General features: G+C 60.1%; 60 protein-coding genes, 10 pseudogenes and 1 other annotated feature (1 of these 71 running past the window's edge). Of the genes and pseudogenes, 45 read left to right on the top strand and 25 right to left on the bottom strand.

Annotation, left to right across the window (positions count from 1 at the left end; genetic code table 11):
- Positions 1-111: 111 nt before the first annotated feature.
- Positions 112-234: pseudogene (locus ACX3P0_RS18200) on the top strand (transaldolase); the annotation flags it as partial.
- A 25-nt stretch (positions 235-259) separates the two neighbouring features.
- On the opposite strand, the gene ACX3P0_RS18205 reads toward ACX3P0_RS18200, so the two are convergent.
- Entirely contained in the window at positions 260-394 is a 135-nt protein-coding gene (locus tag ACX3P0_RS18205; protein WP_459090953.1) for a hypothetical protein, read from the bottom strand.
- A 431-nt stretch (positions 395-825) separates the two neighbouring features.
- On the opposite strand from ACX3P0_RS18205, the gene ACX3P0_RS18210 reads away from it, so the two are divergent.
- The 7 genes and pseudogenes from ACX3P0_RS18210 to ACX3P0_RS18240 all read left to right on the top strand — a co-directional run.
- Positions 826-1509 (top strand): IS110 family transposase, encoded by a 684-nt coding sequence (locus ACX3P0_RS18210; RefSeq protein WP_459090653.1) that lies wholly within the window; start codon positions 826-828, stop codon positions 1507-1509.
- Entirely contained in the window at positions 1491-1865 is a 375-nt protein-coding gene (locus ACX3P0_RS18215) for a transposase (RefSeq protein WP_459090655.1), read from the top strand. Before ACX3P0_RS18210 ends, ACX3P0_RS18215 begins: the two co-directional genes overlap by 19 nt.
- The gene (locus ACX3P0_RS18220) at positions 1750-2073 is read left to right on the top strand and encodes a transposase (RefSeq protein ID WP_459090657.1); all 324 of its coding nucleotides are present in this window, start codon (positions 1750-1752) and stop codon (positions 2071-2073) included. The genes ACX3P0_RS18215 and ACX3P0_RS18220 overlap by 116 nt, the downstream gene beginning before the upstream one ends.
- A gap of 296 nt (positions 2074-2369) precedes the next feature.
- A complete protein-coding gene (locus ACX3P0_RS18225; RefSeq protein ID WP_459090935.1) occupies positions 2370-2642 on the top strand; it encodes a hypothetical protein in 273 nt (90 codons plus the stop codon).
- A gap of 112 nt (positions 2643-2754) precedes the next feature.
- Positions 2755-3276: a YkgB family protein gene (locus ACX3P0_RS18230; protein WP_459090659.1), complete on the top strand. Its 522-nt coding sequence runs from the start codon at positions 2755-2757 to the stop codon at positions 3274-3276.
- A 127-nt stretch (positions 3277-3403) separates the two neighbouring features.
- A complete protein-coding gene (locus ACX3P0_RS18235; protein ID WP_459090661.1) occupies positions 3404-4276 on the top strand; it encodes an NmrA family NAD(P)-binding protein in 873 nt (290 codons plus the stop codon).
- 34 nt (positions 4277-4310) lie between these two features.
- Positions 4311-4550 (top strand): annotated as a pseudogene (locus ACX3P0_RS18240) (transposase); the annotation flags it as partial.
- A gap of 444 nt (positions 4551-4994) precedes the next feature.
- Here the strand turns inward: ACX3P0_RS18240 and ACX3P0_RS18245 are convergent.
- Positions 4995-5543 carry a Rossmann-fold NAD(P)-binding domain-containing protein gene (locus ACX3P0_RS18245; RefSeq protein WP_459090955.1) on the bottom strand — a complete coding sequence of 183 codons (549 nt, stop codon included), beginning with the start codon at positions 5541-5543 and terminating at the stop codon, positions 4995-4997.
- Between ACX3P0_RS18245 and ACX3P0_RS18250 the strand changes: the two are divergent.
- Positions 5527-6036, top strand: a pseudogene (locus ACX3P0_RS18250) (alkaline phosphatase family protein); the annotation flags it as partial. The gene ACX3P0_RS18245 and the pseudogene ACX3P0_RS18250 sit on opposite strands and share 17 nt — an antisense overlap.
- A 188-nt stretch (positions 6037-6224) precedes the next feature.
- Here the strand turns inward: ACX3P0_RS18250 and ACX3P0_RS18255 are convergent.
- Positions 6225-6437, bottom strand: coding sequence for a DUF680 domain-containing protein (locus ACX3P0_RS18255; RefSeq protein WP_459090663.1), 213 nt, complete (start codon positions 6435-6437; stop codon positions 6225-6227).
- Between the two features lie 327 nt (positions 6438-6764).
- Between ACX3P0_RS18255 and ACX3P0_RS18260 the strand changes: the two are divergent.
- Positions 6765-7019: pseudogene (locus ACX3P0_RS18260) on the top strand (DDE-type integrase/transposase/recombinase); the annotation flags it as partial.
- A 130-nt stretch (positions 7020-7149) separates the two neighbouring features.
- Here the strand turns inward: ACX3P0_RS18260 and ACX3P0_RS18265 are convergent.
- Positions 7150-8055, bottom strand: coding sequence for a LysR family transcriptional regulator (locus tag ACX3P0_RS18265; RefSeq protein ID WP_459090665.1), 906 nt, complete (start codon positions 8053-8055; stop codon positions 7150-7152).
- A gap of 119 nt (positions 8056-8174) precedes the next feature.
- On the opposite strand from ACX3P0_RS18265, the gene ACX3P0_RS18270 reads away from it, so the two are divergent.
- The 4 genes from ACX3P0_RS18270 (at position 8175) to ACX3P0_RS18285 (ending at position 10813) form a co-directional block, all read left to right on the top strand.
- Complete coding sequence (locus ACX3P0_RS18270; protein ID WP_459090667.1) at positions 8175-8723, top strand: carboxymuconolactone decarboxylase family protein; 549 nt, start codon at positions 8175-8177, stop codon at positions 8721-8723.
- A gap of 62 nt (positions 8724-8785) precedes the next feature.
- Positions 8786-9415: a pyridoxamine 5'-phosphate oxidase family protein gene (locus ACX3P0_RS18275; protein WP_459090669.1), complete on the top strand. Its 630-nt coding sequence runs from the start codon at positions 8786-8788 to the stop codon at positions 9413-9415.
- Positions 9415-9885, top strand: coding sequence for a nuclear transport factor 2 family protein (locus tag ACX3P0_RS18280; RefSeq protein WP_459090671.1), 471 nt, complete (start codon positions 9415-9417; stop codon positions 9883-9885). Before ACX3P0_RS18275 ends, ACX3P0_RS18280 begins: the two co-directional genes overlap by 1 nt.
- 73 nt (positions 9886-9958) lie before the next feature.
- A complete protein-coding gene (locus tag ACX3P0_RS18285; RefSeq protein ID WP_459081178.1) occupies positions 9959-10813 on the top strand; it encodes an alpha/beta fold hydrolase in 855 nt (284 codons plus the stop codon).
- Between the two features lie 333 nt (positions 10814-11146).
- On the opposite strand, the gene ACX3P0_RS18290 is transcribed toward ACX3P0_RS18285, so the two are convergent.
- Positions 11147-12082 (bottom strand): LysR family transcriptional regulator, encoded by a 936-nt coding sequence (locus ACX3P0_RS18290; protein ID WP_459090673.1) that lies wholly within the window; start codon positions 12080-12082, stop codon positions 11147-11149.
- 149 nt (positions 12083-12231) lie between these two features.
- On the opposite strand from ACX3P0_RS18290, the gene ACX3P0_RS18295 reads away from it, so the two are divergent.
- Positions 12232-13050 carry an NAD(P)H-dependent oxidoreductase gene (locus ACX3P0_RS18295; RefSeq protein WP_459090675.1) on the top strand — a complete coding sequence of 273 codons (819 nt, stop codon included), beginning with the start codon at positions 12232-12234 and terminating at the stop codon, positions 13048-13050.
- A 385-nt stretch (positions 13051-13435) separates the two neighbouring features.
- Complete coding sequence (locus ACX3P0_RS18300; protein WP_459090677.1) at positions 13436-13930, top strand: MarR family winged helix-turn-helix transcriptional regulator; 495 nt, start codon at positions 13436-13438, stop codon at positions 13928-13930.
- Positions 13931-14207: 277 nt separating this feature from the next.
- On the opposite strand, the gene msrA (ACX3P0_RS18305) is transcribed toward ACX3P0_RS18300, so the two are convergent.
- Both msrA (ACX3P0_RS18305) and ACX3P0_RS18310 read right to left on the bottom strand, forming a co-directional pair.
- Positions 14208-14741, bottom strand: coding sequence for a peptide-methionine (S)-S-oxide reductase MsrA (gene msrA, locus ACX3P0_RS18305; RefSeq protein ID WP_459090937.1), 534 nt, complete (start codon positions 14739-14741; stop codon positions 14208-14210).
- 32 nt (positions 14742-14773) lie between these two features.
- Entirely contained in the window at positions 14774-15634 is an 861-nt protein-coding gene (locus ACX3P0_RS18310) for an alpha/beta hydrolase (protein ID WP_459090679.1), read from the bottom strand.
- A gap of 228 nt (positions 15635-15862) precedes the next feature.
- Between ACX3P0_RS18310 and ACX3P0_RS18315 the strand changes: the two genes are divergently transcribed.
- From ACX3P0_RS18315 to ACX3P0_RS18330, 4 genes are all read left to right on the top strand, one after another.
- Positions 15863-16738 carry a LysR family transcriptional regulator gene (locus ACX3P0_RS18315; protein ID WP_459090681.1) on the top strand — a complete coding sequence of 292 codons (876 nt, stop codon included), beginning with the start codon at positions 15863-15865 and terminating at the stop codon, positions 16736-16738.
- A gap of 145 nt (positions 16739-16883) precedes the next feature.
- Positions 16884-17327, top strand: coding sequence for a peptide-methionine (R)-S-oxide reductase MsrB (msrB, locus tag ACX3P0_RS18320; RefSeq protein WP_459081182.1), 444 nt, complete (start codon positions 16884-16886; stop codon positions 17325-17327).
- A 1-nt stretch (position 17328) separates the two neighbouring features.
- Positions 17329-17850 carry a peptide-methionine (S)-S-oxide reductase MsrA gene (gene msrA, locus ACX3P0_RS18325; RefSeq protein WP_459090683.1) on the top strand — a complete coding sequence of 174 codons (522 nt, stop codon included), beginning with the start codon at positions 17329-17331 and terminating at the stop codon, positions 17848-17850.
- Positions 17851-17864: 14 nt separating this feature from the next.
- The gene (locus ACX3P0_RS18330) at positions 17865-18773 is read left to right on the top strand and encodes an MBL fold metallo-hydrolase (protein ID WP_459090685.1); all 909 of its coding nucleotides are present in this window, start codon (positions 17865-17867) and stop codon (positions 18771-18773) included.
- A gap of 280 nt (positions 18774-19053) precedes the next feature.
- Here the strand turns inward: ACX3P0_RS18330 and ACX3P0_RS18335 are convergent, their stop codons facing one another.
- Entirely contained in the window at positions 19054-19524 is a 471-nt protein-coding gene (locus ACX3P0_RS18335) for a peroxiredoxin family protein (RefSeq protein ID WP_459090687.1), read from the bottom strand.
- A gap of 549 nt (positions 19525-20073) precedes the next feature.
- Between ACX3P0_RS18335 and ACX3P0_RS18340 the strand changes: the two genes are divergently transcribed.
- On the top strand, positions 20074-20679 hold the full coding sequence (locus ACX3P0_RS18340; RefSeq protein WP_459081185.1) for a sulfite oxidase-like oxidoreductase: 606 nt from the start codon (positions 20074-20076) through the stop codon (positions 20677-20679).
- Positions 20672-21415: a ferredoxin reductase gene (locus tag ACX3P0_RS18345; RefSeq protein ID WP_459081186.1), complete on the top strand. Its 744-nt coding sequence runs from the start codon at positions 20672-20674 to the stop codon at positions 21413-21415. The genes ACX3P0_RS18340 and ACX3P0_RS18345 overlap by 8 nt, the downstream gene beginning before the upstream one ends.
- On the opposite strand, the gene ACX3P0_RS18350 is transcribed toward ACX3P0_RS18345, so the two are convergent.
- The 6 genes from ACX3P0_RS18350 to ACX3P0_RS18375 all read right to left on the bottom strand — a co-directional run bounded on the left by ACX3P0_RS18350 (position 21412) and on the right by ACX3P0_RS18375 (position 27254).
- On the bottom strand, positions 21412-21801 hold the full coding sequence (locus ACX3P0_RS18350) for a hypothetical protein (RefSeq protein ID WP_459090689.1): 390 nt from the start codon (positions 21799-21801) through the stop codon (positions 21412-21414). The two genes, ACX3P0_RS18345 and ACX3P0_RS18350, sit on opposite strands and share 4 nt — an antisense overlap.
- 261 nt (positions 21802-22062) lie before the next feature.
- The gene (locus tag ACX3P0_RS18355) at positions 22063-23619 is read right to left on the bottom strand and encodes an indolepyruvate oxidoreductase subunit beta family protein (RefSeq protein WP_459090691.1); all 1557 of its coding nucleotides are present in this window, start codon (positions 23617-23619) and stop codon (positions 22063-22065) included.
- Complete coding sequence (locus ACX3P0_RS18360; RefSeq protein ID WP_459090693.1) at positions 23612-25765, bottom strand: thiamine pyrophosphate-dependent enzyme; 2154 nt, start codon at positions 25763-25765, stop codon at positions 23612-23614. The genes ACX3P0_RS18355 and ACX3P0_RS18360 overlap by 8 nt, the downstream gene beginning before the upstream one ends.
- Before the next feature lie 49 nt (positions 25766-25814).
- Positions 25815-26297 carry a MarR family winged helix-turn-helix transcriptional regulator gene (locus ACX3P0_RS18365; RefSeq protein WP_459090695.1) on the bottom strand — a complete coding sequence of 161 codons (483 nt, stop codon included), beginning with the start codon at positions 26295-26297 and terminating at the stop codon, positions 25815-25817.
- Positions 26298-26447 (bottom strand): hypothetical protein, encoded by a 150-nt coding sequence (locus ACX3P0_RS18370; RefSeq protein WP_459090697.1) that lies wholly within the window; start codon positions 26445-26447, stop codon positions 26298-26300.
- 15 nt (positions 26448-26462) lie between these two features.
- Positions 26463-27254: a cyclase family protein gene (locus tag ACX3P0_RS18375; RefSeq protein WP_459090699.1), complete on the bottom strand. Its 792-nt coding sequence runs from the start codon at positions 27252-27254 to the stop codon at positions 26463-26465.
- 94 nt (positions 27255-27348) lie between these two features.
- Here ACX3P0_RS18375 and ACX3P0_RS18380 point away from each other — a divergent pair, with 94 nt between their 5' ends.
- From ACX3P0_RS18380 to ACX3P0_RS18405, 6 genes are all read left to right on the top strand, one after another.
- Positions 27349-27918 carry a hypothetical protein gene (locus tag ACX3P0_RS18380; RefSeq protein WP_459090701.1) on the top strand — a complete coding sequence of 190 codons (570 nt, stop codon included), beginning with the start codon at positions 27349-27351 and terminating at the stop codon, positions 27916-27918.
- The gene (locus tag ACX3P0_RS18385; protein ID WP_459090703.1) at positions 27902-28627 is read left to right on the top strand and encodes a GntR family transcriptional regulator; all 726 of its coding nucleotides are present in this window, start codon (positions 27902-27904) and stop codon (positions 28625-28627) included. The genes ACX3P0_RS18380 and ACX3P0_RS18385 overlap by 17 nt, the downstream gene beginning before the upstream one ends.
- Before the next feature lie 313 nt (positions 28628-28940).
- Positions 28941-30080, top strand: a complete 1140-nt coding sequence (locus ACX3P0_RS18390; RefSeq protein WP_459090705.1) for an aminotransferase class V-fold PLP-dependent enzyme — start codon at positions 28941-28943, stop codon at positions 30078-30080.
- 98 nt (positions 30081-30178) lie between these two features.
- The gene (locus ACX3P0_RS18395; protein ID WP_459090707.1) at positions 30179-30970 is read left to right on the top strand and encodes an ABC transporter substrate-binding protein; all 792 of its coding nucleotides are present in this window, start codon (positions 30179-30181) and stop codon (positions 30968-30970) included.
- A 110-nt stretch (positions 30971-31080) separates the two neighbouring features.
- Positions 31081-31758, top strand: a complete 678-nt coding sequence (locus tag ACX3P0_RS18400; protein ID WP_459090709.1) for an amino acid ABC transporter permease — start codon at positions 31081-31083, stop codon at positions 31756-31758.
- Positions 31759-31800: 42 nt separating this feature from the next.
- On the top strand, positions 31801-33084 hold the full coding sequence (locus ACX3P0_RS18405; protein WP_459090711.1) for a cysteine desulfurase-like protein: 1284 nt from the start codon (positions 31801-31803) through the stop codon (positions 33082-33084).
- A gap of 298 nt (positions 33085-33382) precedes the next feature.
- Here ACX3P0_RS18405 and ACX3P0_RS18410 read toward each other — a convergent pair.
- Positions 33383-33609: pseudogene (locus ACX3P0_RS18410) on the bottom strand (IS110 family transposase); the annotation flags it as partial.
- Between the two features lie 11 nt (positions 33610-33620).
- Positions 33621-33917 carry a GNAT family N-acetyltransferase gene (locus tag ACX3P0_RS18415; RefSeq protein ID WP_459090713.1) on the bottom strand — a complete coding sequence of 99 codons (297 nt, stop codon included), beginning with the start codon at positions 33915-33917 and terminating at the stop codon, positions 33621-33623.
- 185 nt (positions 33918-34102) lie between these two features.
- On the opposite strand from ACX3P0_RS18415, the gene ACX3P0_RS18420 reads away from it, so the two are divergent.
- The 3 genes and pseudogenes from ACX3P0_RS18420 to ACX3P0_RS18430 all read left to right on the top strand — a co-directional run bounded on the left by ACX3P0_RS18420 (position 34103) and on the right by ACX3P0_RS18430 (position 35137).
- A complete protein-coding gene (locus tag ACX3P0_RS18420; protein ID WP_459081188.1) occupies positions 34103-34408 on the top strand; it encodes a carboxymuconolactone decarboxylase family protein in 306 nt (101 codons plus the stop codon).
- Positions 34409-34498: 90 nt separating this feature from the next.
- Positions 34499-34717 (top strand): annotated as a pseudogene (locus ACX3P0_RS18425) (TSUP family transporter); the annotation flags it as partial.
- A gap of 177 nt (positions 34718-34894) precedes the next feature.
- Entirely contained in the window at positions 34895-35137 is a 243-nt protein-coding gene (locus ACX3P0_RS18430) for a hypothetical protein (protein ID WP_459090715.1), read from the top strand.
- Between the two features lie 338 nt (positions 35138-35475).
- Here the strand turns inward: ACX3P0_RS18430 and ACX3P0_RS18435 are convergent, their stop codons facing one another.
- On the bottom strand, positions 35476-36069 hold the full coding sequence (locus ACX3P0_RS18435) for a TetR/AcrR family transcriptional regulator (protein ID WP_459090717.1): 594 nt from the start codon (positions 36067-36069) through the stop codon (positions 35476-35478).
- Between the two features lie 239 nt (positions 36070-36308).
- Between ACX3P0_RS18435 and ACX3P0_RS18440 the strand changes: the two genes are divergently transcribed.
- From ACX3P0_RS18440 to ACX3P0_RS18455, 4 genes are read left to right on the top strand one after another with little or no spacing between them, the layout of a single operon-like run.
- A complete protein-coding gene (locus ACX3P0_RS18440; RefSeq protein ID WP_459090719.1) occupies positions 36309-37298 on the top strand; it encodes a DMT family transporter in 990 nt (329 codons plus the stop codon).
- Between the two features lie 10 nt (positions 37299-37308).
- Entirely contained in the window at positions 37309-38013 is a 705-nt protein-coding gene (locus ACX3P0_RS18445; protein WP_459090721.1) for a glutathione S-transferase family protein, read from the top strand.
- A 23-nt stretch (positions 38014-38036) separates the two neighbouring features.
- Positions 38037-38918 (top strand): glutathione-dependent disulfide-bond oxidoreductase, encoded by an 882-nt coding sequence (gene yghU / locus ACX3P0_RS18450; RefSeq protein WP_459090723.1) that lies wholly within the window; start codon positions 38037-38039, stop codon positions 38916-38918.
- Positions 38915-39721, top strand: coding sequence for an SDR family NAD(P)-dependent oxidoreductase (locus tag ACX3P0_RS18455; protein WP_459081194.1), 807 nt, complete (start codon positions 38915-38917; stop codon positions 39719-39721). Before yghU ends, ACX3P0_RS18455 begins: the two co-directional genes overlap by 4 nt.
- 168 nt (positions 39722-39889) lie before the next feature.
- Here the strand turns inward: ACX3P0_RS18455 and ACX3P0_RS18460 are convergent, their stop codons facing one another.
- Both ACX3P0_RS18460 and ACX3P0_RS18465 read right to left on the bottom strand, forming a co-directional pair.
- Positions 39890-40531: an NrsF family protein gene (locus ACX3P0_RS18460; RefSeq protein WP_459090725.1), complete on the bottom strand. Its 642-nt coding sequence runs from the start codon at positions 40529-40531 to the stop codon at positions 39890-39892.
- A 1-nt stretch (position 40532) separates the two neighbouring features.
- Entirely contained in the window at positions 40533-41069 is a 537-nt protein-coding gene (locus ACX3P0_RS18465) for a sigma-70 family RNA polymerase sigma factor (protein ID WP_459090939.1), read from the bottom strand.
- A 193-nt stretch (positions 41070-41262) separates the two neighbouring features.
- Between ACX3P0_RS18465 and ACX3P0_RS18470 the strand changes: the two genes are divergently transcribed.
- Entirely contained in the window at positions 41263-41970 is a 708-nt protein-coding gene (locus ACX3P0_RS18470) for a DUF1223 domain-containing protein (RefSeq protein ID WP_459081230.1), read from the top strand.
- A 79-nt stretch (positions 41971-42049) separates the two neighbouring features.
- A complete protein-coding gene (locus ACX3P0_RS18475; protein WP_459081196.1) occupies positions 42050-42334 on the top strand; it encodes a pentapeptide MXKDX repeat protein in 285 nt (94 codons plus the stop codon).
- A gap of 132 nt (positions 42335-42466) precedes the next feature.
- Positions 42467-42519, bottom strand: a sequence feature (sul1 is cis-regulatory element that is thought to sense ions involved in sulfur or methionine metabolism; They are found in Alphaproteobacteria).
- Between the two features lie 415 nt (positions 42520-42934).
- Here ACX3P0_RS18475 and ACX3P0_RS18480 read toward each other — a convergent pair.
- Positions 42935-43429, bottom strand: coding sequence for a MarR family winged helix-turn-helix transcriptional regulator (locus ACX3P0_RS18480; RefSeq protein ID WP_459090727.1), 495 nt, complete (start codon positions 43427-43429; stop codon positions 42935-42937).
- A gap of 758 nt (positions 43430-44187) precedes the next feature.
- Here ACX3P0_RS18480 and ACX3P0_RS18485 point away from each other — a divergent pair.
- Both ACX3P0_RS18485 and ACX3P0_RS18490 read left to right on the top strand, forming a co-directional pair.
- Complete coding sequence (locus ACX3P0_RS18485; RefSeq protein ID WP_459090729.1) at positions 44188-44676, top strand: YkgB family protein; 489 nt, start codon at positions 44188-44190, stop codon at positions 44674-44676.
- Between the two features lie 359 nt (positions 44677-45035).
- Positions 45036-45320, top strand: a pseudogene (locus tag ACX3P0_RS18490) (glutathione S-transferase family protein); the annotation flags it as partial.
- A 39-nt stretch (positions 45321-45359) separates the two neighbouring features.
- Here ACX3P0_RS18490 and ACX3P0_RS18495 read toward each other — a convergent pair.
- From ACX3P0_RS18495 to ACX3P0_RS18505, 3 genes and pseudogenes are all read right to left on the bottom strand, one after another.
- Positions 45360-45506 (bottom strand): annotated as a pseudogene (locus ACX3P0_RS18495) (IS1595 family transposase); the annotation flags it as partial.
- An 8-nt stretch (positions 45507-45514) separates the two neighbouring features.
- Positions 45515-46387, bottom strand: coding sequence for an NmrA family NAD(P)-binding protein (locus ACX3P0_RS18500; protein WP_459090731.1), 873 nt, complete (start codon positions 46385-46387; stop codon positions 45515-45517).
- Positions 46388-46429: 42 nt separating this feature from the next.
- Positions 46430-46852, bottom strand: coding sequence for a DoxX family protein (locus tag ACX3P0_RS18505; RefSeq protein ID WP_459090733.1), 423 nt, complete (start codon positions 46850-46852; stop codon positions 46430-46432).
- A gap of 125 nt (positions 46853-46977) precedes the next feature.
- Here ACX3P0_RS18505 and ACX3P0_RS18510 point away from each other — a divergent pair, with 125 nt between their 5' ends.
- Positions 46978-47883 (top strand): LysR family transcriptional regulator, encoded by a 906-nt coding sequence (locus tag ACX3P0_RS18510; RefSeq protein WP_459090735.1) that lies wholly within the window; start codon positions 46978-46980, stop codon positions 47881-47883.
- 120 nt (positions 47884-48003) lie between these two features.
- On the opposite strand, the pseudogene ACX3P0_RS18515 reads toward ACX3P0_RS18510, so the two are convergent.
- Both ACX3P0_RS18515 and ACX3P0_RS18520 read right to left on the bottom strand, forming a co-directional pair.
- Positions 48004-48351: pseudogene (locus ACX3P0_RS18515) on the bottom strand (transposase); the annotation flags it as partial.
- 286 nt (positions 48352-48637) lie between these two features.
- Positions 48638-48793 carry a TetR/AcrR family transcriptional regulator C-terminal domain-containing protein gene (locus ACX3P0_RS18520; protein WP_459090737.1) on the bottom strand — a complete coding sequence of 52 codons (156 nt, stop codon included), beginning with the start codon at positions 48791-48793 and terminating at the stop codon, positions 48638-48640.
- A gap of 75 nt (positions 48794-48868) precedes the next feature.
- On the opposite strand from ACX3P0_RS18520, the gene ACX3P0_RS18525 reads away from it, so the two are divergent.
- The 5 genes and pseudogenes from ACX3P0_RS18525 to ACX3P0_RS18545 form a co-directional block, all read left to right on the top strand.
- Positions 48869-49567: an IS6 family transposase gene (locus ACX3P0_RS18525; RefSeq protein ID WP_459090941.1), complete on the top strand. Its 699-nt coding sequence runs from the start codon at positions 48869-48871 to the stop codon at positions 49565-49567.
- Between the two features lie 53 nt (positions 49568-49620).
- Positions 49621-50193: pseudogene (locus ACX3P0_RS18530) on the top strand (ABC transporter ATP-binding protein); the annotation flags it as partial.
- 43 nt (positions 50194-50236) lie between these two features.
- Complete coding sequence (locus ACX3P0_RS18535) at positions 50237-51562, top strand: ABC transporter substrate-binding protein (RefSeq protein ID WP_459090739.1); 1326 nt, start codon at positions 50237-50239, stop codon at positions 51560-51562.
- Positions 51563-51665: 103 nt separating this feature from the next.
- Positions 51666-52604 carry a carbohydrate ABC transporter permease gene (locus ACX3P0_RS18540; protein WP_459090741.1) on the top strand — a complete coding sequence of 313 codons (939 nt, stop codon included), beginning with the start codon at positions 51666-51668 and terminating at the stop codon, positions 52602-52604.
- A 5-nt stretch (positions 52605-52609) separates the two neighbouring features.
- On the top strand, positions 52610-53036 hold the beginning of the coding sequence (locus ACX3P0_RS18545; RefSeq protein WP_459090743.1) for a carbohydrate ABC transporter permease. It continues 461 nt past the right edge of the window; the window shows 427 of its 888 coding nt (coding positions 1-427); its start codon is at positions 52610-52612; the stop codon falls past the right edge of the window.

Raw genomic sequence — 53036 nt, forward strand, 5'->3', positions numbered from 1 at the left:
TGACGATCTCTTCCGCACTGTGTCTCTTTCTGGCCATTTCTTAAGTCCTCCATCGGCTCAAAAGCCATACATAAGGGAGGACCACTTTTCAGGGGGCAGACCAAAATGGCCTTGGCTTCAAAACTAGATCAACTCCGCGCAATGACCACGATTGTCGCGGACACCGGCGATCGCGCGGCGGTCGCGCGTCTCAAGCCGACGGACTGCATCATGAATCCAACGATTGTGCTGAAGCCTCGGCTTCCTCGGCGTCGAGGTTTCAGATCGTCGAACCGGGGAAGAAACCGATGCGGCGGCCCGCGGGCATTTCGAATGCACTAAGAAAGTTCCCTTCGACCGGTCGCATCCACAAGGTGTGAAAGCGGCGTACCAGCGTTGCAGTCAGATTGTCCATCGACGCGTTCTTCCTCAAATGGCGGGACGGGAGTGCCGCGGGCCGCGGCGCCGCGGCGGAAAAATAGGTCCGCAAATCGCGCCGCGAATCCACAATCCGTCGCCGTTCGTCCAGACACGCCGATCTCCCTGTACCTTCTCAGGCAGTTCTTGGGATGCACGCCGTGGGTCGCGCGAAGTGGAGCGTAGCGAGACGGAGCGTGACCCACGGGCGACGGCCCGAATTGGCGTAGCTTTCCCGCACCGAGCCGATTCGTCGGGAGCAACCAATTCTCCCCTGTGGCCTGACCACCGAGGTGGGACGAGTGCCCCATCGGATTGGCGCGATCGATGCCCCGTGGGGAGTCCGCGCCGGAGACCTTTTTCGTCCGAGCGCCAGTACAGGGATCGGCGAAGATCGCGATGGCTCGGACGGATGAAAGGAGAAGAGGCATGACGGACCAAGGACAATGGTACGCCGGAGTCGACTGGGCGTCCGAGAGCCATCACGTGTTTCTCACCGATGGCAACGGCCGAAAGATCGGCGAGAAGGTCTTCAAGCACGGCGGAGAAGGGTTGGCCGCAATGGCGGCCTGGCTGACCGCGGCGAGCGGCGCGGTCGGGGAGCAGCAGATCCAGGTTGCAATCGAGGTTCCGCACGGGCCCGTGGTCGAAACGCTGATCGAGCGCGGCTTCAAGGTCAATGCCATCAACCCGACGCAAATGGATCGCTTCCGCGACCGCTTCACGCTTTCCGGCGCCAAGGACGATAGTCGTGACGCCGAAGTGATGGCCTCGGCCCTGCGCACCGATCCGCGTTGCTTCCGGCCGCTTGCCTTCGGCAATCCTGTCGTCATCGAACTGCGCGAGTGGTCGCGCATCGCTGAAGACCTGGGCGCTGAACGCAATCGCCTCACCAATCGCATGTGCGAGCAACTCTGGCGCTACTTTCCAGCGATCCTCGAACTCGAAGCCGACCTTGGCGCAGAGTGGCTGCCGATCTGTGGGAGACCGCGCCGACGCCGGCCAAGGCCGCCCATATGCGTGAGACGACGGTCGCCAAACTGCTCAAGCGCCATCGTATCCGCCGCTTCGACGCAGGCCACCTGCTCACCGTCTTGCGCCAGCCGTCCGTAAGGGTCGCCGCCGGCACAACCGAGGCCGCAAACGCCCATATCGTCACGCTGATTAGGCGCATTCGCCTGGTGAACCGGCAACTGAAGGAAGCGCATCAGCGCCTCGATATCCTGACAGCCCGCCTCATGGAGACCGAGGACAACACACCGGGGCAGCAAAAGCAGCATGACGTGGAGATCCTCGCATCCTTGCCGGGAGTGGGAAGGATCGTCCTCGCCACGCTGCTCGCAGAGGCCTTCGATGCCCTGCGGCGGCGAGATTACGCCGCCCGCCTTGCGCAGTTTGACAGGTGTCGCCCCCGTCACCAAGCGGTCGGGCAAGAGCTTGATCGTCATAAGAGGACAAGCCTGGCATGACCGGCTCGCCAACGCCATGTACCATTGGGCTCGCGTCGCGGTTCAGCACGACCCCAACAGCCGAGCCAAATATGCCGCCCTGCGAAGCCGAGGTCACAGCCACGGCCGCGCCCTGCGATCGGTCGCCGATCGCCTCCTCAACGTCGCCTGCGCCATGCTGAGAAACGGAATTACCTTCAATCCATCCTGGCCCCAAAAATCATCTTGATAAACGGTGGGGAGTCCCGCCTGCCGCAGCTGTATCCGAAACAATTCGGCACTGGACCTTTTTGAAATGCTCCCCGATGACGGAGTGCATTTGGCTTTTTTGGACGACGATACCTCACGCTATCGAAAGCATGTCCAAAGGGAATTTCTAATTTCGTCCGCCACGTCCGATCCTGACATTGAGCGGGCCGTTCGAGCATACGCGGCCTCCTCGACGTTGAAGCCATTGCGCATGCGCCTTTGCCGCAACCAAGAAAGTGGACTGCAACCTCAATGACCAATGACTAGAGCGACAAAATTCTCCATCCGAACCGTCGGGACTTTCTCGGCGTTGCCGCCGCGGGAGCCGCTTCGCTGGCGCCAGGCGTCCTGGTAGGTACCACCGCGACCACCGCGGCTCTCGCGGAAGCATCCGAACCTGCCACCTCCCAAGCCGAGGATGCTTTCGCGAGTACTCTTTCCACTAGATTGCCGTCGCCAACACTCGGCTATCTATCGTTCGGCCCAGACGAAGCCGGTTTCGTTGAGACGATGGTCAATGTGATGTGCCCTGCCGACGCGTTGAGGTGAACCCCGACTATACCCGCCGGCCCGAACCCGAAGACATGCTGTCGGCGCTCCGCCGCGCTGCCAGCAAAGCTGCTCTCCGACACAGAGGAACAACTCAAACAGGACGTTGCAAATGACCATTCATGTAAATCAGATTCGCCTGCAAATCGCTGAAAAAAGCGTTGGATCACTCGTTCTTCTGGCGCTGCTCAGATGGGCTCTGGTCGTTATATTTCTCTGGTTCGGTGGAATGAAATTCACTGCGTATGAAGCAAACGGCATTGCTCCGTTCATCGCTCACAGCCCCTTCATGAGCTGGCTGCACGTTCTGTTTGGCATCAGGGGCGCAAGTTACATCATTGGGGTGCTTGAGCTATCGACTGCCGCCGCTCTCATCGCTGGCGCGATCAGGCCGATCTTCTCCGCCCTGGGGGCGGCGATGTCCACGATAACCTATCTCATTACGCTCACGTTCTTCCTGAGCACGCCCGGCGTAGGAGAGCCGATGGCGGGGGGATTTCCGGCGATCTCGGCTGTGCCTGGCCAGTTTCTTCTCAAGGATCTCGTCCTGCTTGCTGCATCGTTGTGCCTCCTCGGCGCATCCGTTCAAGGTCCGTGGCTCAAGGCCGAAAAGTCGCAAGACGGAGATTTGTAGCGTCTCGATGGCTGTTGTCGCATGTCGCCGCAACTACGCGCGCGATCCCCGTATCCGGGCCATTCTGCCGCTCATCCGTTGAACCAACCGGGGCAGTGCTCTGTCCCTAAACATCAGGAGAAAACATATGATTTTAGTAATGGGAATCACGGGAAAAGTGGGCGGCGCAACGGCAAGGCATTTACTGGCGCACGGCAAGAAGGTACGCGCGCTGGTCCGCGACCGCGCGAAGGCGGCGAGCTGGACGGACCAAGGGGTCGAACTGGTCGACGGCGACTGGAACGATGCGAGCGCCATCGAGCGGGCGCTCGAGGGCGTCGACGGCGCGTTCGTCATGTTGCCGGCTGTCTGGGCGCCCTCGCCCGATTACAAAGAAGTAAAGGGCGTGATCGCACACTATGTCGAGGCGCTCGCCAGGGCAGCGCCGCCGCGCGTGGTTGCGCTTTCGTCGATGGGCGCAAACAGAACCAGCGGGCACGGGGTGATCACGGCCCTGTCGCTTCTGGAGCAAGGTTTTCGTGACCTGACATCCCCAATCGCATTTGTGCGCGCCGGTGGATTCTTCGAAAACTTCCTCTACGGCTTGCATGTCGCCCAGGGCGGAGTGCTGCCGGTCTACAATAATCCGACAAGCCGGAAAGCGACCATGGTCGCGACCAACGACATCGGCGCGGAGGTCGCAACCCTTTTGACCGGGCCCGCCTGGCCAGGGCATCGCGTCGTCGAGCTTGGTTCCATGGTCAGCGCGGATCAAGTCGCCGAGCAATTGGGTGAAGTCCTGAAGGTCGACGTGAATGCCTTTGCAGTCCCGCGTGCAGGGTGGTCGGAAGCGTTCGAGCAGTTCGGCATCCCGAAGGGCCACACCGGACCTGCCGAAGAAATGTACGAGGCCGTGAATTCAGGATGGATGGACCTCGGAGCCGAGGGTACGGAGCATGTAGCGGGTACGACGTCCGCACGCGCTGTATTCGAGGCGGCCCAGAACGCTGACAAGGCGTAAGTCCGGGACAGGTCAGGTATGAGACGGAGGCTATGATAGCCAGGCGCTGCGGGAATGGCTGGTCGAGCGTGGCACCGAGCCCGTCATTCCGCCCCGCAAGAACCGCAAGATCCAATACGATTATGACCGCGCGATCTACAAACAGCGCAACGTCGTCGAACGCATGTTCTGCCGCTTCAAAGACTGGCGGCGCATCGCAACTCGATTCGACCGGAACATAAAAAACTTCATTGCCGCCATCAGCCTCGCCGCTGCCGTCATATGGTGGCTTTAGTGAGTCCGCACCCGAAAACAGATTCGCTTGTGGGGTGCTTATCCCGGCGAAGTCCTATGAGCGGCAATCACTCCTTCAGAAGTCGGACAGGGAAGTCGGTTGCAGCCCCGGTCGGGATGCGTTTCAGGGCTGGCGGTACTGTTATCGCCCGACGGATTCTCGTCGCCAATTTGGCATCGATATTAGTGGCAGCGTCACAACTGAGCGGCGCTTTCGGAGACAAACCTTGTCGCCTAAACTCTATGCAGATGCCGCTGCTGACACTCGCAGTTGAATAACTGCGAGAATTTCTGTTGCCGGATCCATTTTTGGGCAGAGCAATGGCTTCGGGTGCCGAGCGTCATCTGGCCAGGACTGATCTCAACAAGGCGAGCTAGGACATCATACGTATCCCATGTATCTGAGCTTTGCGCCGCACCCGACTGGCCGCTGCGTCGCCATTCGTCAGTGGGCTGCTGCCATATGGTAATCCATGTGCTGGAGATCGGAGAGAAGGCTTGGACCGGTCGGCTTCCAACCCAACTTCTTGCGCGTCCATTCGCTCGACGCTGGCAGATCAAGAGTAGCAAAATGCGCAAACGGCCCATAATACTCGGAAGCCTGCTCGGGCGACAAAGACCGCATACGAATATCCAGGCCTAGTCCGACTGCTTCGGCGACATCGCGAGTCAGGACGCCCTCCTCGGCGACCGCGCGGTAGCGCGCTCCAGGCTCATGCTTCTCAAGCGCCAGGCGGAACAATCGGGCGACGTCACTGACATGGGCCGCGGACCAGCGCTCGTTGCCTTCACCCACATAAGCCGCAAAGCTGCGGGCGCGAGCGATCTCGATCATCGGGGTGAGCAGCCCTTGCTTTTCGGTATCATGCACCTGAAGCAGGCGCACAACCGCAACGCTGACGCCCTTTGCTGCCACCGCTTCCCCGGTCAGTTCAGACAGGCGTCGCGGATTCGAATTGTCGCGATCGAACGGTTGTGATGGGGTGGACGACATGGAATATGACGAGCCGGGCGGGCCGATCACCCATGGCCGTTTTCACACCATGACGGGCTATAACGCCCGCAACCAGATGACGCTGGGCGACGTCGACCTGTTCGCCACGCTGACGATGCTGACCAAGCGATTTTCCATCGACTACGGCATCCTGCATACCTGTACGCTGGATTCCATGGGCCATCGTTACGGCCACGATTGCTCCGAGATGGACCACGCCTGATATGCCATGGACGGCATGCTCGCCGCCTTCCTGCCGCGCCGGCGCGAAGCCGGTTACGAAGTGACCGTCACTGCCGACCATGGCCAGACCGATCGCGGCCATCATGGCGGTCACGACAACGAGATGCAGGATTTCGCGCTTTATTATTTCGGGCAGGGCAAGGAACCGAAGCCGGACGTGCTGCTCGACCAGTTGCAACTGGCGCCGACAATCCTCAAGCGCCTTGGCGTGCCGGTGCCGGCAACGATGAAGGCAAAGCCTTTTCTATAGGCCAAGCCGCTTCTATAGGCGGGCCCATTTTATAGGGCAGACCGCTTCTGCACAACGCGATGGACGGTCGATAAAAATAGAGAGCAGCGGGACAGCCCCGCCGCTCTGTTGAGGAAGTCTTTCGACACCCGGTCAATTTTCAGGGCATCGAAAGGGAAAGGAAACGAAATGCCGTTTCCAGTCCGGTATTAGTTGTTGCCCCAGTGCGTGCGGCTATCGGCCGTATCGGCGACCGGCTGACCGACGTAGACGCTCGGGTTAACCGAGGACTTCACCGAAGACGTGTAGGTGCTGTCAACGGTCGAGGACTGGGCCGACGGTGTCTTGAAATGGTCGTTCGCTGCGAAAGCGCTGCCGGCGGCAACGAGGAGAGCGGCGGTGGTGAGAGCAATGATCTTCATTTTAAAAACTCCAGATTTTCATTCCTGTCCGTCAAACGGCGTGTCTTGGGAGGAAAGCGCGTCGTTCGGACAACCCCGATGTGGGTGAGCCACACCGCACTTTCCAATCACGAAGTTTTTTCGCGTGGACCAAGAGTCCGGTGGTTGAAATTGAGCCATCGAGTCCCGTCGCCACAATTTTCTCACGCCTTTTCAATCGATTGAAGGATTGCTGTATCAATCGGGGGCAAATGGTTTCCGATCCGGTGTTCATCCGGTCGAAGCGCAGCACCTTTCTCCTACCATCCATCATCGTCAGAAAGTGAGGCTCAAGCCGGATACCCCATCTTGCAGGATCGCTCTCGGCGCCGGCTGAAGCCGATCGAAATCCGCAAGAGTAAATACCTGAACAACCGGATCGAACAGGATCATCGGCGCATCAAGCGCCGCATCCGGCCAATGCTTGGATTCAAATCACAGGCATCAGCCGCGATCATCCTGTCCGGCATCGAGATGGTCCATATGATGCGCAAGCGACAGGCCAGATACGCCTTTAATCCGAATCCGTCCCTGGCCGAGCAATTCGCAATTCTTGCCGCATAATTGGCCTCGGACTGGCCCTCTTTGCGCTTCCAATCAGCCGTTGCAACAAAACCCTCTAGACCACTCCGGTTAGCGATGACAGCGCCAGATCGTGATCCTCCGAAGGGCGGCCCTTGCCCGGCAATCCGTCCTAAAACTCCGGAAATATTAAGCGTAATCGGGGCGTGGCGAAATCCAGGAAGCGGCGCATCTTGAGCGCCATCTGGCCTCGTGCGGCATGCACCAGGCTCACCGGCGTTGGCTCCGGCTCGTATTCCTCGAGGACGATCCGCAACGTCCCAGCCTTGACCGCCTCCGCCACCTGATAATGCAGCAGGCGCGTCACGCCGACATGGCGGACCGCGGCGGCCACTGCCGCCCCCATCGTTGTCACGGACAGCCGCGAGACGATGGGAATGTCAATCGACGCTCCCGTTTTCGGGTTCCTGAGCTGCCACGACGGTGAGGGCATCGGCCCATCGAATGTCACGCCGGGCAGCTTCGCCAGGTCACTCGGGGTCTGCGGCATGCCGTGTCCGGCGAGAAAATGCGGGCTCGCGCAGACGACGGTGCGCATCGATCCGATCCCGGTCGCGATCATCGCACTGTCGGGAAGTCTTCCTATGCGGACCGCCATATCGACGTGATCCTCGACAAGGTGGACGTGGCGATCCAGCAGCAACAAGCGGATATTGATCTGGGGAAACAGCGCAAGGAAGTCGCTCACGACCGGCAGGACGTGCAGTTGACCGAACTGAACCGGCGCGGTGATGACAAGGTCGCCTTTTGGAACCGTAAATTCTCCCGCGGCTTCGCGTTCGGCCTCTTCGACCTGATCGATAATCCGGCGTGCTGCCCTGAGGTAGGTGATACCGGCGTCGGTCAGATCGATCTTGCGCGTGGTGCGGATCAGTAGCTTTGCGCCGACCGCCGCCTCCAGATCGGAAATCTTTCGGCTGACGGTCGTGACGGGCACACCGAGCGACCGACCTGCTGCGGAAAAGCTCCCCCGATCCACAACTTCTATCAGCAGCGACATTGCTTCCAGTCGGTCCATCTATCTTCCCGGATAATGGTGAGGTTATAACCGATGTTAGCTGATTATGCAGCCGAATGAAATGGAGCATACCTCCTCCTGTCGAACCGGATGAGTTCGCGAACCAAAGGAGAAAGTCTATGTCCCGCATTGCGATCCCGACCCGCGACAATTCACCGGAAGCCTCGAAGCCAACGCTGGATGCCGTCCACAAGCAGCTGGGCGTCGTTCCAAATCTGTTCCGCCTCATCGGCGTCAGCCCTGTGGCGCTCACCGCCTTCACCAGCTTCCAGGGCGCCCTGTCCAAAACCCTCGACGTCAAGACCCGCGAGCGAATCGCCCTGGCTGTCGCGCAAGTAAACGGTTGCGGCTACTGCCTCTCGGCTCACACTTATATTGGTCTCAACCTAGTGAAGATCAGCCCGGAAGAAATCGCGATGAACCGCAAGGGGGCATCTAGCGATCCCAAGGCTAATGCAGCCGTGCAATTCGCCTTCAAGGTCGCGCAGCAGCGTGGCCATGTGAGCGATGCCGACATCGCTGCCGTTCGCGACGCCGGCTTTACCGACGCGCAGCTCGTCGAGATCGTTGCGCTAGTCGCCGAGAACAGCTTCACCAACTTCCTGAACGAGGTTGCCAAGACCGAAATCGACTTCCCCGTCGTCGAGGTCAACGCCGCAGCCACTTGACGGCCTTGGCGGGCCGCGTGACCTCCGCTCGGCCCGCCCACTTCTCGAACTGGAAACCTGTCATGTCCTATAGCTTCCTAGATATTGCTGTGACACCGAGCGTCCGCGCTGCCCAGGCAGAGATGGGTGCCGATCACGTTTGGCAGGATTTCAAAGGGGATCGCGAGTTCGATCGGTTGACTGACGGCGAGGCCGCCTTCATCGCGGCCCGCGACAGCTTCTACATGGCTACGGTATCCGAGACCGGCTGGCCATACATGCAACATCGCGGTGGCCCGCCTGGCTTTCTCAGGCTGGTCGATGATCGCACGCTGGCCTTCGCTGATTATCGTGGCAATCGTCAATATATCAGCGTCGGCAATGTCGCCTCGAATGATCGTGCCTGCCTGTTCCTGATGGATTACACCCATCGTGCCCGCTTGAAGATCTACGCGCATGTCGAGGTCATTGCGCTCGACGCCGATCCCATTCTGAGCAAGCTCGTTGCCATTCCCGATTATCGGGCGAAGTCAGAACGCATCTTTCGGCTGCGACTCGAAGCCTTCGACTGGAACTGTCCGCAGCACATCACTCCGCGCTTTACGGAAGCCGAGGTGGCGGAAGCGGTGCGACCGCTCCAGCAGCGCCTCGCGCAACTCGAAGCCGAGAACGCCGCCCTGCAAGCGCGGCTCGCCTCCCAAGGAGAACGATAATGGACATTCAGCGCCCGCCGCTGCCGCCCTTCACGATTGAACCCGCGCTCGAAAAAGTCCGGCTTGCCGAAGACGGCTGGAACAGCCGCGATCCCGCTAGGGTCGCAGGCTCCTATACCATCGACAGCCTCTGGCGGAACCGCTCCGAATTCCTCCAGGGCCGGGAGGCCATCGCCGCCTTTCTCGAACGCAAATGGCAGCGCGAATTGGACTACAGGCTCATCAAGGAGCTCTGGGCCTTCCAGGACAATCGCATCGCGGTGCGGTTTGCATATGAATGGCACGACGACAGCGGAAACTGGTTTCGCTCCTACGGCAACGAAAACTGGGAGTTCAGCGACGAGGGTCTGATGCGTCGCCGTCTGGCGTGCATCAACCATACGCCGATCCGTGATGCCGATCGTCGTTTCCACTGGCCGCTCGGCCGACGTCCTGACGATCACCGCGGTCTGAGCGACCTCGGTTTCTAGTCCGGTCGCGCTTTCATATTCCTCACGATTATCAACCCGGACGCCAGGCGTTCGGCAACCATGGAGCACGCATATGACCCATCCCGCCTATAGAACAATCGACGTCGACGGCTATGAAGTCTTCTACCGCGAGGCAGGAGATCGTTCGAAGCCGACCTTGCTGCTGCTGCACGGCTTTCCCACGTCCAGCCACATGTTCCGCGATCTGATCCCGCTGCTGGCGGACCGCTTCCATCTGGTCGCGCCCGACCTGCCGGGGTTTGGGCTCTCGGCATTGCCGGCGCGGAGCAGCTTCACCTACACCTTCGAAAACCTCGCCAAGATCATCGGGCGTTTCACGCAGGTGCTCGGCCTCGATCGGTTCTCGGTCTACGTCTTTGATTACGGTGCGCCAGTCGGCCTACGTCTTGCGATGGCCCATCCCGAGCGCGTGACGGCGATCATCTCGCAAAACGGCAACGCCTATAAGGAGGGGCTGAGCGACGGCTGGAATCCGATCGAACGCTACTGGCGCGATCCGAGCGACGCCAACAGGCAGGCGCTGAGCGAAATGCTGACACCCAAATCCATCCGTTGGCAATATGAGCATGGCGTGGCCGATCCGGCGACCATTTCGCCGGATGGAATCGCGCTCGATATCTGGTATATGGAGCGGCCGGACGCAGACGAGGTGCAGCTCGATCTGATGCTCGACTACGCAAGCAACGTGGCGCTTTACCCGGCCTTCCAAGCGTATTTTCGCGAGCACCAACCAAAGCTGCTCGCGATCTGGGGCAAGAACGACCCCTTCTTCCTGCCGCCCGGCGCCGAAGCGTTCAAGCGGGACCTGCCGGACGCAAAGGTCCGCTTTGTCGATACGGGGCATTTCGCACTCGAAACGCATGCCAGTGAAATCGCCGATGCGATCGTTGAATTCTTGAACAACTGATAGCTGCCTCCGCGATGAACATCGGCGCGTTCAACCTCAGCAACGCGCTCGGCGGAGCCGTGCTGAGCGCTGGCGGCTACCCTGGCATCGCGGTCGCGGGAGCTGCGATGGCGGCGGCGGGGCTGGGCATGCTCCTTCTCGCTACTCGCCTGCCGCACTCATGGCAGGCACGCAAGCAGCCCCGCCTGCGTGACGGCGCGGTAAGAGGCGATCTGATTTGCCGGTCAGCACGCTTCGGCACCACGAACGCTGCCATGCGGCCGAGCAAAAGCATGGAGGCGCTCACCGTCTCGCCCAACCTCGCGGACGTTGGTGAACAAGACGGAAGGGTGGCTACCCTTGTGCCAACGCAACGAGCCTGTCACGCAGCCAGCTTTGTGCTTGATGGCTGGTCGTGCGTTCGTGCCAGATACTGGCGATGACAAATCCGGGTATGTGGAGCGGCGGTTCCAGCACCTGCACCCGGTCTGACCAACCGTCTGCGATTCGGCGTGGGATTAGCGCGATCATATCGGATCGTGACACGATCTCCGGCACGATCAAGAAGCCTGATGTGGACAAGGCGACGGTACGACGGCGGCCGATCGCCTCAAGAGCCGCATCGGTAGGACCGGCAAAGCCGCCGCCCTGAGGTGAAACGACGACGTGGTCCAACGCGCAGAACAAGTCCAGATCAAGGACACCGCGTACGGCCGGATGCCCCTGTCGCGCGACGACCACATACTCCTCCTCGTAGAGTTGGCGCTGGCGCATCGCAGCCGGCGCCTGTTCGGGCGTTCCCAAGGCCAGGTCCACCTCGCCACGCTCCAACTGTGTCGTGAGTACCATCATGTCTAACGCCCGCCAGGCGATGCGGATCATCGGCGCCTCGGCCCGCAAGGCGACCGAGTAGCGTGCCAGCAGCGCATACTGCACGTAGTCGCTCGCCGCGATCACCACGGTCGCACGCAGGGTCTTCGGATTGATCGTCGCTCCTTGCTCGATGACGCGGCGAACACCCTCCAGTGCCTCGTGCAGTGGCTGCATTAGCTCGAGTGCCCGCTGGGTCAGAACCATTCCGCGTTGACCCGGGATCAGGAGCGGATCGCCGAGTGCATCGCGAAGTCTTGCCAGCCGTGCCGACAAGGCCGGCTGACTGAGGTTCAGCCGGCGCGCGGCGTGTGTAACGTTGCGCTCCGCAAGCAGTGCCTCAAGCGTCACGAGAAGTCCGAGATCGAGGTTCCTGGTATCCATCGTGTCGATAACGACACATAAAACGTTTGATTTCAACACCCGAAGTTGCCGCACTACATTGCCTGAAAGCGGGCTAAGTCCTGCGGCGCTTCAATCGACGGCACGAAGACCAGTTCGCCTATGAAAGCTATTCAGGCTCATCCGCAGCAGGGTCTCGACGGCCGTTTCGGCAAGATTGTCGTCGAATGCTGACAACCCCCCAACTATCAGAAAAGATCATCATGAAAGTTCTTATTGTTTACGCGCACCCTGAGCCCACTTCGCTGACACGGCAGTTGGTCGACGTGACCGCTGAGACGTTGTCGGCAGCGGGACACACCGTGGTCCATTCGGACCTTTACGGCATGAAGTGGAAGGCGGTCTACGATGCCGATGACTTTCCAGTCCGTGACAATCCCGAACGGCTGTCGTTCATCATGGAATCGGGCCATGCTTACGCAAGCGGGCATCAGACGCACGACGTGATCGCTGAGCAGCAGAAGCTGCTCGCGGCCGATGCTGTGATCCTGCAATTCCCGCTATGGTGGTTCGGCGTGCCCGCCATTTTAAAGGGCTGGATAGAGCGGGTCTATGCTTTCGGCTTTGCCTACGGCTATCAGAATGGCTCCAACCAGTTCCGCTTTGGGGAGGGCATACTCAAGGGCAAGCGAGCACTGGTCAACGTGCAGGCAGGCGGCCCAGCGGCCGACTATGGCCCGCGGGGTATCAACGGGCCGCTTGATCAACTGCTGTTTCCGCTAACCCATGGCGCACTGTTCTACCCCGGCATGGACGTGCTCCCGACGCACGCGGTCTATGGCGCGGGTCATGTATCTACGGCGGAGGAAGTGGAGGCGATCAAGGCAGCATGGCGTGTGCGTCTCGCCGGGCTATTCACCGACAAGCCGATCGCCTTCCGATCGCAAAACGGTGGCGACTTCCCCGATCGCCACAGCATGGCCCAACACGTTGCTCCGGGCCAAACAGGCCTCGCCGCGCACTTCGCCGATCCGGGCGACGCATAAGGACATGGAAATGAATCTATCATTTATCGGGCTCGGGCGGATGGGTTCGGGCAGGGCTGCCGACCAATCTCGATTGCGCTCGACTTAAAGTCGCCAAGGATGGGAGCCTGACCCTTGTGGGGCGTAGTTTGCTCTCAGATAGCTGCGCCCCCTGTCGGCCAAACGGCCCGGCAGGGTGCGTGCAGATTATCTGAGCTCGATATTCTACCACGCACTCGCGATAGTCCTGCGGTGCTGCTCGAGCGGCACTGTAAACTTAACGGTGCCCGCATAAGTAATGATCCATGGAGGAGAAGGGAACGGCTTGCTGTCTATGCTCCGCGCACATATAGATGTGGCAATGGATGGACCTCGAGATCGAAATATTTTCGGGGCGCTCGCACTCATGATCAGCGACGACATAGTTCGCGCTAGTTCATCGCGGGCGCCGGAAGCTGGACCCGCCGCCTCAGCGCTGGCGTTGCTCGCGCACAAGCCCGGGCTCTCGATCCGCATGCTTGCGGTCGGGGTGGGCCTTTCACATGCAGGGACCGTTCGCCTGGTGGATCGATTGGCGATTGAGGGATTGATCGAGCGTAGGGAGCATTCTACAGACGGGCGCACGCGTTCCCTCTATCTTACTCCAGCCGGGAAGGTCGCGAGCGGCGAGGTCCTGGCCTCGCGCGATCAAGTGATTGCCGAAGGGCTATCGATCCTGAATCCAGACGAACTGAAAATCTTATGCGACATCGCTGAACGCGTTCTGCGCAATCGCTTGGAAAACCTCGAGCATTCATACCGCATCTGCCGCCTGTGCTGCTACGAGGGCTGCGCGAACTGCCCCATCGATGCCGAATTGCATGAGCGAGGTGTAGACCGCGAGAAGAACTACGACGCGTAGGAGGTTCGCAATTGCGGCAGCTCAATGCTGAGCGATAAGATAAGCCGCCAGAAAGCCCACAACCGTGATCAGGCCGATGAACGGCGGCGCCTTCTCGAAAGCTTGGGAGAATCATTGCCTCTGCCAGCAGCGCTCCAACCAGAAGTCCGCTGCCCGACAACAGACCCCAAAGGCCAGCGATCATGAACTCAGGCATCATGGCAATAGTCCGGCCCGTAGCGGCGCTTCGCGCTTGCGACCCTATTCCTCGTGAACCAAGAGGGCATCTCCGACTTGCTCACCGAACTGATCGTTCCAAACGCCAGGTCGGGCGCGCGAAGTGGCAGCTATAGCCCCCAGGATAGCGCACTAGGTATTTTTGGTGCTCTGGCTCCGCCTCCCAAAAGGGTTCTTCCGGATTGATTTCCGACACGACCGGGCCAGGCCAGCAACCTGATGCTTCGATCTCGGCGATGGTCGCCAAGGCGACCTCCATCTGCACCTCGGTGGTATAGAAAATCGCCGATCGATAGCTCGGACCGACATCGCTGCCCTGTTGCTCGTAGGTCGTGGGGTCGTGGACCTGGAAGAAGAGCTCCAGGAGAGAGCGATAGCTGAGAACGGATGGGTCGAAGGTCACTTCCACCGCTTCCACATGGCCGTAATGTCTCGCATAGGTCGGATCAAGCATTTCACCGCCTATGTAACCGACACGCGTCGATACGACTCCCTTCGCTCGGCGCAGCAAATCCTCCATGCCCCAGAAACAGCCGCCTGCGAGAATTGCTCGCTCTGTTGCGGACGCCTCATTACCGGTAGCTGATTGGCTCACAGTCCGTTCGCCTTTCTCAGTGTGCGCCAAGGTCAAGCCAGCCTCGTGGTATCCGCAGCCTGACTGGTGCTCGAGAGCTCGGTCTGCACGTCAGAACCCCGGATAAGACTTAAATCAACGGGACATCGATCAGCAATCTCGAGAATCCGAGCGCGCTGATCATCACTCAGCGGGCCATCTAGGACGATGGTGCGGGTGAATCGATCGGACGGCATCATGACCGCCACCTTCTCGTGCTGCACGGTCGTGCTCGCCCGTTCGAGCGGAAAGCCCTTGCCGACCACCTGATCTAGCGGAGAATGCATGACCAGCACCGGACGTCGCAAGGTGGCAATGGCCTTCTCGACGTCGATCCCTTCAATTGCCTGTAGGAGGCTGCGGCGAATGAGGAAGGGTCTGCCGGCGATCTCCACCGAGGCCTCGCCCTCGCTTGCGATAGTGTCGAGATCATCCGGTCGGAAGAGGCGCAAGATATGCTGGAGGTCGGCAGGCGCGCCGATCGTCGCCACTGCGGCAATGTCTGGCAGGTCTGCCGCGGCTACGATTGCAGCCATACCACCCAGACTGTGCCCCACGAGGAGGGAAGGGCTCATACCCGCCGCAGTCATAGCCTGTGCGGCTGCCCGAAGGTCTTCGACGTCCGACGCGAAGCTCACAGGTTCCCCCGGCCCACCGCTGATCCCGGTTCCGGCGAAATCGAACCTCAAGACCCCGATGCCCGCACGCGACAGCGCGCGCGAGATGTGAACGGCGGCGCGACTGTCCTTCCCGCAGGTGAAGCAGTGGGCGAAAATCGCCCAACCCCGCGGCGTCCCCTCTGGCGGCTCGAGGTGCCCGGAAAGCTGAGAGCCAGCCCCACTAGCAAACGTGAATGTTGTTTCTGCCATGTCCATCGAACCTCCAGCACGCGGCTTGGCGGTTGCGCTCTCAGAACCTTCGACGGAGCTGAGCGGAGCGCACCGCCAACCAGTAGTCGTCACCTCAGGAGATCATTTATATGCTTGGCGCATATAGACAAGCCCCTAGCCCATGATTATATGCGCCGAGCATACTTCTGCGAACTGCTTTCCGAAGGCGGTCTCACGGAAGAGGCATCAGTCAGGCGCATGGGCCAAAGGACTATGGAACTCAATCAAGTCAGCTATTTCATCAACTTGGCCGAGACGCTGAATTTCACAGCAGCAGCTCGCTTGAGCGGTGTGTCACAGCCAAGTCTAACCCGCGCGATCCGCCGCTTGGAAGATGAGTTTGGCGGGCCACTGATCTATCGCGACGGGAAGAACAGCCGCCTGACTGGCCTTGGCCAGGACGTCGAGGCAGAATTTCAGCGCATGGTGGTCGCGATGAAGAGCGTGCGCAATCACTCTGAGAACTGGGCGATGGGGGGGCACCGCGTGCTGGATGTCGCCGTCGCGCCCACCGTCGGACCAAAGGAATTTACGGCGTTTTTCGAGAGCGCGTTAGCGGAGATGCCATCCATCGAAATCAAGCTGCACTCGCTCCAGTCGAACGAGGACACATCGGAGGTGCTTTCAGGAAAATACCACGCGTGCATCCTGCCGCGTGAAACAAGACCGGAACGCAAGCTGGATGTGCGTCCTCTATTTCGGGAGCGCTTCGTGCTCGGCTGTTCTGCAAACCATCCCTTGGCTGCCAGTGAGATCGTGCGCGGCCAAGACCTGCTCCAGTTTCCTTTCGTCGATCGCCTGAAATGCGAGTTTCGCGATCAGATCCTCGATCACTTCGAGCGACGGGACTTGCTCATGCAACCCCGCTTTCGATCAGATCGCGAGGACTGGGTGCAACGGGTCGTCGCTGACGGCCACGCCATATGCATTCTTCCGGAACGATCGGCCACGGTGCACGGCCTCGTCACTCGGCCGATCGACGGATTTGTCTTGGAGCGCGAAGTCGTGATCGCGACCGTATCCGGCTCCGCGGCAACGGTCGAGATACGGAAGATCGCGCAGCTGGCAGCCCGGTACGAGTGGAACTGAATCACGACATGAAGAGCTTCGGCGCTATGGAAACTATACGCACAGCGTATTGGATAAATCTAAGGCGCACTGCGATAGTCAGCGCAATGACTGACAAAATAAACGGCAGTGTGTCTGGCCCTCTAGATGATTATTGGAGACTATTATGAAGTTTGAAAAGTCACAGACCGCAGTTGACCGCCTGACCCCCGAGCAACGCCGGATTACCCAGGAGTCGGGCACCGAAAGGCCCTTCGCGGGAGAGTACAACGACAACAAGGAGCCTGGCATCTACGTCGACATAGTGTCGGGAGAGCCGCTGTTCGCTTCGACGGACAAGTTCGATTCGGGTACTGGCTGGCCCAGCTTTACCAAGCCGATCGTTCCGGCAAACGTGAACGAGGTGCGGGACAGCGCACACGGCATGATCCGGACGGAGGTCAGGTCGATACACGCCGACAGCCATCTCGGCCACGTGTTCCCGGATGGTCCTTCCGACCGCGGCGGTCTGCGCTACTGCATCAACTCAGCGTCCCTTCGCTTCATCCCACGCGACGAAATGGAGACCGAGGGATACGGCGAATATCTCGATCAGGTAGAGGAGGCTTAACATGCATCAGCGCGCTGTTCTCGCAGGCGGATGTTTCTGGGGCATGCAGGACCTAATTCGCAAGCAGCCCGGCATCGTCTCGACTCGTGTTGGCTACACCGGCGGCGATGTTCCGAACGCCACTTATCGCAATCACGGCACGCATACCGAGGGGATCGAGATCATCTTCGACCCGGCGGTGACGAGCTACCGGAACATCCTGGAATACTTTTTCCAGATCCACGATCCGACGACGAAGAACCGCCAGGGCAATGATCGTGGGCTCTCCTACCGGTCGGGCATCTATTACGTCGACGAGGAGCAGAAGCGAGTCGCCGAGGATACGATCGCCGATGTGGATGCCTCCGGGCTGTGGGATGGCAAAGTTGTCACTGAGGTCGAGCCGGTCGGCGATTTCTGGGAGGCCGAACCGGAGCACCAGGATTATCTGGAGAAGCGGCCTGGCGGCTATACCTGTCACTTCCCCCGTCCCGGCTCCTGTCCGCGCGTCGCCGCCGACAGGAGCCGCCATGCAATACCATAAAGGAACATAGAACCATGATCAGACATCTTATGACCGGCCTCCTGCTCTTGGCGAGCAGTCCGGCGCTGGCGCAAGTCGTTGAAGGTTCGCGCGGCTACCAGTTTCCCGAGAACAACAATGCGCTGATCGCGGCGCAGACGCGCGGCGGCGACCCGGCCGAGGCGGGTTCGGTCAAGATCGAGTTTTATGCGCACATGGCCTTCAAGATCACGTCGCCGAGCGGCATCACGGTCTTGCTAGACCCTTGGCGAAACGACCCGAGCGGCGCTTGGGGCCATTGGTTCCCGCACGAGTTCCCCGAGGTTCCCGTCGACCTGGTCATATCCACGCACGCACATTTTGATCACGATGCGGTCCACCGACCGCACGCTCTCATGGTGCTCGAACGTCCGATTGGGGCGTTTGCATTGGGCGATGTGAAAATAACCGGGCTTGCCGACAAGCATCAGTGCCATTCGGAAGGCGACGTAAAATGGGACGAACTCGCGGGCGAGCTCGGTGCGAGTTTCTGCCCGCCGGACAACCCGCTTGCCTTCGACAACACGCTTCAGCTTATCGAGACTGGCGGCTTACGTATTGTCGATTGGGGTGACAACCGGCCTGTGCCGTCGGCCGCGTTGGACCGCCACTTGATGAACGCCGACGTCATGATCCTGCCGATCGACGACTCGCAGCACATCCTCACCTATGAGGATATTGAGGCGATCAAGGCGCGATATCGTCCCAAGGCGATTATTCCCGGCCACTATCTCGTCAAGGGCGCCGAAAGCGTGCTTTCGACACTCCAGTCTGCCGATGCCTGGGTCGCGACGCAGCGCGACGTTCGCCGCCCGGCAGAGGGGGAACTGACGATCAGCCCCACCGACCTTAGGGACGCAACCGATCGGACCTACTATTTTGGCAACGGCATCAAATCAAAGTAGAAGGACATCATAGCGCTGATCGCGCCGGGCGAAACGTCCCAGGTGTGCGATCAGATTGCGCGAGACCCGGATTTCGCCTTCCCCCAATGAAGCAGGTCGCTGCCTTTGAGATTGCGAACGAGGCTCCCTGCGTAGAGCGCTTCAGTCTTGACAATCTGAAGCGCTGCTGTGTCCGACGCTTGAGGGGCTGTGAGGATCGGCAGCGTATAGATGCCGCCGGCAAAGCCTATGGCGAGCATCACGAAATGGGTGGCATCAGGATGAGCCAACGCCGCACTGGTTATGATAACTCCAGTTCCTTCACTAGCCGGTCCGCGTCGAGATGGAAGTCCGAGAAAACGATTCGGCCGCCAGCATCGATAACCGTGAACCAAGGCGTTCCTCGGGTGCCGTAATCTTCCATGAATGTGGGAAGCCTCGCGCCGACCGGTGGCTCGTCATGACCGAAAGCGACAGGAAGCTCATACTTGAGCTGGTTCACGCGCAGCTTCTCGAAGGTGTTCTCATGCGCTCCTTCGAAAACGGTCTGGACCACAGCGAACCCCACGCCCTTGGGACGCAAAGCGCCATGCAGCCTTTGCAGCGTCGGAAACCCATGCAAATGGCAGCCCCGACACCAGTGCTGGAAGGCGAACAAGATCTTTGGGCCGGTCCCGAAATCCGACAGCTTGAGCGGCGCAATGCTTTCTCCATCCTCGCCAATCCATTTCTGCACCCGCAGCTCAGGCGCTTGTCGTTCGGCCACGCTCATCTGATCCTCCAATTCCGATGCAGAAGCTCGGTGATCGCACGTCGCGACGGCACGTGAACTCCGACCTTGTTTGCGCCCAGTATCCTGACGTCTTTATCGATCAGATCGACATTCTTCCGAACTATACTCGGGATTCAAAGATTTTTCGCATCACACTATGAAGGTATGCGGGTAGCTATTTCCAATAGCGGAGCGACATAATTTCTATACCTTACCGCCATCAGTCATGGGTCGCGCTTACGTAGCTCGGAGGCATGGCAGCCAAAGAATGGGAGTGACGGGCGGCCCGCGCCTATGTGCTGCAATGCTGATGTGAAGCTATGAAAACTATAGCGACAGGATATTGGGAAATCATATTGGCCTGACGCTATAGTCTATGTTCGATCGTCACGGCTCATACTGAGCGAGATCTTAGCGATCCTGAAGGCGCATCAGGAAATTTAAGTTTCAGTCAATCGGTCCGTTCGGCGGCGATACGTGCAAAGGTCTTGCGCAAGATCCTGAAATGAAGCCGGTCGCGGTCTGTCGTGACAAGCAAGGGAGTTCACCATGGTCACCAGAGGATTCATAGGCCGCGGCTCAGGCGGTGACCAGTCCGATCGGATTCCGCCGGGTCAGCATCTCGTGGAGGACTTCCCCGTTCTGACGGCCGGTCCCACGCCGCGCGTCGAGCCCTCCAACTGGAAATTCACCATCAAGATCGGTCCGAAGCCCGTCAAAGCGTGGAATTGGGCCGAGTTCAACACCCTACCGAAGACCAAGGTGACCAGAGACATTCACTGCGTTACCTCTTGGTCCAAGCTGGATACCGTTTGGGAGGGCGTACTCGTTGAAGACATCCTTGCAGATGCAGGGCTCGATCGGCCCACCGATTTCGTCTTGGCGCACTGCTACGATAATTATTCGACAAACGTCCCGCTTGCGGATCTGCTCTCGGGAAAAGCGATGGTCGCCCTCAACTATGCGGGCAAGCCGCTTCCGCGCGATCATGGAGGCCCGGCGCGCCTTCTGGTTCCGCACCTTTACTTCTGGAAGTCCGCCAAGTGGGTGAATGCGCTGCAGTTCACCACACGTGACGAGGCGGGCTTCTGGGAGCTGCATGGCTATCACATCTACGGCGATCCGTGGCGCGAGCAGCGATACACCAATGACTGAAAACGGCGCGCAAATCGCGTGGCAGTCATGCGTGATCGACGAAATCGTCCAGCAAACCCCGAGTATCAAGAGCTTCTTCCTTCGGTTGAGCAAACCGTTCGCGCACATTGCAGGTCAGCACGTCGATGTCCGACTGACTGCGCCTGATGGCTACAGTGCGATGCGCAGTTACTCGATCGCGTCATCGGCAATCTCGTCCCCGACCGTCGAGCTCGCTATCGAGCGCTTGCCGGATGGCGAAGTTTCGCCGTTCTTTCACGATGTCGCGGCGATCGGCGACGAAATCGAGCTTCGTGGTCCGCTCGGCGGCCATTTCCTATGGCCTGAACCTGCGATAGACGCAGTGCTGTTGATCGGGGCAGGCTCCGGCCTCGTGCCGTTGATGGCAATGATCCGGCAGCGTCGCGCACTGGCCCAGTTGGTGCCGACAGCGCTACTCCTGTCCGCTCGAACCGCTGAAGACGTTCTCTTTTCAGAAGAGCTTCATTCCCTCGAAATTAGCGATCCGGCGTTCGTCTTGGCGCTGGCAATTACGCGCGAGAGACCGATCCGCGCATCGGACTTTGCGCGACGGATCGACGGCGTGATGGTCCGAGAAATTCTAGCGCGGCTTACCCGATGGCCCACGCAAGTATTCGTTTGCGGGTCCAACGGTTTCGTCAACATCGCGACCGATGGCGCGCTGCTGGCCGGTTTAGACCCCTCCATTGTCAAAACCGAGCGCTACGGTGGCTAGCGGCACAAGCTTCTTTCCGTTTTCCGAGCTTCGGCGAAGGCCTTGCCTATGCCGACTTCGTTTCTGCCACGGGCCGACGCGCTGCGCGTCTGTTGGATCAATACTGGTGGAATGAAGTGGAGTATGCCGAGTTCGATGCAGCTTTCGAGAAGCTTGCGGAGGGATACAGCGAAGGCGTTTACGAAGGCCGGCGTTTCGGCTTGATCGTCCGGCGATCCGAGGACGGACGTCGCAACAGCCTGTTTGCCAGGGAGTTGGCCGGAACCGACATTGTCAGCTTCAACCTGTACCGCGTTACTGTTCCCCGTCATCTCCCGCATCAAGAGGATCAACGACGGCAAACTCACATCCCGCACATTCGGCGCCCAGCAGAACGAGATCGCCATTCACATCAAAATCGCCAACCGCAACATGCTGGTCGCAAGGCCAGTGTCCGAGCGCGTCCGCTGATTAGGCTACAAAGTCAAAGATCTATGCGGTAGCCTCGTTGCACCAATGCCGCTTTTCACAGCGACGAAACGCATCGTGGGGCGCAGTTCTGCCTCACAGATTGCTTCAGCATCAGCAGCCGTCGGGGGCGCTCCCCCATCACGATCGTTCGCGCCAGGCAGCCTTCTGATGAGTTGAGCGGCCAAGCAGGTGGCGTGCTAAAGCGAAGCCACCGTTTTCAGCGCGCCATCCAGCATGTCCCCCTTCTCGTCCTTGAGCGCTGCTTCGCGCAGACGCCTTATCCAGTCGGCGGCGTCGTCGCGACCTTCGAGAAGCTCCAGGCTGGACAGCACGCGGTCGAATTTCGACTGCCCGCGAACATGGGTATCGCTGTAGCCCTTGATCAGCCGGCGGCAATCGAGAATTTCGACGCCGAGCGCGTAGTCCGCAGGCACATGGTCCAGCGCCAACCGATACCAGTGCTCCAGATGTGCTGCTTCCACCTTGTGGCGCAGCAGCGACCGCCGCCAACGACGCAGGCCGCCGATGAACCACAGCCCGGCAAAGCCGACGAAGCTGTCTGTCCGGATACGGCGACCATGGTTGATGCGGCGATCCAGCCACCCTGCAAGCTTCGGCCGTGCCTCGATATAGCGCCCCAGCCCCGCCGGCAGCGTGCCGCAGAACTCCTCGATGCGCGGATGGAAATATTCCGTCACCTGAAGGATCGAACCTTCCTTCACGCCGACCTCGCGGCGCACCCGCGTGCCGCGCGTCGAGCGCGTTTTCAAATCGGCGACGCGGATCATGTCGTCGTAGCACAGCGCATTGGCGAGATGCTTTGCCGCCGAGATCGACAGCCTGTAGCCTTGGCCCTCGCTGTCCAGCGCCACGGCCTGGTCGAGCCGGTCGAGATAGTCGCGGCCATAGGCAAGGTCCTGGTAATCGACCACCTTTTGCAGGCCGCGCCGCGCCATATCGCGGACGGGCCCGGGCAGCGCGGCAACCCGGTCAGCAAGCGCTTGCCAACCGCTCAGCAGTTTTTGCGGGCCACTCACCGGCCCCAAAATCGCGGCATGCTCCGCCGTGGAAACCGAAGCTACCGGGCCAGACGCCACAGGTGAGGCACCGCCCCGCACGCGGTCAAAGCCCGCGCCAAAGGCGGCAAGGCTGGCCTTCACGCCGCGCCCGCCGGCACCGATCGCCTGTTCGTAGCTTTTGCGCGGGAACGGCAGCGCGCCCGATCCACCCAGCGCACCGAGCAGGCTGGCCGAGATCATCGAGCCATTATCGACCGCGATCTTTTCCATGTCGAAGGAGATGAAGCGTTTGGACGCGGCTTCCGCCGTCTCGATTACCTTTTGCGACGACGCCCTGCCATCGCCCGGCGCTACCTTTTCCGAAACGGCGGCGATGCGATGAGACGAGGCGATCAGCGTGGTACGCTCGGGCGTGACGAAGCCACGAATGATGGCGCGGCCGGCTTCCATCAGTTCGGCCGCCATCAGAATATCGACGTCGCCCTGCGAAGGCGACAGCGCGAACACCGGCATGCGCCCAGTGTCCCGGCACATTTCGATATAATAGATAGTGGCGCCGGTGCGCTGCGCCACGCCAGCCACGGAGGTGGATTGCGCGACATAGCCGTTGCGCTCGGCAACGTCGGTGATCCAGTCGGCCAGCACGCCGCCGCCCTGCCCGCCCACCGCCATAACGGCAAGCTTGATGACGGCATCGTCTGATGCGGCACGCGTCGGTGAAACAAGGTCAAGCATTGGCGAACACCAAGCGGCGGCTTTCGCGACGGCGCTGCAAGGCGCCGATGGTCTTGCCGCGTATCTTTTCGAGGAAGCGGTCGGAGCCGCTCGGATTATGCACCACATCGGCGCGGTAGAAAGACGGACAGAGCACCGCCGCATCGGCGACCTCGCCGCAATTGCCGCAGCCAACGCAGGTCTGGTCGATATGAGCGACCGGATCGTCGCGCAGCGGATCGTCCAGCGTTTTCACTGACAGCGACGGGCAGCCGGACAGCCTCATGCAGGCGTGATCGCCCGTGCAGATATCTTCATCGATGCCGAATTTCGGCTTGACGACTCGGGTGCCGACCTTGATCGCCTGAGCGACCAGCGGCTTTTCGCGGCGCTGCCGGTTCAGCATGCATTCCGACGAGGCGACGATGACTTTTGGCCCCTTCTCCTCGGTGGTCAGCGCTTCCTTCAGAATGGCCTGCATTTTCGGCACGTCGTAGGTGCGGTCGATGTGGCGTATCCATTTGACACCCATGCCCTCCACCGCCTTGTCGATTGGATGCTTGGTCGATTTCGATCGGTTGTCGGCCCGCGATGACAGAATGTCCTGGCCGCCGGTCGCCGCCGAATAGAAATTATCGACGATGACGATAACGCCGTCATTCTTGTTGAACACGGCGTTGCCGATCGAGGAGGTCAGGCCGTTGTGCCAGAAACCGCCATCACCAACGAAGGAGATCGAACGCCGCTTGGCTTCCGGCGAATTGAACGCCGAGGCGGATGCCGGCCCGAGCCCATAACCCATAGTGGTCGCGCCGAGTTCGAAGGGCGGCATGATCGAGAACAGGTGGCAGCCGATATCGGAGGCGATGTGATGCTGGCCCAGTTCCTGCTCGACCAGCTTGGTGGCGGCGAAAATCGGCCGCTCCGGGCAGCCTATGCAGAAACCCGGCGGGCGGCCCGGCACGACATTGGTCAGGTCGGGAATGACATCGCCGTTGCCGATCTTGTTGGGCGCACGCACTTCCGCCGACAGCATCTGCGGCGCATTTGCCCGCAAGAACGAGCCGATGCCGTCGAGCATCACCTGGCCGGTATATTCACCGGCCATCGGCAGATGTTCCTTGCCGACGATCCTGGTGCCACGTTCGGCCTTATGCATCATCGATGAAAAAGACTGCTCGATGTAGTTCGGCTGGCCTTCCTCGACCACGAGTACGGAATCCTTGCCTTCACAGAAAGACAGAAACTCGTCGTCCACCAACGGATAGACGGCGTTGAGCACATAGAGCGGCACGTCGGTTTCGCCGTAATTATCGGCGAGGCCGATGCGCTGCAGCGCGCGGATGACGCCATTATACATGCCGCCCTGGCAGACGATGCCGACCCGGCCGTTCTCCGGCCCGAAAAACTCGTTGATCTTGTTGCGCCGGATGAAATCGACCGCAGCCGGCCAGCGTTTTTCGATCTTTTCCTTCTCGTGCAGGAAGGAAGCCGGCGGCAAAACGATGCGCGCGGTGTCGCGACGCGGTGCGTCGAGCGCGTCGGCGACCGTCATCGACGGGCGCTTGTTGTCCCTGGCGGTGAAGCGCCCATGGAGATGACAGCAGCGGATGCGCACCAGAAGCATGACCGGCGTGTTCGAAATTTCCGACAGCTCGAAACCGTCCTCGACCGCCTTGACGATGGACGGCAGGTTGGGGCGCGGATCGAGCAGCCAGACCTGGCTTTTCATGGCGAAGGCGTGGCTACGTTCCTGCATGATGGAGGAACCTTCGCCATAATCCTCGCCGACGATGATCAGCGCGCCGCCGGTGACGCCGCCGGAGGCCAGATTGGCCAGGGCGTCCGAAGCGACATTGGTGCCGACGGTCGATTTGAAGGTGACGGCTCCGCGGATCGGATAGTGCACGGACGCCGCCAGCATGGCCGTGGCGGTGGCTTCCGAGGCGCTCGCCTCGTAATGCACGCCGAGTTCGCCCAGAATATCCTGTGCGTCAGCAAGCACGTCCATCAGATGGCTGATCGGCGCGCCCTGATAGCCGCCGACATAGCCGACGCCGCATTCGAGCAGCGCCTTGGTGATGGCCAGAATGCCCTCGCCCGCAAATTCTTCCCCGGCACCGAGCCGAAGCTTTTCGACTTCCTTTACGAAAGACCGTTCCGCCATCAAATGGCTCCTTCCAGCTTCCCGCGCTCGCCGGGCAAGCGCCTGTGGATCAAATGTCGTGCAGACGGATGTTCGTCAGCATCTTCTGCAAGGTCGTGATCAGCGCCGCGTATTCGGCGTCATCGATCCCGTCGAACATCGCCTCGAACGCATCGTGCATCGGCGGCCAGGCGTAGTTGAATTGGGTGCGGCCGTCATCGGTCAGGAAAACCTTGCGCACCCTGCTGTCCGTATCGCAAGGCTCCCGCCGCACCAGCCCCTGCGCCTCCAGCACGTCCAGCGTACGGCTGAGCGTCGATTGCTCGATGACAGTGTAGACCGCCAGGTCGTTGACGGTGACGCCGTCGGCAACCGACAACACGGCCAGCGTCCGCACCTGCGGAATGGTCAGGCCCTGGTTGCGAAAATCATCGCGCAAGGTCGCGTTGTAGCGCCCCATGATGCGGTTCATCAGATAGGGTGCGAATTGCTGCAGGCCGATCTGACCGAGCGTCGAAATGCGCTGCTTTCTTTCCGCCGGCTTCTGTTCCATCTAAAACCTCCCCGCCAAGAGAAAGCCCGAACCGCCACGAAGCCTCGGAAGGATCGAGGCATCGCCGCCGATGCGGTCCAGCATCTTGTCGCCCTTGGGTGACAGCATCGAGATGCCGCTTCCAAGGACGATGTGATCAAGATGATCCATGGCGACCGCCGATGATCAGCCCTTGTGGACCAAAGCCAGCGCGCGAATCGGGCTGCCGGTGCCTTGCTCGATCTTGAGCGGTGCCGCGATCAGGATCGCGCCTTTCGGCGGCAGGCGGTCGAGATTGCACAGGCTGGCCAGGCCGTAGCGATTGGCCTTGTGCATCAGGCTATGCGCGGGGAATGGCGGCTCCATGCCACCGGCCTTGCCGGCGTCGGTACCGATCGTCTCGCTGCCCCAGCCCTTGATCCCCTTGTCGATGAGATAGATGATCGCTTCGGCGGTCGGCCCAGGCGTATGCGGTCCGGTCTCGTTGGCGTTGAGGAATTCGGCTTCCGAGCCGTTGCGCTTGTACCAGTCGGTGCGCATCACCACCCATTCGCCGGCATTAATAGTGCCGTGCTCGGCTTCCCACGCCTTGATGTGATCGACGGTGAGCAGGAAATCGGCGTCGGCCGCCGCTTCCTTGGAGCAGTCGATGACATTGACCGGCCCGACGAAATTCTGCACCGGAATGGTGTCGGTGGCGCCGTCCGCGTAGTCCTTGCCGGTGATCCAGTGCTTGGGCGCATCGAAATGCGTACCCGAATGCTCGCCCAGCTTCAGCCAGTTCCATGCCCACCACGGACCGTTCTTGTCGTAGGCCGAAATGGTATGAATCTCGACCTTGGGCGTATCGACCGCGAGTTCCGGCGGCAGCTTGATCAGCGGCGTATCCGGGCCGAGCGACGCTGTCAGATCGACCACCTCGATGCCGCCCGAAAGAAGCTGAATGGCGACTTCGCCCAGAAGTTTTTGCGATTCCATGAGTCCGTTCCTCCCTGTGGGGCGCGATGAAAGCGGCCCGTTTTCCCTGGTAGGCTATTAGACGAAAACATATGCATCTGCAATTAGTTTAAGCATGAAGGAAATGGGGTTTCGCGATAGAAACATGCGGCACCACCGTTATGAATATGCAAATGAATTTAAAGCGCCCGGTTTGAATGCCTGTCCGCAGCCAATTGCCCACCAGCGCCGCATTCGCCTTCATCATGCGCCCTTAGGCGGCGGTCACGCTACAATTGAGCCAAAAAACGCGCCGAAAACTCCGTCAAATGCCGGAAAACCGAGGCGCAACCAGGAAAAAAGGCAAAAACCAGCCAAAACGGCCGCAAAAATCCCGAGAATTCATCCATTCGCAGCCGCCAAAACAATTGCGCGGCGAACCCTCTCGTGTGAAAAACTGTCGCCACAGGCGGGAATATTGAAAACACTTCCATCGCGTTTGGTCGGTTACCGCCTTGGCAAGTGCGGCTGTAGGCGGGCGTTTCGGAACCGCCTACATCGACGAAAAACGCTTGCCCGCACCAATGTCTTGGCGATTTCCCCGATGTGTGATCAGATGATCACGCCGTTCGCGGAGCACTATGCTTCGATTTCTCATATTCGGGGCGGGAAGGGAAGCGAGGCCGGTTTTGAGTTTGGTATTTGAACCGGTGTCAGGCCGCAGCACGGTCCAGGACGGCGTTTATCAGCAGCTTCGCCACGCCTTGATGGTCGGCAGCTTCGATCCGGGGCAGACGCTCACCATCGCGTCTCTGGCCGAGGCTTTCGGCACGTCGAACATGCCGGTGCGCGAGGCACTGCGCCGGCTCGCCGCCGAAAACGCGTTGGAGATTTCGCAGAACGGGTCGGCCTGCGTGCCTATCGTCACCCGCGCGCGGCTCGACGATCTGTGCCGGGCGCGTCTCGCCGTCGAGGGGCTGGCAGCCGAACTCGGCACGCCGCGCCTGAGTGCCGCCGACATCGCCACCCTGCAACAGATCACCGCCGAGCAGCAGGCGATCGGGCGCAACGACAGCATCTATGAGCTGATTTCCAAGAACCAGCAGTTCCATTTCATCATCTACCGCGCCTCCGGCTCCGACGTGCTGTTCCAGTTGATCGAAACGCTGTGGCTGCGTTTCGGCCCCTATATGCGCCTGCTTTCCAAACACGTCGCGCCTTCCATGCGCGCCGGCACGATGGAGCCCTCGGGGCGGCACGGCGTCATCATCGCGGCGCTGAAGGAGCGCGATTTCGTGCGCGCCCGCGACGAAGTGGTCGCCGACATACGGACCACGCAAGAGACATTGCAGGCGCTCTGCCCGGAGGTTCCCGAGCCAAAGCAGGTCAACTTTGCCGCATTTGGCAAGGGCTGACACGGCCTCACCGGCAATCGGCGAGCACTAGAGCGTTTGGAATCCACCCTGCCGGTCATCTGGCGCAGTTTCTGCGCTTCCGGTGCTCATACTGTAGACGCTCCGCTCGTCGCCTATCGCGCCGCCGAAAACCGCGTCATCTGCCTCGACAGGGGGAATTATCAAACGGCCTCCAAGCGCAAAGACCAAGCTTTTCCAACGGTTGCGCGACACCGCCAACCGCTTTCCTGCAAAACGCCTGCCCATTCTCAACGACCCCAGTTGATCCTCGATGAATTCTGTGATCACATGATCACAGAACCGGGAACGTGGCATGTCAGGTTATTTTCTCTATCATTCGATCGGCACGTTTCCGGGCAAAGCCGAACGCATGGTCACGGCCCTGTCCAAGTTTTCCGCTATATGGTCGGCTGAAAACGATGGCCAGTGGCCGGCGTCCCTCGCAGCCCGTCAACGCTTCATCGACGCCTGGAGCCTGTTGATCGACGCGCCGAAGAACTCTCTCACCACAGCCGAAAACGTGACGGCAGCGCTTTACAGCCTAATCGGAGGCTTGCCGCGCGAGCGGCTGGCAGGGAAACGCCTGCTGGTGGCCGGCGATTGTTTTCCGAGCCTGCATTTCCTGCTTGCCGGTTTAGCCGACCGTTTCGGCTACACCCTCGACACCGTGCCGCTTCGCCCCGGCGAAAGCTGGGTCCGCGACGAGGACTTTTTGGCGCACTGGCAGGACGATGTCGGCCTCGCCTTGTTGACCTTCGTCACCTCCACCGCTTCGCACCGCTGCGACGTGAAGCTGCTTGCCGCCCATGGCCACAAGATGGGCTCGCTGGTCGGCATCGACATTACCCAAGGGGTTGGGGTCGCGCCCTTTTCCGTTGCTGCAACGCCCGTCGATTTTGTCGTCTCGAGTTCGCTGAAATGGCTGTGCGGCGCATCGGGCGCCGGCATTCTACAGGTCGCGCCCGATCTGCTGAAAACCTGCCAGCCGGAACTGCGCGGCTGGTTCAGCCAGGAAAACCCGTTTTCGTGGGATCTCGACCGCTTCGCCTTTGCTTCCGATGCGCGCCGTTTCGATCATGGCACGCCGGCCATCCTGGCCAGTATCGCCTCCTTGCCCGGCCTCGATTGGGTCATGCAGACCGGCATCGACACCATTGCCGCCCGCAACGTCGCCATGAGCGAAAAGATCATCGGCCATGCGCTGGAAAACGGATGGGCTGTGCGCTCGCCGCTAAATGCCGCGCAGCGCGGCGGCAGCGTCATGCTAACCTTGCCAGCCGGCATCGACCCTGTCGCGGTGGTGGCGAGGTTGCGCGCCGAGCAGCTCTATTGCGACGCGCGCGGTTCCACGCTCAGGCTTTCGCCGGGTCCGGTCACCGACGACGCATCCATCGACGCACTGCTTGTCACCCTGCAAGACATCATCGGACGGGAGGAGCGCCGCGCTTCGTGACGGCAGGCATCGCATCGCCTGCAGCCCTTGAGAGCGGGGGGCTGGAAGTGGTGAAAACAAAAGGCCCGCAACGAATAACTGAACCAAAGGGAGAGAACATGTTGAAACGTCTGGGACTGATTGGCGTCGTGATCGCCGCAAGCGTCGGCTTCGCCGCGCCTGCCTTTGCCGACAAGATCGTGGTAGGCGCCTATCCGGCGAACCCGCCATGGGAATACAAGACCGAATCCGGCAGCTTCGAAGGCTTCGAAATCGATGTCGCCACCGATGTCGCCAAGCGCCTCGGCGCGGATATCGAGTTCCAGGATCTCGGCTTCCAAGCATTGTTTGCAGCGACCGCGTCGGGCCGCATCGACTTCGCCGTGTCGTCGATCTCGATCACCAACGAACGCCTGCAGAACCAGGCCTTCACGCAGCCCTACTATGACAGCGATGGCACCATCGTCGGCAAGGCCGACTCCACCCTCGCCTCGCTCGAGGACCTCAAGGGCAAGACCATCGGCGTCATCGCCGGCTCGACCGGCGACGCCTACATGAAGGAAAATGCCGAAAAGCTCGGCGTTACCGAAGTGAAAAGCTACAACGCCCAGCAGGATCTGCTGCTTGAAGTCCAGAACGGCCGTATCGATGGCGGCGCCGGCGAATTGGCCGGCTTCCAGTTTGCGATCCAGAAAATGCCGGCGCTGAAAATCCTCGTCCGCATCCCGACCGGCGAACGCTTCGCCATGATGACGAAGAAGAACCATCCGATGCTGGAAAAGGTCAACGGCGCCATCACCGAGATGAAGACGGACGGAACCCTTGCCGCCATCCACAAGAAGTGGTTCGGCGTCGATCCGGAAGCCGGCACCTCGACGGTCACGCCGGGCGAAATTCCGCAGGCTCAGTAAAAACAGCAGCGGTACCGGGCCAATCCATCGCGGCCCGGCACCCTCGCCTTCACAACCTTCCCCTATTGGCCCGCTATCGGCCATAGACCAGCTCCAACAAGGCCAAGCCCATGGAACTGATCGATACGTTCTTCAACTGGCACGTCCTGGTGCGGTCGTTTCCGATCCTGCTGCGCGGGCTTGGTAATACAATCATGCTCGGCTGCGCGGCCATCGCCTTCGGCATGCTAGCCGGACTGGCGATCTGCTTGATGCGCCTCTATGCGCCAAAGCCGCTGCGGCGTCTCGCCACCGCCTATATCGACATTTTCCGCGCGCTGCCGATCCTGGTCGTGCTGATCCTGATCTACTATGCGCTACCGTTCGTCGGCATCAGCTTCTCGTCCTTCACCTCGGCGGCGCTGGCGCTGTCGATGGTACTTGCTGCTTTCACCGCGGAGGTCTGCCGCGCAGGCATCGAGAATATCCCGAAAGGCCAGTTCGAGGCGGCGGCGACGCTCGGCCTGCCGTTCTGGACCTCGATGCGCAAAGTGATCCTGCCGCAGGCGATCCGCGTCGTCATTCCGCCGCTGACCAGCAATTGCGTGTCGGTGTTCAAGGATACCGCGCTGGCCTCCGTCGTCGCCATGCCGGATTTGCTGAAGCAGGCAACCGATGCGCAGGCCTTGATGGCCAATCCGACGCCGCTGATCGGCGCTGCCGTCATCTACCTCGCCATCCTTTGGCCTCTGGTGCGGCTGGTCGCTTACCTCGAAGAGCGCAGCAAGAAACAACTGGGCGCGCACTGACGCGCCATACCCCTACGAACGAATGAAAACAAGGAGAAGACCGTGAACCAGCATCTGACCCCGAAGGCGGAAGGCGCCGCCACTGAGAAATTCCCGGTCGAAACCATCCGCGCGATGTTCCCGGCACTACAGCAGGCTGGCGACTTCATCTTCCTGGATAACGCCGCCGGCGCGCAGATCCCGCAAAGCGTGCTCGACGCCGTCACCAATCATCTGGTCAGCCACAATGTGCAGCGCGGTGGCCGTTATGGCCGCAGCGTCACTGTTGACAAGACCGTAGCCGACGCGCGGGAAAGCGTGGCGCTATTGATCAACGCCTACGACCCGGCCGAGATCTGCTTCGGCATGAACGCCACTTCCTTCATCCGTCTGGTCAGCCTCGGCGTCGGCCAGATGCTCTCGGAACGCAACGAGATCATCATCACCGACATGGACCACGACGCCAACATCGCGACCTGGCTGGCGCTGGAACCGCTCGGTGCCACCTTCAAATGGTGGCGCATGCGCGACGACGGCAATCTGCACACCGACGATCTGAAAGAACTGGTGTCGGAGAACACGCGCCTCGTCGCCTGCACGGTGACGGCGCATTCGATCGGCTCCATAGTCGATGTAGCCACGGTGGCGAAGATCGCCCATGCGGCGGGCGCCGAGGTGTTCCTCGACTGCGTGCATTACGGCCCGCACAACCTGATCGACGTGCAGGCCTGGGATTGCGACTATCTCGTCTGCTCCGGCTACAAGAATTTCTCGCCGCATATGGGCTTCCTGTGGGGCCGGTTCGAGACGCTGAAGCGCCTGCCCACCTTCAAGGAAGATTTCATCCCCAACGAGCCGCCGCACAAGGTCGAGGCGGGCACCTTCATCTACGAGAACGTCGCCGGTATGGATGCGGCGGTGCAGTATCTGGAACTGGTCGGCCGCAATCTGGCGCCCGCCAACAACCGCTCGCGCCGCGAAAACATCGTCTGCGGCATGGCGGCGATCCGCGCCTATGAACTCGACCTGGCCCGCGCCATGCTGAAGGAGCTTAAGGATTGCGGCGCCATCATCTACGGTGTTTCCGACGAAGCCCGCATTAACGAGCGCGTGCCGACCTTCTGCTTCAATATCCCCAATTTGTCGCCGCAGATGGTCGTGGAGCAGATGTCGGACCGCCAGATCGGCATCCGCGACGGCCACATGTATGCGCCACGCCTGATGAAGCGCTTGAACCTGTCCATGGACAGCGGCGCCATCCGCGCCTCGCTGGTGCACTACAACACCCTGGACGAGGTCCGTCGCTTCGGCGAGGTCCTACGCGCGATCATCGCGGGAGCGGCCTGACCGAACAATCTGGCGCCAGCCGGAAGCTTGACGCGTTATCAGGAGAGCGCCAAAAATCTGTGAGCTGTTGGTAACTGGCGAACCGAAAGCTGGGTAGGCTTATTCTGCTGAAGATGTCAAAGCCGGATATGCCACCCATCACATCCTCATCGTTGCCGTACGCAGTATCCGTTCTCCAGCTCAGGATCCGTCTGCTCGGTCTGAGCCCGATGATCTGGCGACGTGTGTTGGTTCTGGAAGGCTTTGTTGCAACCGTTGACTGGAAACGTAAAGAGGCCTGCCTCGAGGCCAATTATGCGGCAGGCGGGATCAGCCGAACCGTATGACCGAGATTGCCGATTTCCCGTCCCCAATAATGGCTGCTGGAGCATGCTCGCAACCGTACAGTTTGGCTGTTTGGCAAAGAATAAAAAACTGATCGCGCCGTAATTTCTTGCGCAAAAGCACGCTGCCAGCCCCGTCAGAGCCATGGACCTGAAACACATTCTTCGCCAAATCCAGACCGATAATGCCAATCTCTTTCATGGTCGCCTCCTTCAAAAGGTGATCAACGTCTCCATTCTGGCACATCGATGCCGTCGGGGGGCGTCCACCCCATCACAACCCTTTGATTTCACGCATGTCTTTATCCCGAAACCGGTTCCCACTTTCGGGAGGCATGCTTTAGAACTTCGGTCTTCTCCCGGTGCGACGGTCATGACATCGGCCCAGTCCGGGTGCTTGCGATACTGCGCCCGGACATAGGGGCAAATCGGGATGATCTTGAGGCCACTCTTGCGCACATCTTCTATCATGTAATTGACCAGCGCCGGCGCGACGCCGGTGCCGCGCATCGTTTCTTATCGCCGAGCGGATAATCCTCCAGGGCCGCTTGGCGGATCCGATCGGTAACCCCAAGGGCCAGTGCTCCAAATAAGTTGATCAACCTTTCTGAAGATTGAGCCATTCGTCATTGCCTCATCCGTGCCACTCTTCTAAAAAGATATGCGTGACGCATACAAGTGAATAGGAGTTTTCCATGTTTGATATGAAAAATCTGAGCAAGCTCAAGAAGCTGGACGCAGGTGCGAGCGACGCAATGCAGGCGTTCTGGGCGTTTGATAAAGCCGCCTTTGCCGAAGGTGCTCTGACGGTCCAAGAAAAACAGTTGATTGCCGTCGCCGTCGCTTTGACGACACAGTGCCCCTATTGCCTCGAACTGCACACCAAGGCCGCCCGAGACGCCGGAGCGACAGACGCCCAGATGGCCGAGACTGCCGTAGTCGCGGCCGCGATCCGCGCTGGCGGCGCCATCACCCATGCAACCCACTTGTTCAAGGACTGATTTTCACGCTACCACGCTGCTCGGACTTGTCCCGTGCAAGCCATAACCCCTGGCGACCCGGCCGCGGTCGCCAGCCGAGCAGGGCATGTCATGGAGCCAGCGACCATCCTTTGGCTTTTCGTTGCCGCATTCGGGGCAAGTGCGCTTGGCGGCGTGCTCGGCATGACGAGCGGCATCTTCATCGTGCCTATCCTGATCCTGCTGTTCGGCGTCGATATTCACACGGTGGTCGGCGTGAGCATCGTATCGGTGATTGCCTGCTCCTGTGGCAGCGCCGCACCGTTCCTCAAAGGCCGACTGACCAATATATGATCAGGCCATGCTTCCGCTGCGCATGACGCGGCGTATTCCGATCGACCTGACGAAGAACCCTATCGTCAAGAGTCTCTATCTTTTCCTATCCAGCGCGGAGTCGCTCGCCGATGTATATCGGTCGTACGGTAACCAGTAGAGGAGCCAAATCCGGCGTCCCATGATCGCCGTGCCTTGGCACTGAACCTTACCGCTGCGGGCCGGGATCAGCGAGTTGCCCTGTTGGAACGGCGCCGCACGACGCTGGCCTCGATGCTCGATGGACTTTCGCTAGACGAGCAAGCCGCATTGGAACGTATCGCCCGGAACATGGTCGGCAAACTCCCCCAGGATGCCACATCGGCGCTCACCATCTGTCGGTTCTGCAACGAACTGCTCTGCGACGATTGCCCGATGGAAGCATTCGGAATTCTATAAGAGGAGAAGCTCACGAGCATGTGTGAAGCGTGCTCAAAGTGGTGCTAGTCGGCACGACGATCTGAAGTCCGATTTGAATGGTCTCCACTATGCGGTGGCAGCCAATAAAGCAGAGGACAATGGTTCAATTTTCGGAACGCCGAGCATGGCCTCCGGGATCTGTTTTGCGCTGGGAGCACACGCCGAAACGCGAGCGCTCAGACTCTATCATCTCCACACCCACGAGTGGTGGAGAACGCCGCCAGCTTCGGGGAAGAACCGTTGCGGATATGTATTCAATGGCCGGCGGGCGCGGCGGCGGCCGCATTGAAACTCGATATTGGGTTCAGCGGACAGCGTTAGCCACTGCGCTTAACACTGGTTCTCGGCACGTTAGGGCCTGCCGTGTCATCGAGAAGGGCCAGGGCCGGCGCCACGACGCCTTCCAGCAGTTCGCGCTCAGGCCTGACCCGCGCCAACACGCGCACACCCATCAGGACGCCGAGAAGATGTCTGGCGAAGTCTTCGGCCGGTATCGATGAGGTGACCGTACCGTCGGCCTGACCGGCTTGGACGCTAGCGAGGAAGAATACCTCGATACGCCTGAGCATCGCAGCCACGGTTTCCCGAAAATCTTTGTCATGCGGCGAGGCATCGAGCGCGGCGTTGACGAGCATGCATCCCTTGTGTTCGGGATCGGCCAGCGAGCGTTTGAGGACTTCCGCGAAAAAAGCGCCGATGGCTTCGCGCGGCGTCAGCTTTTCGCAGCGCCGAATACGCTCGGCGACACTGTCTTCGACATAATGGTTCAAGGCTTTCTCGAAGAGCGCACGCTTGTCGCCAAAGGCATTGTAGAGGCTGGCGCCGGTGATTCCGGTCCTGTCGATAAGGCCGCGGACGGATGTCGCCTCATAACCTCGGCGCCAAAAGCACTCCACCACAGCATTGAGCACGGCTTCTTCATCGAATTCCCGTGGTCTCGCCATCTCACCGCCATCCCAAAAATATCCGCGCCCGGCATCTTGCCATAACTGGCTTGCGGATGCATTTTAGAACAGTCGAACTAAAACTCAAGCGGCGGACGTAACGCGTTGGCCTCATCTCCAAAGGATGCCACGATGGGATCGCACCCGCAGCATTTTCGCTTTTTTGCAAATAGGAGAATGGCTCCGTCGGACTGGCCTGTAACCTCATGCGACCCGCGGTACCCAAAGGCCTATTAGGCCATGGCCAGCGATCCGGCCACAGCAGCGGCACCGACATCCGCGATACCCGCCTCGCGCAATGGTTGGATCGCTCACGAGTCATCGGCTTAGGTTGGGCTGCCGTGTCGGTCGCGATCTTTTCCGGCTGGTTCGTGGTGACACGCTTCAGCGTCACCCGAGAGTTGCGGATTTGGGACGTCACCGCGCTACGCTTCGGCATCGGAGCCCTCCTGCTGGCGCCTGCCCTCTTACGCCGGGGCTCACGACTGTCCCTGTCGGACTGGGGCGAGGGTCTGTTGTTCTCGCTGCTATGGGGAATGCCATTCGTCCTGCTCGTGGCACTCGGGCTTAAACTGACCTCAGCCGCTGAAGCGGCCTCTATCGCGCCGACGATGATGCCTATCTTTGCCGGCGTGTTCGCCTGGGCTTTCCTGAAGGAGCGGCAAGGACGGGTGCGTTGGCTCGGTTATGCAACGATCCTTGCCGGCCTGATCTGCCTTGTCGCGGCCGGCGCGGCCATCCATGGCTCGCCGAGCCTCGCGGGTATCGGCGCATTGACGGCGGCCGGCGCCATGTGGGCGCTCTATACGCTGCTGTTTCGCCGTAGCGGGCTGACACCGATACAGGCCGCAAGCCTGATCTGCATCTGGTCGGCCGCCCTGTTCCTGCCGGTCTACCTGCTGTTCGGCCTAAGCCGTCTCGATCACGCCTCCGTGAACGAGATCGCGCTTCAGGTGGCATATCAGGGCGTATTGATGAGCGGCGTCGCGATCGTCACCTTCAATCGCGCCATTTCCCTTCTCGGTGCTTCCGCCGCCACCGCCATCATCGCGCTCGTGCCCGCCGCCGCATCGATCCTCGCCATCCCCATTCTCGGCGAAATACCGTCCCCGGCCGAATGCGCCGCAATCGCCGTTATCGTCATCGGTGTGCTGCTGGCATCCAGCCGCACCGCCTCCCCCCGCCCGCAACCCTGAAGGAACCCCCATGATCCGCTTCTATTTTCACCCGACGCCGAACCCGGCCAAGATCGCCCTCTTTCTTGAGGATGCGGGCCTGCCCTACGAGGTGATCCCGGTCGATACCAGCAAGGGAGAACAGCACGCGCCTTCCTTCCTCACGATCAACCCGAACGGCAAGGTTCCGGCAATCGTCGACACCGAGGGGCCGGGTGGGAAGGAAGCTCGCGTCTTCGATTCCACCGCAATTCTGATCTACCTTGCCGACAAGACCGGCCAGTTCCTGGGCAAACCCGAGGACCGGCCGGAACTGCTCTCGTGGCTTCTTTTCATCGCCTCTGGCCTCGGCCCGTTCTCCGGTCAGGCCGTGCATTTCCAGTATGCGGCGCCTGAGGGCCTCGATTATGCGGTCAATCGCTATCGCCGCGAAGCAGAGCGCCACTATCAGGTGCTGAACGATCATCTTGAAGGGAGAAATTTCATCGTCGGCGAGACCTACACGATCGCCGATATGTCTGCCTGGGGATGGCTCGATCGTGCCTCGCGCGTCCTAAAGGGAACGGAAAATCCTTTTGACTCATTCCCAAACCTGAAACGCCTGTTCGAGGCAGTTGATGCGCGTCCTGCCGCCGCTCGCGCACGCGAAGTCGGCAAAGACCACGCCTTCAAAAAGGTCAACGACGAGGAGACCCGGCGCGCCCTCTTCCCGTCCAATTATTCTCCTGCTGCGTAAGCCAATTCTCCGGAGACTGCACGATGACCGACAATGCCAAATACACGCCGGCCGAAGTCTGGACCTGGGAAAAGCCCAGTGGCGGCCAGTTCGCCAGCATCAACCGGCCGATAGCAGGTCCGACCCACGAAAAGGAGCTGACCGTCGGTAAGCATCCGCTGCAGCTTTATTCGCTGGGTACACCGAACGGCCAGAAGGTGACGATCATGCTGGAAGAGCTTCTGGCCATCGGCCATAAGGGAGCCGAATATGACGCCTGGTTGATCAAGATCGGCGAGGGAGACCAGTTTGGTTCGGGCTTCGTCGAGGTCAATCCAAACTCGAAGATCCCGGCGCTGATGGACCGCAGCGGTGACACCCCGATCCGGGTATTCGAATCCGGCGCAATCCTGATGTATCTGGCCGAAAAATTCGGTGGCGCATTCTTGCCCAAGGAACAACCAATGCGGGCCGGAGCGCTGTCCTGGCTGTTCTGGCAGATGGGCTCGGCGCCTTTCCTCGGCGGCGGCTTCGGCCATTTCTACGCCTATGCACCCGTGAAGCTCGAATATCCCATCAATCGCTATGCTATGGAAGTTAAGCGCCAGCTCGACGTTCTCGACCGCCAGCTTGCCGTCAATGAGTTCGTCGCGGGCGGCGAATACACCATCGCCGACATGGCGATCTGGCCTTGGTATGGCGGGCTGGTGAAGGGCTGGCAGTATGGCGCAGGCGAGTTTCTCTCCGTGCAGGACTACAAGAACGTCATACGTTGGGCCGACCAGATCTTTGCACGGTCTGCCGTCGATCGTGCCCGCAAGGTAAACCGCACCTCAGGCGAACCGTCCAGCCAGTTGCACGAGCGTCATGACGCAAGCGATTTCGAGACAAGGACGCAGGACAAGATTGCCGAGGCAAAATCATGAACATCGAAGGCAAGCGTATCCTGATCACGGGCGGATCAAGCGGTATCGGCTATGCTCTCGCACAGGCGCTCCTCGCCAAAGGTGCGAAAGTTGCAATCAGCGGCAGGCGCGCCGATGGCGTCACGGCTGCCGTCCGGAAGCTCAGGGAGGGCGGTTCTGCGATCCATGGCATCGTCGCCGACGTGGCGACGTCGGACGGACGCGCGGCCACGCTCGACAAGGCCGTCGAGGCGCTGGGCGGATTGGACGTTCTCGTCAACAATGCCGGCGGGGTCCGGGCCGGGCGTCTGGAGAACACCTCCGAGGCCGACCTTCAGGCCATGATCGATGTCGATCTCGTGGCGCCGATCCTGCTGACGCGCTCTGCCCTGCCGGCGCTTCGGGCGAGTGGCGACGCGATGATCGTGGATATCTCATCCGGCATTGCCTTGGTCGGCGCGCCTTTCTATGCGACCTACGCTGCCGTCAAGGCGGGGCTTGCCCGCTTCGGGGAGGCGATGCGCCGCGAACTGAAGGGCGAAGGTATTCATGTGTTGACCGCTTATCCGGGCGGCACCGACACGCCGATGATGAAGTCGAACCGCGCCGGGCCGGACCTCGGCTTCTCGCGCGAGCCGGCTTCGGCGGTCGCCGACGCGATCGTCGAGGGTATCGAGGGTAATGTTCTGGAGGTGATCCGCGGCGGCGAGGCCCGCGCCCAGATGATTGCCCTCAATCGCGAAAACCCCGCTGCGATCGATGAGCGCTTTGTCGGCTTGAAGCCCGCGCTCGAGCAGGCGGTTAAAGATCATTCGGCGCTTTGAGCGAAGAAAACGCCAGTGTGAATCCGGTCGGCCATCCTGTCAGGCATGGGAGAAAAATCATCACCAACCGTGTCTTCGTACCCTGCCTAGCGGAATCGAATTCACCGGCACGCCACCGTCCATCGGGAGGGACCAGCCTCGCGCGTTGTACGAACGCAAGATCGGAACTCACCAGCGCAGTACCCGACCTCCTACCCATGCGCCAAGCAATGCGAGCATTGCGATAGCCAGCGTGTACCATGTTGCTACGAAGAAGGGCGAATCGTCTGGACAGTGTGCCGCGTAGAGTGTTGCCGCAATACCACCGGCAAGCAGGCCGGCTACGGCGCCGGCAAGGCGCGGGCGCGTCGGGGCACCATATCGCAGCGCAGCCAGGATCACCGCAAGCGGGCCGATGGCCATGAGGGGTATCAGGGTCATGCATGGGATGCTGTTTGTCCCGATCCAGCGTGACCACCATTCAACGGATGGGACCATGGTGAATTCGACCAATACGGCGGTGGCAATAATGGCGGGGGCGAGTAACAGCAAGGGGGCAAGGCCGGACCGCATCCGGCAGCCTGGTCGTGCCAGTGCGACCACGCTGGCAAATGCGGTAATGACGAGTGTGCCGTTGACAACAAACTTGAGTAGGAACCGGAAGGTCGTTGCCGCAGTGTGAATGTCCGGACGTGGGCCGATAAAGCCGAAGAATATGGAAGCTGCGATAATACCCGACAGGACGACAGCCCCTAGGAGCATCAAGGCCAGCGATGGTTCCGCTACCCGCGCGTCCTTTCCGAGCATCTTGATCAGTTCCTGCGTTTCCATATTAGCTCTTTCCAAACCGCTTTGCGATCGCACGTAAGCCGCGATGAAATGCCACCCGCACCGCGGCTTCCGTCATGTCGAGCGCGCTGGCCGTCTCGCCGATGGAGAGGCCCTTGATCGACAGCGAAGTAACGACGGCGCGCTGCGACGGAGCTAAACCTCCCACGGCCCGCTCGATGTCGCGCGGACCGACGGTCTCCTTTTCCGGTTCGGCCAGTATCTCGGAAAATTCCGCTATATCGACCTCCACCCTGCGGCCGCGCCGGCGAAATGCATCGATCATCTTGAAGCGTGCGATGGCAAGAACCCACGGCAAGACGGCCGCGTCTTGGCGCCACGTATGACGCTTCAGATGGATTGCAAGTAACGTCTCCTGCACCACATCCTCGGGATCTACACCGCCTTGGAAGGTCCTTCGCCTGGCGAAACCTCGAACCCGCGCCGCAACTTCGGCAAGGAATAAGGCATAGGCGGCTTCATCGCCTTTCATGGCCGCCCTCAGCAAACGGGCAAGTTCGGCTTCGTCGGCACCTCTCAATCGATACTCCCCGGTATTCGGTCGACGGCAGACTTTGTTACGCGCCGCGTTAAAAGTTGTCCAAATAAAAGGCGGGTCACGAAACCGTGACCCCTCAGATCGGTAACATCTGCGCCGTGCACGGCGAATGATTTTCATGAGCGATGTTCATAGCGATACCAAGCAAGGTCTGGCAGAAACAAGGAGACCGTCGATGTCACTACCGATCCCGAAGAGAGCACAAGTGCTCTATGCCGCCGCGCTGATCGCCATATCCGCCGGCGACGCTGCGTCCGCGAAAATGAAGCCTCTGACTGTCGTCGAACTTTTCACCAGCCAGGGCTGTTCCTCCTGCCCTCCCGCCAACGCCAATCTGGTAAAACTCGCCGGCCGTCCGGGCGTATTGGCACTGAGCTTTGGTGTGACCTACTGGGACTACCTCGGCTGGAAGGACAGCTTCGCAAAACCTGAGTTTACAACCCGTCAAATTTCTTACGAGCCGTCTTTGGGACGCTCGGGACCATTTACGCCCCAGATCGTCGTGGACGGAACCGTCGATACGGTAGGCAACCGGCTTGCCGACATCGAAGCACTCATTTCCCGCAGTCACACAGGCAACAAGCCCCTGTTATCTCTCGCCGCAAACAAGATCAGGATTGGCAAGGGAGAGGCTCCTGGCGGAAAGGCCGATGTATGGCTAGTGCGCTTCCAGCCGGGGATCGTTGAGGTGCCGATCGCCCGAGGCGAAAATACCGGACGCACCCTGCCGCACGCCAATGTCGTGCAGTCACTGACAAAGCTCGGCACATGGACGGGCAAAGCTGTCGTACTGCCACTGCCGACTGCCAGGGGCAGCCTTCGCACAGCTGTCCTCGTTCAAACGCCAAAGGGTGGACCGATCCTGGCTGCCACCACCAATTAGAAATTGCGCAAGGCCGCTCAAGCGGCACCGCATGTACCGGCCCGCCTCTCAGCGGGCCATTCAACCAGAGGAGACAACCATGACCAATCTTACCCGTCTGACGCTTCCAGCCCTTGCCTTCGCGCTTGCTTCGACGGCCCTTTTTGCCGGCGGCGCTGCCCGCGCCGAGGACGCAATGAAGCCTGCAGATTCCATGAAAACTGACGATGCCATGAAGCCCGCCGATTCTATGAAACCTGATGACGCGATGAAACCGGCCGATGCCATGAAGGCCGACAAGAAGAAAGACTGTATGGACAAAGCCGCCACGGAAGCCGATGCCATGAAAAAAGCTGAAGCTACCAAGGCCTGCGACAATATGTAAACAGAGCGCCTGGTGGCGACAGGCTCAGTTAATCAGTGACCTGCCTGAATTAGGCAACAGATGCGCCGAGATCGAATTAGGTAGGTAGGCTCAGGACCTATTACCGCTTATCGATAGGCCTTGATGCTTACAGGTTGTCCCGGGGATAGGCCCGGGCCAAGCCACTCGGAGAAACCGGGTCCAACAACGTAAGGTCACCAACCTACATTCATCTTTGCTGGAAGTGCGAAGGGACCGTTCTCCACAGCATTGGTGCAGCGAGGCTACCGCCTAGATCTTTGACTTTGTAGGCTGATCAGCGGACGCGCTCGGACACTGGCCTTGCGACCAGCATGTTGCGGTTGGCGATTTTGATGTGAATGGCGATCTCGTTCTGCTGGGCGCCGAATGTGCGGGATGTGAGTTTGCCGTCGTTGATCCTCTTGATGCGGGAGATGACGGTTTCGACCAGTGATCGTGTGCCGTATAGCTGCCACTTCGCGCGCCCGACCTGGCGCTTGGATAGATCAGGTCAATGAGCAAGTCGGAGATGCTGTCTTAATACCTGGCGAATGGAATCGAAAGCGCGACGTGTCGCTACAGGCCGCGATTGCGACCTTTCTACGCGTCGTCCCTCTTCTCGCGGTCTACACCTCGCTCATACAATTCGGCATCAATGGGGCAGTTCGTGCAACCCTCGTAGCAGCACAGGCGGCAGATGCGGTATGACTGCTCGAGGTTTTCCAAGCGATTGCGCAGAACGCGTTCAGCGATGTCCGATAAGATTTTCAGTTCGTCTGGATTAAGGATCGATAGCCCTTCGGCAATCACTTGATCGCGCGAGGACAGGACCTCGTCGCTCGCGACCGTGCCGGCTGGAGTAAGATAGAGGGATCGCGCGCGTCCGTCTGTCGAGTGCTCCCTACGCTCGATCATTCCCTCGGTCGCCAATCGATCCACCAGGCGAACGGTCCCTGCATGTGAAAGGCCCACCCCGACCGCAAGCATACGGATCGAGAGCCCGGGCTTGTGCGCGAGCAACGCCAGCGCTGAGGCGGCGGGTCCAGCTTCCGGCGCCCGCGATGAACTAGCGCGAACGATGTCGTCGCTGATCATGAGTGCGAACGCACCGAAAATATTTCGATCTCGAGGCCCATCCATTGCCACATCTATATGTGCGCGGAGCATAGACAGCAAGTCATACCATGGTCCTCTTCATCCGCGCGGGTTATCGACAAAGCTCTGTTTTAAAAGGGTTTCGGAGGATTTCGACTGATCGAGCGCGCCGAAAAAAACGGGTCCGGCTCGTCCAGGCCGCGGAACCGTTGATGCCTGGCGGCTATAGGGCAAGCCTCTCGGGGGGGGAATCGCCGTAGGTCGCGCCCGAGAATCACCGCGCGTCAGCGCCGTCATCCAGCTCGTCTGCTCTCGCTTTTCGTGTTGACGTTCGTGAGGCTTACGGATAAGTCTATGCGCGGCGCATACATAGTGGTGGTGTTCCATGCCTTCAATCTCATTGCCCGACGGGCGGAGCTTAAGGTTCAAGTGCGCGGTCGCTGAGCAAACCGCAGATGCGCGGCTAGCTGCGAAGCAAAAGGAGACGCGAATGACAGTTAAGGTCGCTATCAACGGCTTTGGACGCTTCGGACGACTTGAGCGCCTGCCCCATCAAGTCGAAATTCCGCGAGGTCGCGCGTTTGCTCGGTAAAGGCATCGCCGATGCCGATGGCATCGTGAGGTAGCGAAGCGCGAGCCAACAGCCATTCGACATCACTCGCTTATTATTATATGCGCAGCGCATATAATAATAAGCTGCCCGGTCGACAGACATCGTTCATGACGTTGCCACGAGACCCATTGTTGAGGAGTTTTAGATGACCATTTTCGACCGTTACGAATTTCTTGTCCCCGAGCACGACCGGAAGGATCTCGCCCTGCTTAGATGGGCTCTCGTGATCGTATTTCTGTGGTTCGGCGCGATGAAGTTCACAGCGTACGAGGCCTATGGTATCGCCCCGTTTATCGAACACAGCCCGATCATGAGTTGGCTGGGCATATTCGGGACGCAGGGGCAGAGCTATTTCATCGGCGTTATCGAGCTATCGACAGCTCTCGTTCTGATCCTTGGTGCATTTCGTCCACTCTTCTCTGCGCTCGGCGCACTGATGTCAGCGGCGACGTATCTGATCACGCTGACCTTTTTCATCACCACCCCCGGTGTCGCGGAGCCGACTGCCGGCGGCTTTCCTGCGATTTCGGCTGCACCAGGGCAGTTTCTACTGAAGGACGCAGTTCTGCTGGCGGCGTCCGTCGTGCTGCTGCTTGCTTCGGTCCGCCACAGAGGCGCGCTTGTGCCCTCGTGACTGTGGTCCTCTCGCGAAGGCGGATGCGCAAATCCTGCAGAACCTCCGCGGGGCATGGATGCTCCGTCGTGATATCCAGCCCGGCGGCGCTCAGCTGCATGGCAACGCAGACTCGCTCCCTTCGGCGAAGGCGCGCTCGCTTATAGAGAGAGCGGCATTCTCACACTGGCAGATGGCAGTGAATTCTCCGCGTATGCGCCGATCCTTGCCGGCCTGATCTGTCTTGTCGCGGCCGGCGCGGCCATCCATGGCTCGCCGAGCCTCGCGGGTAGCCTACGGGCGATCCCGGTCGATACCAGCAGGGCGAGCAGCACGCGTCTTCCTTCCGCGCGATCAACCCGAATGGCAAGGTTCCGGCAATCGTCGACACCGAGGGGCCGGGTGGGAAGGAAGCCCGCGTCTCCGATTCCACCGCAATTCTGATCTACCTTGCCGACAAGATCGGCCAGTTCCTGGGCAAACCCGACGATCGGCCGGAACTGCTTTCGTGGCTTCTTTTCATCGCCTCCGGCCTCGGCCCGTTCTCCGGTCAGGCCGTGCATTTCCAGTATGCGGCGCCTGAGGGCTTCTATTATGCGGTCAATCGTTATCGACGCGAAGCAGAGCGCCACTACCAGGTGCTGAACGATCATCTTGAAGGGCGAAATTTCATCGTCGGCGAGACCTACACGATCGCCGATATGTCTGCCTGGGGATGGCTTGCAGCGCGCCGCCGCGACCAGCAGTCGAGGCAGCATCGCTTTGAGTTCGAAGCGCCGATTGAAGCGGTACTGCGCTTCGGCCAGTTACCGTTCGGAGTACTTGAAGAAGCGAAACGCGTGGTAGGTTCCATCCCAGGTCACGCCGTCACGGCGTTCTGTGCAGCCTCGAATACATCGCGTGCGGACGTCGTACCCGCTACATGCTCCGTATCCTCGGCTCCGAGGTCCATCCATCCCGCGTTCACGGCCTCGAACATTTCTTCGGCAGCTCCAGTGTGGCCCTTCGGGATGCCGAACTGCTCGAACGCTTCCGACCACCCTGCACGCGGGACTGCAAAGGCTTTCACGTCGACCTTCAGGACTTCACCCAATTGCTCGGCGACTTGATCCGCGCTGACCATCGAACCAAGCTCGATGACGCGATGCCCTGGCCAGGCTGGCCCAGTCAAAAGGATTGCGACCTCTGCGCCGATGTCGTTGGTCGCGACCATGGTCGTTTTCCGGTCTGTCGGATTATTGTAGACTGGCAGCATTCCGCCTTGGGCGACATGAAAGCCGTAAAGGAAGTTTTCCAAGAAGCCGCCTGCGCGCACAAAGGCGATTGGCGATGTCATGTCGCGAAAACCTTGTTCCAGAAGCGACAGCGCCGTGATCATCCCGAGCCCGCTGGTTCTGTTGGCACCCATCGACGAAAGCGCAACCACTCGCGGCGGCGTTGCCTTGGTGAGCGCCTCGACATAGTTGGCAATCACGCCCTTTACTTCTTTGTAATCGGGCGAGGGCGCCCAGACAGCCGGCAACATGACGAACGCGCCGTCGACGCCCTCGAGCGCCCGCTCGATGGCGCTCGCATCGTTCCAGTCGCCGTCTACCAATTCAACGCCCTGGTTCGCCCAGCTTGACGCCTTCTCGCGATTGCGGACAAGCGCGCGCACTTCCTTGCCTTGTGCCAACAGATGTTGTGCCGTTGCACCACCGACTTGTCCGGTAATTCCCATAACTAAAAACATGCGTTTTCTCCTATTTTAGGGACAAGCAATGCCCCTGTTGGTTTAGCGGATGAGCGGCAAAAAGGCCCGGATACGGGGATCGCGCAGATAGAGGCCGCCCCATGTCATCGCGCCCAAAAGCAGGGAAATAAGTTCCGGCGGCGATCCCAACTCATCGATGCGGACATGGGCGCTAATTGCGCCTCCCAGAAAGCCAGTCACCAGGATCGCGCCGAGGACGGCGGTGGCCGGAATGGCGTAAAGGATGGCGCAGGCGAGTATGATCGGGCCCACGATACGGGTCAGGTCCATCGCGAACCCGGTTTCCTGCAACATGTTCGCGATCTGTGCCGGCGCGAAAAGCTGAATAGTGCCGTCTGCCACCAGAGCGATAACGACAAACGCGCTCATTATCCGGCCGGTCCACAGGGCGCGGTGCAAGGTCATGGCTTCAGGCACCTGGTGCAGGTTCATGGTTTCGGACATTTGTCATTCTCCGATGGGGTCACCTATCTTCGAGGCTTACTACTTACTGTGTCTATCAGGCATGATAAATACCGAGGAAATGAACCCACTGTTCTCTCTGTGGCGAACAATGCCGAGGCACGAAAATGCAGAATCTCGAACCCATCCTCATTTTCATAACGGTAGCGGAAATGGGGAGCTTCACCCACGCAGCCGATAGCCTGGGCATTCAGAAGGGAAGGGCCTCAACGGCGGTCCGGAAGCTGGAAGAAGATGTCGGTGTCAGGCTCCTGCACCGGACGACGCGCAGCGTGCAGTTGACGGAGGACGGACGCGCGTTTCATGCGCGTGCCCGCGATCTGCTTGCTGAAGTCGACGACCTCCACTCGATGTTCGCAGGCGATCACGTGGCCCTTCGTGGGCGTTTACGGGTCGATCTTCCAACCGAGGTGGCGCGCACAACGATCGTACCAGCCTTGCCGGAATTCATGGCGGCTCACCCTGAATTGGAACTGGAGGTGTCGAGTACGGATCGGCAAGTCGATCTGGTCCAAGAAGGGTTCGACTGTGTATTGCGACTTGGTCCCATCGGGGACGAGACGCTGATTGCCCGTCCACTGGGCAAGTTGCGCATGGTCAACGCTGCCAGTCCCGCCTATCTGGCGCGCCATGGCGTCCCTAGATCGCTAGAAGATCTCCAACGACAGGAACATCGGACAATTCATTTTTCGACAATGCTGGGCGCAAGACCCCATGGATGGGAATATCCCAACGGCGACAGCTACGCGACGCTTCAGTTGCCAGGTGCGCTACACGTCAACAGTGCGCAGACCTACGAAGCCGCTGCCCTCGCCGGTCTTGGCCTGATTCAGGCGCCAGTCTTGGGGATTGGCCGATACTTGGAGAGTGGAGCGCTTGTGGAGATCATACCCGATTTTCGTCGCCGGGCGATCCCTGTGTCCCTCGTCGTAGCACACCGGAACAATCTGTCGCGCCGAGTCCGCGCATTCATGAAATGGATCGAAGATGTGCTGACGCCGTATCTGGAATAGCGAGACGAACATCTTCGTCCGGCCCTCGAAATCAACATTCCGAAGTTACGTGTGCCGGTCGGCGGCCCCCGCGGTCCGACACTGAAACCGACGATCTTTGAAGTTCGGCATGAGATATCCTCAAACTTTTCCGCCTCTGTCTCCCTGGATTGATTCCAACGTTAGGAACCCTCTGTTTCGTGCGGCGATGATGTCATCGGGATGGGCTTTCCAGACGAATGGTGCGGGGCTGTCGGCATTGTATTCACGGATGAAGCGGTTGATGGCGGCCTGAAGATCGACGACGGAATGGAAGACACCATGCTGGAGCCTGCGTCGGGTGAGTTTGGCGAAGAAGCCCTCGACGGCATTGAGCCAGGAAGAGGATGTTGGTGTGAAGTGGAAGGTCCAGCGCGGTTGACGGTCGAGCCATGCGCGGACCTTGTCCTTTTTGTGCGCGGCGTAATTGTCGAGGATCACATGGATTGCCCTGTGCGCCACGAGTTCGTCGGCTTAAATGCGGCGATCGAGAAGGAAGCTTCGTCGTGCTGCTGAGGCTAAACCGCAAGACCGGTTTCGCAGACGAAACGAACAGCAAGGCGACAGGGGGGTTCACATCCTAATATGCCCGTCGGGATCGTGGGTATTGCGCGGCCGGATGCCTCGTGGTGGCACCTCATGTGGATCTGGCCCCGACGAACCGCCATCACGGATCTGGTCACCCCGACCATGCGTCAGGGGAAGGTACCCGACGTCGAAGGTCGTGGCAGACATTCTATTTGTCCCGACCGGATCGAACGCCGTTCAGGAAGATTGCCACTGCAGACTCGACCGCTTCCCGTGCCTCTTCGGCCGAGGGTGGCGGGCGCAGCCCCAGGACGACCTGCAAATGAAGGTTGTCGCGTATCATGCCGACGAATTGGTCGGCCATGCGCGGGGGTTGTGTTGCAACGTTTTGATTACGGGCACTGTGGCAAGGAGAGCCTCTGACATTTTGGAGGATCAAATGTTCAAGGGCCGCCAGTTCGACCAATCGGTGATCCTGCTTTGCGTGCGCTGGTACCTGGCCTACAGTCTGAGCCTGCGTGATCTGGAAGAGATGATGGCCGAGCGGGGCATTTCCGTCGATCACACGACCATTCACCGTTGGACCGTCCGCTACGCACCGGAACTGCTGGAGCGTTTCAACCGACGGAAGCGGAACGTGACCGGCAGATGGCATATCGACGAGACTTACATCAAGGTCCGCGGCCAGTGGATGTACCTATACCGCGCCATCGACAGTGTCGGCGACACAGTCGAATTCTGGTTCAGCGAGCAGCGTGACCTACCGGCGGCCAAGCGGTTCTTTAGAAAGGCGTTGGCACGTCATGGCCGACCTGAACGCGTTGTCATCGACGGCAGCCAAACCAACCACGAGGCTATCGTTTCCTGTGACGCCACAAATCGCTTGCAGGATCGCTCTCGGCGCCGGCTGAAGCCGATCGAAATCCGCAAGAGTAAGTACCTGAACAACCGTATCGAACAGGATCATCGGCGCATCAAGCGTCGCGTCCGGCCAATGCTTGGCTTCAAATCACTAAGATCAGCCGCGATCATCCTGTCCGGCATCGAAATGGTCCACATGATGCGCAAGCGACAGGCGAGATACGCCTTCAATCCGAGTCCGTCCCTGGCCGAACAGTTCGCAATTCTTGCCGCATAATTGGCCTCGGGGCAGGCCTCTTTACGTTTCCAGTCAACGGTTGCAACAAAACCGTGCAGATGCGCGCTGAAATAAAGGAATTGCACCAGCGCCTGAAAACCACCACCGTCTATGTTACGCATGACCAGATTGAGGCCATGACCATGGCCGACAAGATCGTGGTCATGCATGACGGCATTGTCGAGCAGGTCGGGCGGCCACTGGAACTGTACGACCGGCCGGCCAATCTCTTCGTTGCCTCCTTCATCGGCTCTCCCTCGATGAATTTCCTGACAGGCGAAATCGGCAAGACTGGCGCGCTGGCCTTCCATGGCGCCGGGGGTGTTTCGATGTCGCTTTCGCAGGCACCGGCGATCCGCGCCGGTGACAGGGTGACGCTTGGCATAAGGCCGGAGCATCTGCGGCTTTCGAGCGACGGGTTCCCTGTCACGATCACGGTCGTCGAGCCGACCGGATCGGAGGTGCAACTGGTCGGCCGCACGCGGGGCGGCGAAGAGATCGTCGCGAATTTCCGCGAACGTCATGCCTTTACACCTGGCGAAACGGTGCATCTGTCCGCCGAGCCGGGCCTGGTTCATCTTTTCCATGGAGAGACGGGAAGCCGTGTCGAGATGGGTGGCGCGTAAGCGCAAATACGGAGAATACGATAGCAAACAGGAGGAAGTAGCTGTGAAATTCACCAGACGCGATGTCATCCGCACGACTGCAGGCGCTGCGGCGGGCGTAATGGGAAGCCGGCTTGTCGGTTCTCCCGCCTTTGCCCAGGACGCACCGAAATTCACGCCGGAGGAAGGCGCCAAGCTTCGGCTGCTGCGCTGGTCTCCCTTCGTTCAGGGGGATGAGGACGCATGGCTGGCGCTCTCCAAGAAATTCACCGAGGCAACCGGCGTCGAGGTTCGCGTCGACAAGGAAAGCTGGGAGGACATCCGCCCCAAGGCGGCGGTGGCCGCCAATGTCGGTTCTGGGCCCGACCTCATGTTCGTCTGGTTCGACGACCCGTTCCAATATCCGGACAAGCTGCTCGACGTGACCGATTTGGCCGATTACCTCGGCGGCAAATATGGCGGCTGGCATGAAGGCCCCAAGAGCTACGCGACGAAGGACGGCAAGTTTATCGGCTTGCCGCTTGCGACCATCGGCAACGCCATCGTCTATCGTGAAAGCTGGGTCAAAGAAGCCGGTTTTTCGGAATTCCCGAAGGACACGGCAGGCTTCCTGGAACTGTGCAAGGCCGTCAAGGCCAAGGGCCATCCAGCCGGCTTCACCCACGGTCACGGCGTCGGCGACGGCAACAACTACGCCCATTGGCTGCTGTGGAGCCATGGCGGCAAGATGGTCGACGAAAGCGGCAAGGTGGCGATCAACAGCCCCGAAACCCTGAAGGCCATCGAATACGCGCAGGAACTCTACAAGACTTTCATCCCCGGCACGGAAAGCTGGCTCGACGTCAACAACAACCGTGCCTTCCTGGCCGGCGAGCTTTCCGTCATCGCCAATGGCATCTCGGCCTACGAGACCGCCAGGATCAACAAGGACAACGATCCGAAGCTGGCCGAAATGGCCAAGGACATCCGCACCGCCAGCCTGCCGATCGGGCCGGTCGGGGAATCGGTGGAACTCTACCAGGTCACGTCGGCGGTGATCTTCAACTATACGCCCTATCCGAACGCGGCCAAGGCGTATCTGCAGTTCATGTTCGAGGAACCGCAGATGTCGGAATGGATCAAGGCTTCGTCTGGCTATTGCTGCCAGACGCTCAAGGCCTACGACAAAAACCCGATCTGGACAGCCGATCCGAACTACGAGCCCTACTCCAAGGCTTCGGCAACGCTGCGCAACAATGGCTATGCCGGGCCGCTGGGCTACGCGTCCGCCGCCACCATGGCCGATTACGTGCTGGTCGACATGTTCGCCACAGCGGTGACCGGCCAATCGACGCCGCAGGAGGCGATGGAAGAAGCCGAAAAGAGGGCGAACCGATATTATCGGGTCTGACCCAACTCGTCAGCGGGCGGCAGAAATGCCGCCCGGTTCGTTGCCTGGTTTCGCAGGGCCTGTCGGCGTTGCGTCGTAACAGAGACTTCATCGGGAGCCATCCATGGCCGTGACGTCAGCCGGCGCGCCGGCGCGCCCCTCCTTCCTGTCGCGTATGGCAGAGAACCGCAATGTGCTGGGCCTGGGCTTCATGCTGCCGACGGCCGTGCTGTTGCTGGTTTTCCTGACCTACCCCCTGGGACTGGGTGTCTGGCTCGGCTTTACCGACGCGCGCATCGGGCGTCCCGGGATATTCATCGGCATCGAAAATTACGAGTACCTTTGGGACGATAGCGTCTTTTGGCTGTCGGTCTTCAACACGGTGCTCTATACGGTGAGCGCCTCTATCCTGAAGTTCGCTCTCGGGCTTTGGCTGGCGCTTCTGCTCAACGAGAACCTGCCTTTCAAATCCTTCTTCCGGGCCGTGGTCCTGCTGCCCTGGGTGGTGCCGACGGTACTGTCGGCGATCGCCTTCTGGTGGATATACGACACGCAGTTCTCCATCCTGTCCTGGGCCTTGCGCGATATGGGCCTGATCGATCACAACATCAATTTTCTCGGCGATCCCACGAATGCCCGCGCCTCGGTCATCGCCGCCAACATCTGGCGCGGCATTCCCTTCGTGGCGATCACGCTGCTGGCCGGCCTGCAAACGATCCCCCAGTCGCTCTACGAGGCCGCCACCCTCGACGGCGCCAATCGCTGGCAATTGTTCCGCCGCGTCACCCTGCCGTTGCTGACGCCGATCATCGCCATCACCATGACGTTTTCGGTGCTGTTCACCTTCACCGACTTCCAGTTAATCTATGTGTTGACGCGCGGCGGCCCGGTAAACGCTACCCATTTGATGGCGACTCTGTCCTTCCAGCGCGGGATTTCGGGCGGCCAGCTCGGCGAGGGCGCGGCGATCGCCGTCGCCATGATCCCCTTCCTCCTCGTGGCGATCCTGTTTAGCTATTTCGGCCTGCAGAGGCGCAAATGGCAGCAGGGCGGGAGGGACTGACAGCCATGGCAAAGGCAATGAGACGCCAGAAGCTCGACGAAGGCGGCATGGGCTATCTGCAAAGCCTGCCGCGGCGGGTGGTGACGGTCTATGTGCCGTTGTTCGTGTTCGTCGTCGTGCTCCTGTTCCCGTTCTACTGGATGGCGATCACCTCGGTGAAACCCAACAACGAGATGACCAATTACGATCAGTTCAATCCGTTCTGGGTCGTCCACCCGACATTGCAGCACATCCGCTACCTGCTGTTCGAAACTTCGTATCCAGGCTGGCTGCTCAACACCGTCATCATCTCGGTTGCGGCCACCGCATTGTCCCTGTTTGCCTCGGTGTTTGCCGCCTATGCGATCGAGCGCCTGCGCTTTACCGGCTCGCGCCAGGTCGGGCTGGCGGTTTTCCTCGCCTATCTCGTGCCGCCCTCGATCCTGTTCATTC

This window comes from Mesorhizobium sp. A556 (genome assembly GCF_054489545.1).

What these genes read in the sequence shown, in the direction of transcription:
- ACX3P0_RS18295 (WP_459090675.1), top strand. Translation starts at nt 12,232, where the DNA reads ATGCTGACAACCCCCCAACTATCAGAAAAGATCATCATGAAAGTTCTT.
- ACX3P0_RS18230 (WP_459090659.1), top strand. Translation starts at nt 2,755, where the DNA reads ATGACCATTCATGTAAATCAGATTCGCCTGCAAATCGCTGAAAAAAGC.
- ACX3P0_RS18475 (WP_459081196.1), top strand. Translation starts at nt 42,050, where the DNA reads ATGACCAATCTTACCCGTCTGACGCTTCCAGCCCTTGCCTTCGCGCTT.
- ACX3P0_RS18270 (WP_459090667.1), top strand. Translation starts at nt 8,175, where the DNA reads ATGTCCCGCATTGCGATCCCGACCCGCGACAATTCACCGGAAGCCTCG.
- ACX3P0_RS18245 (WP_459090955.1), bottom strand. Translation starts at nt 5,543, where the DNA reads ATGTCGTCCACCCCATCACAACCGTTCGATCGCGACAATTCGAATCCG.
- msrB (WP_459081182.1), top strand. Translation starts at nt 16,884, where the DNA reads ATGAAGTTTGAAAAGTCACAGACCGCAGTTGACCGCCTGACCCCCGAG.
- ACX3P0_RS18310 (WP_459090679.1), bottom strand. Translation starts at nt 15,634, where the DNA reads ATGGACATGGCAGAAACAACATTCACGTTTGCTAGTGGGGCTGGCTCT.
- msrA (WP_459090683.1), top strand. Translation starts at nt 17,329, where the DNA reads ATGCATCAGCGCGCTGTTCTCGCAGGCGGATGTTTCTGGGGCATGCAG.
- ACX3P0_RS18315 (WP_459090681.1), top strand. Translation starts at nt 15,863, where the DNA reads ATGGAACTCAATCAAGTCAGCTATTTCATCAACTTGGCCGAGACGCTG.
- ACX3P0_RS18540 (WP_459090741.1), top strand. Translation starts at nt 51,666, where the DNA reads ATGGCCGTGACGTCAGCCGGCGCGCCGGCGCGCCCCTCCTTCCTGTCG.
- ACX3P0_RS18390 (WP_459090705.1), top strand. Translation starts at nt 28,941, where the DNA reads ATGTCAGGTTATTTTCTCTATCATTCGATCGGCACGTTTCCGGGCAAA.
- ACX3P0_RS18210 (WP_459090653.1), top strand. Translation starts at nt 826, where the DNA reads ATGACGGACCAAGGACAATGGTACGCCGGAGTCGACTGGGCGTCCGAG.
- ACX3P0_RS18525 (WP_459090941.1), top strand. Translation starts at nt 48,869, where the DNA reads ATGTTCAAGGGCCGCCAGTTCGACCAATCGGTGATCCTGCTTTGCGTG.
- ACX3P0_RS18395 (WP_459090707.1), top strand. Translation starts at nt 30,179, where the DNA reads ATGTTGAAACGTCTGGGACTGATTGGCGTCGTGATCGCCGCAAGCGTC.
- ACX3P0_RS18510 (WP_459090735.1), top strand. Translation starts at nt 46,978, where the DNA reads ATGCAGAATCTCGAACCCATCCTCATTTTCATAACGGTAGCGGAAATG.
- ACX3P0_RS18340 (WP_459081185.1), top strand. Translation starts at nt 20,074, where the DNA reads ATGGTCACCAGAGGATTCATAGGCCGCGGCTCAGGCGGTGACCAGTCC.
- ACX3P0_RS18420 (WP_459081188.1), top strand. Translation starts at nt 34,103, where the DNA reads ATGTTTGATATGAAAAATCTGAGCAAGCTCAAGAAGCTGGACGCAGGT.
- ACX3P0_RS18375 (WP_459090699.1), bottom strand. Translation starts at nt 27,254, where the DNA reads ATGGAATCGCAAAAACTTCTGGGCGAAGTCGCCATTCAGCTTCTTTCG.
- ACX3P0_RS18365 (WP_459090695.1), bottom strand. Translation starts at nt 26,297, where the DNA reads ATGGAACAGAAGCCGGCGGAAAGAAAGCAGCGCATTTCGACGCTCGGT.
- ACX3P0_RS18520 (WP_459090737.1), bottom strand. Translation starts at nt 48,793, where the DNA reads ATGGCCGACCAATTCGTCGGCATGATACGCGACAACCTTCATTTGCAG.
- ACX3P0_RS18400 (WP_459090709.1), top strand. Translation starts at nt 31,081, where the DNA reads ATGGAACTGATCGATACGTTCTTCAACTGGCACGTCCTGGTGCGGTCG.
- ACX3P0_RS18330 (WP_459090685.1), top strand. Translation starts at nt 17,865, where the DNA reads ATGATCAGACATCTTATGACCGGCCTCCTGCTCTTGGCGAGCAGTCCG.
- ACX3P0_RS18485 (WP_459090729.1), top strand. Translation starts at nt 44,188, where the DNA reads ATGACCATTTTCGACCGTTACGAATTTCTTGTCCCCGAGCACGACCGG.
- ACX3P0_RS18470 (WP_459081230.1), top strand. Translation starts at nt 41,263, where the DNA reads ATGTCACTACCGATCCCGAAGAGAGCACAAGTGCTCTATGCCGCCGCG.
- ACX3P0_RS18300 (WP_459090677.1), top strand. Translation starts at nt 13,436, where the DNA reads ATGATCAGCGACGACATAGTTCGCGCTAGTTCATCGCGGGCGCCGGAA.
- ACX3P0_RS18280 (WP_459090671.1), top strand. Translation starts at nt 9,415, where the DNA reads ATGGACATTCAGCGCCCGCCGCTGCCGCCCTTCACGATTGAACCCGCG.
- ACX3P0_RS18335 (WP_459090687.1), bottom strand. Translation starts at nt 19,524, where the DNA reads ATGAGCGTGGCCGAACGACAAGCGCCTGAGCTGCGGGTGCAGAAATGG.
- ACX3P0_RS18455 (WP_459081194.1), top strand. Translation starts at nt 38,915, where the DNA reads ATGAACATCGAAGGCAAGCGTATCCTGATCACGGGCGGATCAAGCGGT.
- ACX3P0_RS18355 (WP_459090691.1), bottom strand. Translation starts at nt 23,619, where the DNA reads ATGCTTGACCTTGTTTCACCGACGCGTGCCGCATCAGACGATGCCGTC.
- ACX3P0_RS18460 (WP_459090725.1), bottom strand. Translation starts at nt 40,531, where the DNA reads ATGGAAACGCAGGAACTGATCAAGATGCTCGGAAAGGACGCGCGGGTA.
- ACX3P0_RS18370 (WP_459090697.1), bottom strand. Translation starts at nt 26,447, where the DNA reads ATGGATCATCTTGATCACATCGTCCTTGGAAGCGGCATCTCGATGCTG.
- yghU (WP_459090723.1), top strand. Translation starts at nt 38,037, where the DNA reads ATGACCGACAATGCCAAATACACGCCGGCCGAAGTCTGGACCTGGGAA.
- ACX3P0_RS18505 (WP_459090733.1), bottom strand. Translation starts at nt 46,852, where the DNA reads ATGTCCGAAACCATGAACCTGCACCAGGTGCCTGAAGCCATGACCTTG.
- ACX3P0_RS18275 (WP_459090669.1), top strand. Translation starts at nt 8,786, where the DNA reads ATGTCCTATAGCTTCCTAGATATTGCTGTGACACCGAGCGTCCGCGCT.
- ACX3P0_RS18265 (WP_459090665.1), bottom strand. Translation starts at nt 8,055, where the DNA reads ATGGACCGACTGGAAGCAATGTCGCTGCTGATAGAAGTTGTGGATCGG.
- ACX3P0_RS18255 (WP_459090663.1), bottom strand. Translation starts at nt 6,437, where the DNA reads ATGAAGATCATTGCTCTCACCACCGCCGCTCTCCTCGTTGCCGCCGGC.
- ACX3P0_RS18285 (WP_459081178.1), top strand. Translation starts at nt 9,959, where the DNA reads ATGACCCATCCCGCCTATAGAACAATCGACGTCGACGGCTATGAAGTC.
- ACX3P0_RS18500 (WP_459090731.1), bottom strand. Translation starts at nt 46,387, where the DNA reads ATGTTTTTAGTTATGGGAATTACCGGACAAGTCGGTGGTGCAACGGCA.
- ACX3P0_RS18345 (WP_459081186.1), top strand. Translation starts at nt 20,672, where the DNA reads ATGACTGAAAACGGCGCGCAAATCGCGTGGCAGTCATGCGTGATCGAC.
- ACX3P0_RS18360 (WP_459090693.1), bottom strand. Translation starts at nt 25,765, where the DNA reads ATGGCGGAACGGTCTTTCGTAAAGGAAGTCGAAAAGCTTCGGCTCGGT.
- ACX3P0_RS18220 (WP_459090657.1), top strand. Translation starts at nt 1,750, where the DNA reads ATGCCCTGCGGCGGCGAGATTACGCCGCCCGCCTTGCGCAGTTTGACA.
- ACX3P0_RS18235 (WP_459090661.1), top strand. Translation starts at nt 3,404, where the DNA reads ATGATTTTAGTAATGGGAATCACGGGAAAAGTGGGCGGCGCAACGGCA.
- ACX3P0_RS18380 (WP_459090701.1), top strand. Translation starts at nt 27,349, where the DNA reads ATGAAGGAAATGGGGTTTCGCGATAGAAACATGCGGCACCACCGTTAT.
- ACX3P0_RS18480 (WP_459090727.1), bottom strand. Translation starts at nt 43,429, where the DNA reads ATGATCAGCGACGACATCGTTCGCGCTAGTTCATCGCGGGCGCCGGAA.
- ACX3P0_RS18445 (WP_459090721.1), top strand. Translation starts at nt 37,309, where the DNA reads ATGATCCGCTTCTATTTTCACCCGACGCCGAACCCGGCCAAGATCGCC.
- ACX3P0_RS18415 (WP_459090713.1), bottom strand. Translation starts at nt 33,917, where the DNA reads ATGCGCGGCACCGGCGTCGCGCCGGCGCTGGTCAATTACATGATAGAA.
- ACX3P0_RS18205 (WP_459090953.1), bottom strand. Translation starts at nt 394, where the DNA reads ATGGACAATCTGACTGCAACGCTGGTACGCCGCTTTCACACCTTGTGG.
- ACX3P0_RS18350 (WP_459090689.1), bottom strand. Translation starts at nt 21,801, where the DNA reads ATGGCGATCTCGTTCTGCTGGGCGCCGAATGTGCGGGATGTGAGTTTG.
- ACX3P0_RS18440 (WP_459090719.1), top strand. Translation starts at nt 36,309, where the DNA reads ATGCGACCCGCGGTACCCAAAGGCCTATTAGGCCATGGCCAGCGATCC.